The organism is Streptomyces sp. NPDC035033 (assembly GCF_040636735.1).
GTDB lineage: Bacteria > Actinomycetota > Actinomycetes > Streptomycetales > Streptomycetaceae > Streptomyces.
Genome location: NZ_JBEZUZ010000039.1, coordinates 1 through 54,210, shown reverse-complemented (window position 1 = coordinate 54,210; position 54,210 = coordinate 1). Strand labels below are relative to the sequence as shown.

Annotated in this window: 60 protein-coding genes and 2 pseudogenes (1 of these 62 only partly in view); 42 read left to right on the top strand and 20 right to left on the bottom strand. The window is 75.0% G+C overall.

Annotation, left to right across the window (positions count from 1 at the left end; translation table 11 throughout):
• The 6 genes from AB0E83_RS18090 to AB0E83_RS18065 all read left to right on the top strand — a co-directional run.
• A protein-coding gene (locus tag AB0E83_RS18090) for a catalase (protein ID WP_362112105.1) crosses the window boundary here: on the top strand, positions 1 to 1,244 show its 3' portion. Its footprint begins 994 nt before the window's first position; the window shows 1,244 of its 2,238 coding nt (coding positions 995-2,238); its start codon lies beyond the left edge, outside the window; it ends in the stop codon at positions 1,242 to 1,244.
• Positions 1,245 to 1,524: 280 nt separating this feature from the next.
• Positions 1,525 to 2,607 carry a substrate-binding domain-containing protein gene (locus AB0E83_RS18085; RefSeq protein ID WP_362112102.1) on the top strand — a complete coding sequence of 361 codons (1,083 nt, stop codon included), beginning with the start codon at positions 1,525 to 1,527 and terminating at the stop codon, positions 2,605 to 2,607.
• Positions 2,608 to 2,652: 45 nt separating this feature from the next.
• A complete protein-coding gene (locus AB0E83_RS18080) occupies positions 2,653 to 3,453 on the top strand; it encodes an ATP-binding cassette domain-containing protein (protein ID WP_362112099.1) in 801 nt (266 codons plus the stop codon).
• Positions 3,450 to 4,793, top strand: a complete 1,344-nt coding sequence (locus AB0E83_RS18075) for a sugar ABC transporter permease (RefSeq protein ID WP_362112096.1) — start codon at positions 3,450 to 3,452, stop codon at positions 4,791 to 4,793. The genes AB0E83_RS18080 and AB0E83_RS18075 overlap by 4 nt, the downstream gene beginning before the upstream one ends.
• 121 nt (positions 4,794 to 4,914) lie before the next feature.
• Entirely contained in the window at positions 4,915 to 6,663 is a 1,749-nt protein-coding gene (locus AB0E83_RS18070; RefSeq protein ID WP_362112093.1) for a SpoIIE family protein phosphatase, read from the top strand.
• Between the two features lie 384 nt (positions 6,664 to 7,047).
• Positions 7,048 to 8,007, top strand: a complete 960-nt coding sequence (locus tag AB0E83_RS18065; RefSeq protein WP_362112090.1) for an ion transporter — start codon at positions 7,048 to 7,050, stop codon at positions 8,005 to 8,007.
• 102 nt (positions 8,008 to 8,109) lie between these two features.
• On the opposite strand, the gene AB0E83_RS18060 is transcribed toward AB0E83_RS18065, so the two are convergent.
• The 4 genes from AB0E83_RS18060 to rpmB all read right to left on the bottom strand — a co-directional run bounded on the left by AB0E83_RS18060 (position 8,110) and on the right by rpmB (position 10,157).
• Positions 8,110 to 9,270, bottom strand: coding sequence for a GTP-binding protein (locus tag AB0E83_RS18060; protein ID WP_362112087.1), 1,161 nt, complete (start codon positions 9,268 to 9,270; stop codon positions 8,110 to 8,112).
• 6 nt (positions 9,271 to 9,276) lie between these two features.
• The gene (gene rpmF, locus AB0E83_RS18055) at positions 9,277 to 9,447 is read right to left on the bottom strand and encodes a 50S ribosomal protein L32 (RefSeq protein WP_362112084.1); all 171 of its coding nucleotides are present in this window, start codon (positions 9,445 to 9,447) and stop codon (positions 9,277 to 9,279) included.
• 168 nt (positions 9,448 to 9,615) lie between these two features.
• Entirely contained in the window at positions 9,616 to 9,921 is a 306-nt protein-coding gene (gene rpsN / locus AB0E83_RS18050; protein WP_362112082.1) for a 30S ribosomal protein S14, read from the bottom strand.
• A complete protein-coding gene (gene rpmB / locus AB0E83_RS18045; RefSeq protein ID WP_362112079.1) occupies positions 9,921 to 10,157 on the bottom strand; it encodes a 50S ribosomal protein L28 in 237 nt (78 codons plus the stop codon). The genes rpsN and rpmB overlap by 1 nt, the downstream gene beginning before the upstream one ends.
• Positions 10,158 to 10,224: 67 nt before the next feature.
• Here rpmB and rpmG point away from each other — a divergent pair, with 67 nt between their 5' ends.
• From rpmG to AB0E83_RS18015, 6 genes are all read left to right on the top strand, one after another.
• Positions 10,225 to 10,389: a 50S ribosomal protein L33 gene (gene rpmG / locus AB0E83_RS18040; RefSeq protein WP_362112076.1), complete on the top strand. Its 165-nt coding sequence runs from the start codon at positions 10,225 to 10,227 to the stop codon at positions 10,387 to 10,389.
• Between the two features lie 46 nt (positions 10,390 to 10,435).
• Complete coding sequence (locus AB0E83_RS18035) at positions 10,436 to 10,681, top strand: type B 50S ribosomal protein L31 (protein WP_030493470.1); 246 nt, start codon at positions 10,436 to 10,438, stop codon at positions 10,679 to 10,681.
• Entirely contained in the window at positions 10,681 to 11,832 is a 1,152-nt protein-coding gene (locus tag AB0E83_RS18030) for a GTP-binding protein (RefSeq protein ID WP_362112073.1), read from the top strand. Before AB0E83_RS18035 ends, AB0E83_RS18030 begins: the two co-directional genes overlap by 1 nt.
• Positions 11,833 to 11,906: 74 nt before the next feature.
• Positions 11,907 to 12,143 (top strand): 30S ribosomal protein S18, encoded by a 237-nt coding sequence (gene rpsR, locus AB0E83_RS18025; protein ID WP_362112070.1) that lies wholly within the window; start codon positions 11,907 to 11,909, stop codon positions 12,141 to 12,143.
• A gap of 175 nt (positions 12,144 to 12,318) precedes the next feature.
• A complete protein-coding gene (locus tag AB0E83_RS18020) occupies positions 12,319 to 12,915 on the top strand; it encodes an NAD(P)H-dependent oxidoreductase (protein WP_362112067.1) in 597 nt (198 codons plus the stop codon).
• Positions 12,916 to 12,972: 57 nt separating this feature from the next.
• Positions 12,973 to 13,467, top strand: coding sequence for a MarR family winged helix-turn-helix transcriptional regulator (locus tag AB0E83_RS18015; RefSeq protein WP_362112065.1), 495 nt, complete (start codon positions 12,973 to 12,975; stop codon positions 13,465 to 13,467).
• Positions 13,468 to 13,574: 107 nt separating this feature from the next.
• Here the strand turns inward: AB0E83_RS18015 and AB0E83_RS18010 are convergent, their stop codons facing one another.
• Positions 13,575 to 13,970, bottom strand: a complete 396-nt coding sequence (locus tag AB0E83_RS18010; RefSeq protein WP_362112062.1) for a hypothetical protein — start codon at positions 13,968 to 13,970, stop codon at positions 13,575 to 13,577.
• Positions 13,967 to 14,545, bottom strand: coding sequence for a YdeI/OmpD-associated family protein (locus tag AB0E83_RS18005; RefSeq protein WP_362112059.1), 579 nt, complete (start codon positions 14,543 to 14,545; stop codon positions 13,967 to 13,969). Before AB0E83_RS18005 ends, AB0E83_RS18010 begins: the two co-directional genes overlap by 4 nt.
• 173 nt (positions 14,546 to 14,718) lie before the next feature.
• Between AB0E83_RS18005 and AB0E83_RS18000 the strand changes: the two genes are divergently transcribed.
• Entirely contained in the window at positions 14,719 to 15,918 is a 1,200-nt protein-coding gene (locus AB0E83_RS18000) for an alpha/beta hydrolase (RefSeq protein WP_362112056.1), read from the top strand.
• Positions 15,919 to 15,933: 15 nt separating this feature from the next.
• On the opposite strand, the gene AB0E83_RS17995 is transcribed toward AB0E83_RS18000, so the two are convergent.
• The 4 genes from AB0E83_RS17995 to AB0E83_RS17980 form a co-directional block, all read right to left on the bottom strand.
• On the bottom strand, positions 15,934 to 19,452 hold the full coding sequence (locus AB0E83_RS17995; protein ID WP_362112053.1) for a hypothetical protein: 3,519 nt from the start codon (positions 19,450 to 19,452) through the stop codon (positions 15,934 to 15,936).
• A 96-nt stretch (positions 19,453 to 19,548) separates the two neighbouring features.
• Positions 19,549 to 19,968, bottom strand: coding sequence for a VOC family protein (locus AB0E83_RS17990; RefSeq protein ID WP_362112050.1), 420 nt, complete (start codon positions 19,966 to 19,968; stop codon positions 19,549 to 19,551).
• A gap of 213 nt (positions 19,969 to 20,181) precedes the next feature.
• On the bottom strand, positions 20,182 to 20,475 hold the full coding sequence (locus AB0E83_RS17985; protein ID WP_362112047.1) for a hypothetical protein: 294 nt from the start codon (positions 20,473 to 20,475) through the stop codon (positions 20,182 to 20,184).
• 157 nt (positions 20,476 to 20,632) lie between these two features.
• Entirely contained in the window at positions 20,633 to 21,271 is a 639-nt protein-coding gene (locus tag AB0E83_RS17980; protein ID WP_362112044.1) for a PadR family transcriptional regulator, read from the bottom strand.
• A 163-nt stretch (positions 21,272 to 21,434) separates the two neighbouring features.
• Between AB0E83_RS17980 and AB0E83_RS17975 the strand changes: the two genes are divergently transcribed.
• Together AB0E83_RS17975 and AB0E83_RS17970 are read left to right on the top strand one after the other, a co-directional pair.
• Positions 21,435 to 22,373, top strand: coding sequence for an ATP-binding cassette domain-containing protein (locus AB0E83_RS17975; protein ID WP_362112041.1), 939 nt, complete (start codon positions 21,435 to 21,437; stop codon positions 22,371 to 22,373).
• 74 nt (positions 22,374 to 22,447) lie between these two features.
• Entirely contained in the window at positions 22,448 to 23,194 is a 747-nt protein-coding gene (locus AB0E83_RS17970; protein WP_362112125.1) for an ABC transporter permease, read from the top strand.
• A gap of 67 nt (positions 23,195 to 23,261) precedes the next feature.
• Here the strand turns inward: AB0E83_RS17970 and AB0E83_RS17965 are convergent, their stop codons facing one another.
• Positions 23,262 to 24,212 (bottom strand): NADP-dependent oxidoreductase, encoded by a 951-nt coding sequence (locus tag AB0E83_RS17965; protein WP_362112038.1) that lies wholly within the window; start codon positions 24,210 to 24,212, stop codon positions 23,262 to 23,264.
• A gap of 71 nt (positions 24,213 to 24,283) precedes the next feature.
• Here AB0E83_RS17965 and AB0E83_RS17960 point away from each other — a divergent pair, with 71 nt between their 5' ends.
• Together AB0E83_RS17960 and AB0E83_RS17955 are read left to right on the top strand one after the other, a co-directional pair.
• Positions 24,284 to 25,237, top strand: a complete 954-nt coding sequence (locus AB0E83_RS17960; protein WP_362112035.1) for a helix-turn-helix domain-containing protein — start codon at positions 24,284 to 24,286, stop codon at positions 25,235 to 25,237.
• Between the two features lie 177 nt (positions 25,238 to 25,414).
• Complete coding sequence (locus tag AB0E83_RS17955) at positions 25,415 to 25,747, top strand: peptidase inhibitor family I36 protein (RefSeq protein ID WP_362112032.1); 333 nt, start codon at positions 25,415 to 25,417, stop codon at positions 25,745 to 25,747.
• 90 nt (positions 25,748 to 25,837) lie between these two features.
• On the opposite strand, the gene AB0E83_RS17950 is transcribed toward AB0E83_RS17955, so the two are convergent.
• Entirely contained in the window at positions 25,838 to 26,308 is a 471-nt protein-coding gene (locus tag AB0E83_RS17950) for a hypothetical protein (protein WP_362112029.1), read from the bottom strand.
• Between AB0E83_RS17950 and AB0E83_RS17945 the strand changes: the two genes are divergently transcribed.
• From AB0E83_RS17945 to AB0E83_RS17910, 8 genes and pseudogenes are all read left to right on the top strand, one after another.
• Positions 26,292 to 26,495 (top strand): hypothetical protein, encoded by a 204-nt coding sequence (locus AB0E83_RS17945; protein WP_362112026.1) that lies wholly within the window; start codon positions 26,292 to 26,294, stop codon positions 26,493 to 26,495. The two genes, AB0E83_RS17950 and AB0E83_RS17945, sit on opposite strands and share 17 nt — an antisense overlap.
• A gap of 213 nt (positions 26,496 to 26,708) precedes the next feature.
• Complete coding sequence (locus AB0E83_RS17940) at positions 26,709 to 27,311, top strand: TetR/AcrR family transcriptional regulator (RefSeq protein WP_362112023.1); 603 nt, start codon at positions 26,709 to 26,711, stop codon at positions 27,309 to 27,311.
• A 136-nt stretch (positions 27,312 to 27,447) separates the two neighbouring features.
• Positions 27,448 to 28,371: a TauD/TfdA family dioxygenase gene (locus tag AB0E83_RS17935; RefSeq protein ID WP_362112020.1), complete on the top strand. Its 924-nt coding sequence runs from the start codon at positions 27,448 to 27,450 to the stop codon at positions 28,369 to 28,371.
• A 224-nt stretch (positions 28,372 to 28,595) separates the two neighbouring features.
• The gene (locus AB0E83_RS17930; protein WP_362112017.1) at positions 28,596 to 29,921 is read left to right on the top strand and encodes an MFS transporter; all 1,326 of its coding nucleotides are present in this window, start codon (positions 28,596 to 28,598) and stop codon (positions 29,919 to 29,921) included.
• Between the two features lie 77 nt (positions 29,922 to 29,998).
• Complete coding sequence (locus AB0E83_RS17925; protein ID WP_362112014.1) at positions 29,999 to 31,720, top strand: aldehyde dehydrogenase family protein; 1,722 nt, start codon at positions 29,999 to 30,001, stop codon at positions 31,718 to 31,720.
• A gap of 55 nt (positions 31,721 to 31,775) precedes the next feature.
• Positions 31,776 to 33,260 carry a long-chain fatty acid--CoA ligase gene (locus AB0E83_RS17920; RefSeq protein ID WP_362112012.1) on the top strand — a complete coding sequence of 495 codons (1,485 nt, stop codon included), beginning with the start codon at positions 31,776 to 31,778 and terminating at the stop codon, positions 33,258 to 33,260.
• A gap of 11 nt (positions 33,261 to 33,271) precedes the next feature.
• Positions 33,272 to 33,638, top strand: a pseudogene (locus tag AB0E83_RS17915) (fic family toxin-antitoxin system, toxin component).
• 172 nt (positions 33,639 to 33,810) lie between these two features.
• Entirely contained in the window at positions 33,811 to 34,092 is a 282-nt protein-coding gene (locus AB0E83_RS17910) for a hypothetical protein (RefSeq protein WP_362112009.1), read from the top strand.
• A gap of 108 nt (positions 34,093 to 34,200) precedes the next feature.
• Here AB0E83_RS17910 and AB0E83_RS17905 read toward each other — a convergent pair whose 3' ends face one another.
• Together AB0E83_RS17905 and AB0E83_RS17900 are read right to left on the bottom strand one after the other, a co-directional pair.
• Positions 34,201 to 35,709: a DUF4246 domain-containing protein gene (locus AB0E83_RS17905; RefSeq protein ID WP_362112006.1), complete on the bottom strand. Its 1,509-nt coding sequence runs from the start codon at positions 35,707 to 35,709 to the stop codon at positions 34,201 to 34,203.
• Between the two features lie 105 nt (positions 35,710 to 35,814).
• Complete coding sequence (locus AB0E83_RS17900) at positions 35,815 to 36,549, bottom strand: class E sortase (protein WP_362112003.1); 735 nt, start codon at positions 36,547 to 36,549, stop codon at positions 35,815 to 35,817.
• A 223-nt stretch (positions 36,550 to 36,772) separates the two neighbouring features.
• Between AB0E83_RS17900 and AB0E83_RS17895 the strand changes: the two genes are divergently transcribed.
• From AB0E83_RS17895 to AB0E83_RS17875, 5 genes are all read left to right on the top strand, one after another.
• On the top strand, positions 36,773 to 37,468 hold the full coding sequence (locus AB0E83_RS17895; RefSeq protein ID WP_362112000.1) for a transcriptional regulator: 696 nt from the start codon (positions 36,773 to 36,775) through the stop codon (positions 37,466 to 37,468).
• A gap of 32 nt (positions 37,469 to 37,500) precedes the next feature.
• Positions 37,501 to 38,019, top strand: coding sequence for a DUF3291 domain-containing protein (locus tag AB0E83_RS17890; protein WP_362111997.1), 519 nt, complete (start codon positions 37,501 to 37,503; stop codon positions 38,017 to 38,019).
• A 110-nt stretch (positions 38,020 to 38,129) separates the two neighbouring features.
• Complete coding sequence (locus tag AB0E83_RS17885; RefSeq protein ID WP_362111994.1) at positions 38,130 to 38,882, top strand: ABC transporter ATP-binding protein; 753 nt, start codon at positions 38,130 to 38,132, stop codon at positions 38,880 to 38,882.
• Positions 38,883 to 38,887: 5 nt separating this feature from the next.
• Positions 38,888 to 40,258 carry an ABC transporter permease gene (locus tag AB0E83_RS17880; protein WP_362111991.1) on the top strand — a complete coding sequence of 457 codons (1,371 nt, stop codon included), beginning with the start codon at positions 38,888 to 38,890 and terminating at the stop codon, positions 40,256 to 40,258.
• The gene (locus AB0E83_RS17875; protein WP_362111988.1) at positions 40,251 to 41,543 is read left to right on the top strand and encodes a sensor domain-containing protein; all 1,293 of its coding nucleotides are present in this window, start codon (positions 40,251 to 40,253) and stop codon (positions 41,541 to 41,543) included. The genes AB0E83_RS17880 and AB0E83_RS17875 overlap by 8 nt, the downstream gene beginning before the upstream one ends.
• Before the next feature lie 33 nt (positions 41,544 to 41,576).
• On the opposite strand, the gene AB0E83_RS17870 is transcribed toward AB0E83_RS17875, so the two are convergent.
• From AB0E83_RS17870 to AB0E83_RS17850, 5 genes are all read right to left on the bottom strand, one after another.
• The gene (locus AB0E83_RS17870) at positions 41,577 to 42,242 is read right to left on the bottom strand and encodes a response regulator transcription factor (protein ID WP_362111985.1); all 666 of its coding nucleotides are present in this window, start codon (positions 42,240 to 42,242) and stop codon (positions 41,577 to 41,579) included.
• 99 nt (positions 42,243 to 42,341) lie between these two features.
• On the bottom strand, positions 42,342 to 42,851 hold the full coding sequence (locus tag AB0E83_RS17865) for a hypothetical protein (RefSeq protein WP_362111982.1): 510 nt from the start codon (positions 42,849 to 42,851) through the stop codon (positions 42,342 to 42,344).
• A gap of 50 nt (positions 42,852 to 42,901) precedes the next feature.
• A complete protein-coding gene (locus AB0E83_RS17860) occupies positions 42,902 to 44,008 on the bottom strand; it encodes a MerR family transcriptional regulator (RefSeq protein ID WP_362111979.1) in 1,107 nt (368 codons plus the stop codon).
• A gap of 78 nt (positions 44,009 to 44,086) precedes the next feature.
• Positions 44,087 to 45,307 carry an MFS transporter gene (locus AB0E83_RS17855; protein WP_362111976.1) on the bottom strand — a complete coding sequence of 407 codons (1,221 nt, stop codon included), beginning with the start codon at positions 45,305 to 45,307 and terminating at the stop codon, positions 44,087 to 44,089.
• A 104-nt stretch (positions 45,308 to 45,411) separates the two neighbouring features.
• On the bottom strand, positions 45,412 to 45,864 hold the full coding sequence (locus AB0E83_RS17850; RefSeq protein ID WP_362111973.1) for a carboxymuconolactone decarboxylase family protein: 453 nt from the start codon (positions 45,862 to 45,864) through the stop codon (positions 45,412 to 45,414).
• 205 nt (positions 45,865 to 46,069) lie between these two features.
• On the opposite strand from AB0E83_RS17850, the gene AB0E83_RS17845 reads away from it, so the two are divergent.
• From AB0E83_RS17845 to AB0E83_RS17835, 3 genes and pseudogenes are all read left to right on the top strand, one after another.
• On the top strand, positions 46,070 to 47,422 hold the full coding sequence (locus AB0E83_RS17845) for a PLP-dependent aminotransferase family protein (RefSeq protein WP_362112123.1): 1,353 nt from the start codon (positions 46,070 to 46,072) through the stop codon (positions 47,420 to 47,422).
• A 393-nt stretch (positions 47,423 to 47,815) separates the two neighbouring features.
• Positions 47,816 to 48,559 (top strand): phosphodiesterase, encoded by a 744-nt coding sequence (locus AB0E83_RS17840; RefSeq protein WP_362111970.1) that lies wholly within the window; start codon positions 47,816 to 47,818, stop codon positions 48,557 to 48,559.
• Between the two features lie 95 nt (positions 48,560 to 48,654).
• Positions 48,655 to 48,780: pseudogene (locus AB0E83_RS17835) on the top strand (DeoR family transcriptional regulator); the annotation flags it as partial.
• Positions 48,781 to 48,880: 100 nt separating this feature from the next.
• Here the strand turns inward: AB0E83_RS17835 and AB0E83_RS17830 are convergent.
• Complete coding sequence (locus AB0E83_RS17830; RefSeq protein WP_362112131.1) at positions 48,881 to 49,237, bottom strand: hypothetical protein; 357 nt, start codon at positions 49,235 to 49,237, stop codon at positions 48,881 to 48,883.
• 307 nt (positions 49,238 to 49,544) lie between these two features.
• Here AB0E83_RS17830 and AB0E83_RS17825 point away from each other — a divergent pair, with 307 nt between their 5' ends.
• The 9 genes from AB0E83_RS17825 to AB0E83_RS17785 all read left to right on the top strand — a co-directional run bounded on the left by AB0E83_RS17825 (position 49,545) and on the right by AB0E83_RS17785 (position 53,987).
• Entirely contained in the window at positions 49,545 to 49,841 is a 297-nt protein-coding gene (locus tag AB0E83_RS17825) for a gas vesicle protein (RefSeq protein ID WP_362111967.1), read from the top strand.
• A gap of 75 nt (positions 49,842 to 49,916) precedes the next feature.
• On the top strand, positions 49,917 to 50,354 hold the full coding sequence (locus AB0E83_RS17820) for a gas vesicle structural protein GvpA (protein WP_362111964.1): 438 nt from the start codon (positions 49,917 to 49,919) through the stop codon (positions 50,352 to 50,354).
• Positions 50,355 to 50,356: 2 nt separating this feature from the next.
• Positions 50,357 to 51,070, top strand: a complete 714-nt coding sequence (locus tag AB0E83_RS17815) for a GvpL/GvpF family gas vesicle protein (protein ID WP_362111962.1) — start codon at positions 50,357 to 50,359, stop codon at positions 51,068 to 51,070.
• Positions 51,071 to 51,119: 49 nt separating this feature from the next.
• Positions 51,120 to 51,374, top strand: coding sequence for a gas vesicle protein GvpG (locus AB0E83_RS17810; protein WP_362111959.1), 255 nt, complete (start codon positions 51,120 to 51,122; stop codon positions 51,372 to 51,374).
• A gap of 111 nt (positions 51,375 to 51,485) precedes the next feature.
• A complete protein-coding gene (locus tag AB0E83_RS17805) occupies positions 51,486 to 51,893 on the top strand; it encodes a gas vesicle protein (RefSeq protein ID WP_362111956.1) in 408 nt (135 codons plus the stop codon).
• Complete coding sequence (locus AB0E83_RS17800) at positions 51,890 to 52,852, top strand: GvpL/GvpF family gas vesicle protein (protein ID WP_362111953.1); 963 nt, start codon at positions 51,890 to 51,892, stop codon at positions 52,850 to 52,852. Before AB0E83_RS17805 ends, AB0E83_RS17800 begins: the two co-directional genes overlap by 4 nt.
• An 83-nt stretch (positions 52,853 to 52,935) precedes the next feature.
• Positions 52,936 to 53,157, top strand: coding sequence for a gas vesicle protein (locus tag AB0E83_RS17795; RefSeq protein WP_362112120.1), 222 nt, complete (start codon positions 52,936 to 52,938; stop codon positions 53,155 to 53,157).
• A complete protein-coding gene (locus tag AB0E83_RS17790; RefSeq protein WP_362111950.1) occupies positions 53,154 to 53,477 on the top strand; it encodes a gas vesicle protein K in 324 nt (107 codons plus the stop codon). Before AB0E83_RS17795 ends, AB0E83_RS17790 begins: the two co-directional genes overlap by 4 nt.
• Positions 53,478 to 53,543: 66 nt before the next feature.
• Positions 53,544 to 53,987, top strand: a complete 444-nt coding sequence (locus AB0E83_RS17785; protein WP_362111947.1) for a hypothetical protein — start codon at positions 53,544 to 53,546, stop codon at positions 53,985 to 53,987.
• The last annotated feature ends 223 nt before the right edge of the window (positions 53,988 to 54,210 follow it).

Genomic DNA, 54,210 nt, shown 5'->3' with positions numbered 1-54,210 from the left:
CCGACACCCCCGACCAGACCTTCGAGGGCATCGACCTCCTGGACCCCACCAAGATCGTTCCCGAGGAGCGGGCCCCGGTCCAGCCCCTCGGCCTGATGACCCTCGACGCCAACCCCAAGAACTTCTTCGCCGAGACCGAACAGGTCGCCTTCCACCCCGGCCACCTCGTCCCCGGCATCGACATCACCGACGACCCGCTGCTCGCGGGCCGGCTCTTCTCGTACCTCGACACCCAGATCAGCCGGCTGGGCGGGCCGAACTTCGCACAGATCCCCGTCAACCGGCCGCACGCGCCCGTGAACGACATGCACCGCGACGGCATGCACCAGACCGCCGTGCACACCGGCGTGGCGCCCTACCGCCCCAACAGCCTGGACGGCGGCTGCCCCTTCCTGGCCGGTGCCGACAACGGCGCCTACGTCGAGGCGCCCGTGCGCGTCTCCGAGGCGAGGAAGGGCCGCGAGACCCCCGCCTCCTTCTCGGACCACTTCGGCCAGCCGCGGCTCTTCTGGCTCAGCATGACCCCGACCGAACGCGAGCACATCATCGCCGCGTACACCTTCGAGCTGGGCAAGTGCTACGAGCAGGCCGTCAAGGAACGGGTCCTCGGAGTCCTCGCGAACATCGACCCGCAGTTGTGCGAGCAGGTCGCCGCGGGGCTCGGCCTGCCGGCGCCCGCGGCGACGGTGCCGCTCGCGGAGCCGGAGCCCAGTCCGGCCCTCTCCCAGATCGGCGGGAGCTGGCCGACCGACGGCCGGGTCGTGGGGATCGTCGCCGACGGGTCCGCCGACCTGGCCGGAGTGCGCGAGGCCCGGCAGGCCCTCCTCGACGCGGGCATGACCCCGCTCGTCATCGCCCCGGCCGGCGGCACCCTGGACGCGGAGGGCGAGCCCCTCACGGTCCAGCGGACCTTCGTCACGGCCCGGTCCGTCGAGTTCGACGCCCTGCTCTGCGCCGGCGCGCCCGCCCCCGCACCCGACGCGCACGGCGCCCGCGACGCGAAGGCCGGAGCCGCGCCGGAGGGGGGCCCCGACCCGCGCGTCCTGCTCCTGCTCACCGAGGCCTACCGGCACGGCAAGGCCGTCGGCGGCTGGAACGGCTCCGCGGAGCTCCTGGAAGCCGCCGGCCTGACGGCCGGCGGGCCCGGCGTCATCACCGCGGAGACCGGCGCGGAAGCGGTGGCCGCGGTGGCCGACGCGCTCTCCCGGCACCGGGCCTGGGACAGGTTCCCGCCCGTGGTCTGAGCGGTCCGCGGACGGCCGGGGCCGGCCTGCCCGGGTCCGACCCCGACCGGAGCGGGTCGGCCGGTCGTCCTGCCGCCCCGGGACCTGCCGCCCCGGGACCTGCCGCCCCGGGACCTGCCGCCCCGGGGCCTTCCGCCCGGGGCGGCAGGACGGGCACCGGCGTGAATGGTCCGCCTCCCGAGTTGGGTCTAGGGTCGATGCATAGGCCGAAGGTGCGCCCGCGCCCCCGTGGCCTCGCACTCCGCGGGGGCGGGTCGAGGGCGCGCGAAAGGAGCCTCCCATGACCCGAACACTGCGAGGCGCGATAGCGGTGGCCTCGACCGCGGCCCTGGCGCTGGGCGTGGCGGCGACGACGACGGGCGCGTCGCCCGGCCAGGCGAAACAGGAGATCAGGATCGGTCTGCTGCTGCCGGAGAGCAAGACCACGCGGTACGAGAAGTTCGACCGTCCGTACATCGAGCAGAAGATCAAGGAGCTCGCCCCGGACGCCCAGATCGACTACTACAACGCGGCCGAGAGCGCGACCACCCAGCAACAGCAGGTCAACACCGCCCTCGCCAAGGGCGACAAGGTGCTCATCCTGGACGCCGTGGACGCCAAGTCGATCCAGTCCTCCGTGGAGAAGGCCGACAAGGCCGGCGTGAAGGTCGTCGCGTACGACCGCCTCGCCCAGGGCCCGGTCGACGCCTACGTCTCGTACGACAACCGCAAGGTCGGCGAGCTCCAGGGCAAGGCGCTGCTCGACGCGCTCGGCGACAAGGCGGACAGCGGCCAGATCGTGATGCACAACGGCTCGCCCACCGACCCGAACGCGGCCGAGTTCAAGGCCGGCGCGCACTCCGTCCTCGACGGCAAGGTGAAGATCGGCAAGGAGTACGACACCCCCAACTGGGACCCGAACAACGCCAACCAGCAGATGTCCGGCGCCATCAGCGCCCTCGGCAAGGACAACATCGTCGGCGTCTACTCGGCCAACGACGGACTGGCCGCCGGCATCGCCACCGCCCTCAAGGCGGCCGGCATGAACGTGCCGCTGACCGGCCAGGACGCCCAACTCGACGCCATCCAGCGCATCCTGCTGGGCACCCAGACCATCACCGTCGAGAAGCCGTACAAGCCCGAGGCGGACATCGCCGCCACGATGGCCGTGAACCTCGCCCAGGGCAAGGAGCTCCCCCGCGACCTGGTGCCGACCACCGTCACCAGCGGCAGCGGACAGAAGGTCCCCGCCACCCTGCTGACCCCGGTCGTCGTCGACAAGGACAACATCAAGGACACGGTCGTCAAGGACGGGCTGTACACGGTCGAGGAGATCTGCACGCCGGCCTACGCCGACGCCTGCAAGGAAGCCGGGCTCCAGTAGCAGGACGCCCGGCGGTGCCCGCTCCCGCCGAGGAGGCGGTCGAAGGTGACGGAAACACCCGTGCTCGCCCTGCGGGGGGTGTCCAAGAGGTTCGGCGCGGTCCAGGCCCTGTCGGGCTTCGACCTGGAGGTCCACGCCGGTGAGGTGGTCGCCCTGGTCGGCGACAACGGCGCCGGCAAGTCGACCGCCGTCAAGGCGATCGCCGGGGTGAACCCGCCCGACGACGGCGTCATCGAGTGGCAGGGCCGGCCGGTCTCCATCCACCGGCCCCACGACGCCCAGCACCTCGGCATCGCCACCGTCTACCAGGACCTCGCCCTCTGCGACAACCTCGATGTCGTCGGCAACCTCTTCCTCGGCCGGGAGCTGCGCCGGTTCGGCGTGCTCGACGAGGTCCGCATGGAGCAGCGCTCCCGCGAGCTGCTCGACACGCTCTCCATCCGGATCCCCTCGGTGCGGATCCCCGTCGCGTCGCTCTCCGGCGGCCAGCGCCAGACCGTGGCGATCGCCCGCTCGCTGATCGGCGACCCCAGGGTCGTCATCCTGGACGAGCCCACCGCGGCGCTGGGCGTGGAGCAGACCGCCGAGGTCCTCGACCTCGTCGAACGGCTCCGCGAGCACGGCCTCGGCACCATCCTGATCAGCCACAACATGGTGGACGTGATGGCCGTCGCCGACCGGATCGCGGTGCTGCGCCTCGGCCGCAACAACGGCTTCTTCGACCGGCGCGCCACCACCACCGAGGAGATCATCTCCGCCATCACCGGCGCCACCGACAGCGCCGTCACCCGGCGCCAGGCCCGCAAACGCGAGGAGCGGCGGGCGCGCGGGGAGGAGGAGCCATGAGCGGCGCCAGGGACCGCGACGACCGCCCCGGCGATCCGGCCGGACGCGGTGGCCCGGCCGTACCCGGCGATCCGGCCGGGCCCGGCGACGCCGCCGCCCGGCAGCCGGCCCCCGACGCGATCCCCGCCGTCGACAGCCGGCTGATCGTCCGCGAGGAGGGCTTCCGCGGATACGCGGGCGAGTTCCGGCGCAAGCTGCGCAGCGGCGAGCTCGGCTCCCTGCCCGTCGTCGTCGCCATCGCCGTCATCTGGACGGTCTTCGGCAGCCTGGACAGCGCCTTCCTCTCCGCGCAGAACCTGTCCGACCTCAGCCAGCAGATCGTCGGCACCGGCATGATCGCCGTCGGCATCGTCTTCGTCCTCCTGCTCGGCGAGATCGACCTGTCCGTCGGCTCCGTCAGCGGCCTGTGCGCGGCCCTCTTCGCCGTGCTCAACGTCATCAACGGCATGAACGAATGGCTGGCGCTGCTCGTCGCCGTCGCCGGGGGAGCGGCGGTCGGACTCCTCCACGGCTTCTTCTTCGCCAAGGTCGGCGTGCCCGCGTTCGTCGTCACCCTGGCGGGCAACCTCGCCTGGAACGGCCTGATGCTCCAGGTGCTCGGCACCAGCGGCACCGTCAACATCCCCGGCGACAGCATCGTCGCCGAGCTCTACTCCACGATCTTCGAGAGCCCGGCCGCCGCCTACGTCACGGCGGCGGTGGGCGTCGGGCTCTTCCTCCTGGCCTCCCTGCTCGACGCCAGGCGCCGGCGGGCCGCCCGGGTGCCGTACCGCCCGCTCGCCGAGATCGTGCTGCGGACCGCCGTCCTCGCGGCGATCGCCTTCGCCGCCGCGTACATCCTCAACCGGTACCAGGGACTCCCGCTGGCGCTGCTGATCTTCCTGGTCCTGCTGGTGGTCCTCGACCTCGTGCTGCGCCGCACCCGCTACGGACGCATGATCTTCGCCGTCGGCGGCAACATCGAAGGGGCCCGGCGGGCCAGCGTCAGCGTGCCGTTCGTCCGCATGAGCGTCTTCACGATCGCCGGCACCATGGCGGCCGTCGGCGGCGTTTTCCTCGCCGGACAGATCCAGTCCGCGAGCCAGACCTCCGGCGGCGGCAACCTCCTCATGAACGTGATCGCGGCCGCCGTCATCGGCGGGACGAGCCTGTTCGGCGGACGCGGCTCGGTCTGGTCCGCGCTGCTCGGCGCCCTCGTCATCGGCTCCATCCAGTCCGGCATGAACATCATGGGCGTGAGCAACGCCGTCCAGTTCATGATCACCGGCTCGGTGCTGCTCGCCGCCGTCGTCGTCGACTCCCTCTCCCGCCGCAGCCAGAAGGCCGCGGGCCGCGCCTGACGGCGCGGGGCCGGTCCCGGCCGCCCGGCCCCGGCCGTTCCGCGCATGATCCCGGGGCGCCAGGGCAGGGGCCTGGGGTACGGGTCGGTGGCGGCAGGGCCGGGGCCACCGGCGTGGAGGCGTGCCCACCGGCCCCCGGGAGGCGATCATGGGTTTTCCGCTGCCGGACACCGTCGAAGAACTCAAGGACCTCATCGAGGGCGAGATCTCCGGCCTGCGCTCCGCGGTCCGCCGCACCACGGACCGGCCGGCCGTCCCCACCCCGGGGGACGAGGTCACCGCACCCGTCCAGGCGCTCGCCCCGACCCCCGCCCTGCCCTCGCGCAACGGCTCCGGCACGGACTGCATCTGCAGCACCCACGATCGCGGCGCCACCGGCACCTGCTCCGTGCTCGGCGCGATCCCCGCCTCCGCCGTCCTCCTCGAACCGGTCCACGACGAGACCGGCGCGGTACGGGACTTCCGCATCGTCGCCGGCAACCGGATCCGCTCCGCCGAGTGGCTGGAGGCCCCGGACCGGCAGGTCGGACAGCGGTTCCTGGAGGCCCGGCCGGGAGCGGCCACCAGCGGCCTCCTCGCGGCGCTCGCCGACGTCGTCGCCGGCGGCGGCCCGCTGGAGGGCCGGGTCGTCGACTACACCGAGCAGCGCATGGGCCGGCTGCACCGCGCCCCGCTCCTCTACTCGGCCGCGCTCTGCGGCGAACAGGTCCTCGCGACCTGGCGGCCCGTGCAGAGCCAGACCGAGCTCCTGACGATCGACGCCCAGTACCTCGCCTCCCTCGGCTGGGGCCACTGGGACCTGCTCTCCGGGAAGGTGACCTGGTCGGAGGGGCTGAGCCGGATCTTCCACGCCGACGTCCAGATGCCCTGGACGCTGGAACAGCTCTGCGACGCGCTGCTCCCCGACGACCTCACCGCGTTCTCCGAGTTCCTCACCTCCGTCCTGGCCGGTGAGGAGCCCGCCTGGACCCGGATCCGCTTCCTCGTCCTCGGAGAGGTGCGGACGCTGGACCTGCTGGGACGGCCGGTCGCCGGCACCGACGGGCGGCCCTGGGCGGTGAACCTCGTGGCCCGCGACCTCACCCCGCAGATCCGCAGCCGCCGCAGGCTCGCCGAGACGGAGCGCGAGTCCGACCGGCTCCGGCGCCAGGCGCGGGCGGAGCGCCGGGTGGCCGACGCCCTGCGCGAGGCGCTGCTGCCCACCCACTCCGAGGCCCTGGCGGCGGTCGGGCTGACCGTGGCGGCCTCGTACCGGCCGGCCGAACCGGACGCGGCCGTCGGAGGCGACTGGTACAAATGCCGGCTCCTGCCCGACGGCCGGGTCCTGCTCGCCATCGGCGACGCCGCCGGCCACGGCCTGGAGGCGGTGGCCCGGATGTCCCAGCAGCGGCACGCCCTGGCCGGCCTCGCCCAGACCGGGGCCTCCGCCGGCGAGATCATGACCTGGCTCAACGAGCTGGTCTGCAGCGACCCCTCGGAACAGACCGCCACCGCCGTCGCCGGTCACATCGACGAGGCCCGCGACCTCCACTGGGCCGACGCCGGCCACCCCGCGCCCCTCCTCCTCCGCGACGGACACGCCGGCCCCCTCCACACGGGCAGGCGCGGCCCGCTGCTCGGCGCCCTGCCCGGCTACGCGTACGAGACCGCCACGACCCCCCTGCGCCCGGGCGACCTCCTGCTCCTCTACACCGACGGCATGGTGGAACGCCGGGGGGAGGACGTCACCAAGGGCATCGACCGCCTCGCCGACCTCCTCGCCCGCTCCCCGGGCCGGTCGCCCCAGGAACTGATCGACGCGATCCTCGCCGACCCCGACCAGTCCGGCCACGACGACGACGCCTGCATGCTCGCCATCCGCGTCGACTGACCGGCCGGGAAGCGCCGCCGCGCGGACCCGGGAGGCGGCGTCGGCTCGCGCACCGGTCCGCGCCCCGACGCCCGGCCGCCGGCTCGCGCACGCCCGGCCCCGGCGCGGCCGGCACGGGCCGTGCCCCGCCGGCGGACGGGGGATCCGTGCGGAAGGAACCGAGCTAACGATCTTGAGCCGGGCCGGTCACGGACCGTACGCCTCGAAGGAGACCGAACGCACGATCTTTCGCCGGGGCGGATGAATCGTTCACTCATTTCTCCCGCGCCCCGCAGCCTGAGGGCTCGTCGGCCCGTTAGGCGCGGAGGACAGCCACTCCCGCCGCCCGGTACCCCGACGCCCGTACCCGGGCGGCGCTCGGCGCGCCCCCTACGGAGATTCTCGATGACCACTGCCCCCACTCCCACCCGGCCCCGGACCCGGACCCGGATCGCGGCCGCCTGTCGTACCGTGACCGAGGCCCCCGCCTTCTCCCTTTCCGTGCTGACCGCGATCCTGCTCAACGCCGCCCTGCTGGGCGCGGAGACCTACCACGGCTTCGCGGCGGAGCACGCCGCCCAGCTGCGCGGGGCCGAGCAGGGCTGCCTCGCCTTCTTCACCCTGGAGATGCTGCTGCGCCTGGGCGCCCACGCCGACCGGCCCAAGGACTTCTGGCGCGACGGGTGGAACATCTTCGACCTGGTCGTCGTGGTCTGCGCCTACCTGCCCGTCGTACGGGAGAACACCACCGTGCTGCGGCTGCTCCGCATGGTCAGGGTGCTGCGCACCGCCCGGTTCCTGCCCCAGCTGCGCATCCTGTTCATCGCCGTCTCCCGCAGCCTGCCCGGCACCGTCAGCTTCCTCTTCGTCGGGGCCGTCATCCTCTACGTCTACGCCATGGTCGGCTGGGTCTGCTTCGGCTCCCACGACCCGGCCCACTTCGGCTCCCTGGGCCGCGCCCTGCTCACCCTGTTCCTGCTGATGACGCTGGAGGGGCTGGGAGACGCCATCTACAACGGGCTGGCCATCTCCCGGCTGAGCATCCTCTACTACGGCTCCTACGTCCTGCTCGCCTCCTTCGTGCTGGTCAACGTCCTCATCGGCGTCGTGCTGACCAGCCTGGACGAGGCCCGCGAACTCGACACCGCGGCGCTCGACGCCACCGGCCGCGCCCCTCGTACGGGAGGGGCCGGGACCGGGGCCGGGACCGGCACCGCGCCCGTGGCGGCCCCCGTGGAGATGGACTCCGGGGAACTCGCCGAGCGCATCGCCGGCATGCGACAGGCTCTCGACGTCCTCGAACAGTCCCTGACCGCCCGCCCGCCCGCCTCCCGCGAGCAGGACCGCATGACCGCCATCGCCTGACCGCCCGGGCCGACGGGACGCGGCCGGGCCGGGGAACGGGCCGGGCCGGACGGTGCCGTGGCTGCGACCACCGTCCGGCCCGGAGTGCGTGGGGGCGGCGCCTCAGGCCGCCCGCTCGTGCTCGCAGGCGTCCTCGACGCCGTACGTCTCCCAGACCGGGAAGTCGTCCTCGGCGGGGACGGCCTCGCCCGGCACCAGCAGACAGGCGTCGAGCGCCGCGCGGAGGGCGTCGGCGCGCAGGCCGGTGCCGATGAAGACCAGTTCCTGGCCCTGCGCGGTCTCCGGTCCGAGGACGCCGGACGGTTCGAACCGGGCGACGGTGCCGGCCTGGGACCACAGGCCCGTCACGCGGGGCCGGCCGGCGAGCCGGAAGAAGCCCTTGGAGCGCAGGATCCGCCCGTAGGCGCCGCTGTCGAGGCCCTCGGTGACGAAGGACCACAGCCGCCCGGGGTGGAAGAGCAGGCCGGAGCGGAACACGAGCGAGGAGATGCCGTACTCCTCGGTCTCCGGCACGTGGTCGCCGTTGAGCTCCTTCACCCAGCCCGGTGCCTGCTGTGCCTTCTCCACGTCGAACAGGCCGGTGCCCAGGACGTGTTCGAGGGGGACCCGGCCGCGGACGGCGGGGACGATCCGCGCCTCCGGGTTGAGCCGGGAGAGCGTGGCGCGGAGCCGGCGCGCCTCCTCGGGGTCGACCAGGTCGAGCTTGTTGAGGACGATGACGTCCGCGAACTCGACCTGGTCCACGAGGAGATCGCTGACGGTCCGCTCGTCGTCCTCGTACGGGGCCAGGCCGCGTGCGGCGAGTTCGTCGCCGCCGTCGAGCTCGGGCAGGAAGTTCGCGGCGTCCACGACGGTCACCATCGTGTCCAGGCGGGCGAGGTCGCCGAGGGTGGCGCCGTCGTCCCGGGGGAAGGAGAACGTGGCGGCGACCGGCAGGGGTTCGGAGATGCCGCTGGACTCGATGAGCAGGTGGTCGAAGCGGCCTTCGCGGGCCAGCCGGTCGACCTCTTCGAGCAGGTCGTCGCGGAGGGTGCAGCAGATGCACCCGTTGGTCATCTCGACCAGGCGCTCCTCGGTGCGGGACAGGGCCGCCTCGCCGCCGCGCACGAGCGCGGCGTCGATGTTGACCTCGCTCATGTCGTTGACGATGACCGCGACCCGCAGCCCTTCGCGGTTGCCGAGCACGTGGTTGAGCAGGGTGGTCTTCCCGGCGCCCAGGAACCCCGAGAGCACGGTCACGGGCAGCCGGTCGGTGGACGGCATGAGCGCTCAGCCCTCCGGGCGGACGAGGCCGCGCTCGTACGCCTTCACCAGGCGCTGCGGCACCTGGTGCACCACGCCGTCGACGGTGACCGGCACCAGCTGGGGCGTGGTCGCCTTCCACCGGGCGCGGCGGTGACGGGTGTTGCTGCGGGACATCTTCCGCTTGGGGACGGCCATGGTGACTCCTCGGTCGGTTCGAACGGGGAGAAGCTACATGGAAATGGATCCCGTTTTCAAATGCGGGTCCAGGGGCCTCAGGGTGCAGGGGGTCGAAGGCGCCCCCGGTCGATCCGGGGGCACCCCCTCGCCCCTCCGGCCGGAGCCGGGGTGCGGCGAAGCCGACCGCTACCAGGACGACTTGGTCACGCCCGGCAGGAATCCGGCGTGCGCCTGCTGTCGCACCCGCACCCGTGAGAGCCCGAACTTGCGCAGGTGGCCCCGCGGACGTCCGTCCACGCTGTCGCGGTTGCGCACGCGGGTGGCGCTGGCGTCGCGCGGCTGTCGGCGCAGCTCCGCCTGGGCGGCCTCGCGCTCGGCCGCGGTGGAGGACGGGCGGCGGATGACCTCCTTGAGCTCGGCCCGCCGGGCGGCGTACCGCTCGACGACCTCCTTCCGCCTCTCGTTCCGCGCGATCTTGCTCTTCTTCGCCATCAGACCTTCCCTCCCCGTGCCCGGATCCGGGCCACGGCGGCCTCGACGCCGATCGTGTCCACGGTCTTGATCGCCCGGGCGCTCAGGGTGAGGCGGACGTACCGCCCCTCGCTGGGCAGCCAGTAGCGCTTGCGCTGGATGTTCGGGTCGAAGCGGCGCGAGGTGCGCCGGTGCGAATGGGAGATGTGGTGGCCGAAGCCCGGCTTGGCGCCGGTCAGTTGGCAGTGGGCCGACATGGAGGCAGCCGCCTTTCCCGCCGAGGAGGCGTGTTGGAAATGGAAATCATTGCCATATACTAGCCCCATGGCACGCAACGAACTCCGCCCGGTCATCAAGCTCCGCTCCACGGCGGGCACCGGCTTCACCTACGTCACCCGCAAGAACCGGCGCAACGACCCCGACCGCCTGGTGCTCCGCAAGTACGACCCCGTCGCCCGGCGCCACGTGGACTTCCGCGAAGAGCGCTGACCCCCGCCCCCCGAACCCCGGCCCCACCCCGTCGAAAGGCCCTGCCATGAAGCCCGGCATCCACCCCGCCTACGAGCCCGTCGTCTTCCGCGACTCCGCCTCCGGCACCGCGTTCCTCACGCGGTCCACGATGACCAGCGACAAGACGATCGAATGGGAGGACGGCAACACCTACCCCGTCGTCGACGTGGAGATCTCCTCCGCCAGCCACCCCTTCTACACGGGCACCGCGCGCGTCCTCGACACCGCCGGCCGCGTCGAGAAGTTCCAGCGCCGCTACGGAGCCCGGTGATGGAGCACGAAGGGGGGCTGCCCGTCGTCATCGTCGCCGGGCTCCACTCCGAGGCGCGGGCCGAGGTCGTCGACCGCCTTCTGCGGTCCGTCCCCGGCAGCGTGGCGCTCCACCACGACCTGGCGGGGGCGCCCGCCGGCAGCGTCCTGCGGCTGATCCGTGACGCCGACGGCGTCCTCTCCCGCGGCGAGACACCGCTGGTCAACGACTGCGCGTGCTGTGCCCTGCGCGAGGACCTCGTCCCGGAACTGGAGCGGATGGCCGACAGCGGCCTGACCCGCCTCGCGGTGGTCGAGCTCTGGGACTCGGTCGAGCCGAAGGCCATGGCGGAGGTGATCGCCGCCCACGGCGGGGACCGCCTGACCCTGACGAACGTGATCACCGCCGTGGACCCCGCCCTCGTCCTGCCCTGCCTCGCCAACGGCGACGACCTGGCCGAGGCCGGACTCGCCGCAGCCCCGACCGATCAGCGGACCGTCGGCGACACCTGGGCCCGGCAGCTGGAGTACGCGCCCGTCCTCGCCGTCGTCGACAGCGACGAGGCCGACGACGAGGACCGCGCCCTCCTCGCGCAGCTGCACCCCACCGCGCTGCGCGTGCCGGCCGCCTCCGCCGAACTCGCCCGCGTCGCCCTCGCCGGCTTCGACGTCGAGGCCGCGGCGGCCGCCCAGCACCCCGCGTGCGCGCTGCTGCCCCAGGAGGCGGACGAGGCCGGGGTCACCACCTTCGTCTGGCGGCGCCACCGGCCGTTCCATCCGGAGCGGCTGTACGAGGCACTGGAGGACCTGTGCTGTGCGGCGGCCCGCAGCCGCGGCCGGTTCTGGCTCGCCGACCGCCCCGACACCCTGCTCGCCTGGGACGCGGCCGGCGGAGCCCTGTGCGTGGAGAACGCCGGCCCCTGGCTGGCGTCCCTGCCGGACGCCGCCTGGGAGATGGTCCCGCCGGTGCGCCGCGCGGCGGCCGCGCTCGACTGGCACCCCGAGCACGGCGACTGCTGCCAGCACCTCGTCTTCACCTCGCCCGGTCTCGACCGCGACGGCCTGGAACGTCTCCTGGACTCCTGCCTCCTGACGGACGCGGAGTACGCGTCGGGGCGTGAGGCGTGGAAGCACCTGCCCGCCGCCTTCGACACCCTCCTCGACGCCGCCTGACACCCACTCGTACGCCTGTTCACGGCCGGGCCGACCGGCCGTGAACGGAAACCTTTCCGCAAGGAGTCACTGCCATGGCCCGACGCCAGGACCCCCGCAAGCCCGTCAAGTCCCGCCCCAACCCGCTCGACGCGGCCGGCATCACGTACATCGACTACAAGGACACCGACCTGCTGCGGAAGTTCATCTCCGACCGCGGCAAGATCCGCAGCCGCCGCGTCACCCGGGTGACCGCCCAGCAGCAGCGCGCCCTCGCCACCGCCGTCAAGAACGCCCGGGAGATGGCCCTGCTGCCGTACTCCAGCCGCTGACGGCGGCCGGACGGCCCCGGGGAGGAAGGGCCGGAGCGCACCGGACCACCGGTGTCTTCGGCCCGGACCCCCTCGACCGGTTCCCCCGGAGGCCCCCCACCGGCCATGCTGATCATGCACGGCGGCCGTCACAGGCCGCCGCACACGACCATCAGCACCGTTCTTGGGGGGATGAATGCCTCGTATAGGGGTCTACCTCGCGCACCCGCGACCCGGCAGCTTCAACCACGCCGTCTTCGACACCGTCGTACGGCACCTGCGCGACCTCGGCGCAGAGGTCCTCGCGCACGACCTCTGCGCCGAGGGGTTCGCACCCGTCCTCTCCGCCGACGAGACGGACACGCTCCGGTCCGCCGCGGACGCCCACGACGCGCAGGTGGCGCTCCACCGGGCGGAGGTGGCCACGCTCGACGCCATGGTGTTCGTGCACCCGAACTGGTGGGGGATGCCGCCCGCCGTCCTCACGGGCTGGGTGCAGCGCGTCCTCGCGCCCGGCGTCGCCTACAAACTGGGCACTGCGGAAGGGGAGCCCGAAGGGCTCCTCGGGGCCGGCCGGGCCCTCGTCCTGAACACCTCCGACACCCCCGCCGACCGCGAGGAGGACGAGTTCGGCGACCCGCTGCAGAAGATCTGGGCGGCATGCGTCCTGCCGTACGTGGGGGTCGCCGACGTCCGCCGGGTCGTCTTCCGGACGGTCACCGACTCCTCCGACGAGACCCGCGCCTCCTGGCTGCGCGAGGCCCGCGAGCACGCCGCCGCCCTGCTGTCCTGACGGAAGGGGGCTCCGACCCACGGGGGCCGGCGCACCGGGAGAGGTACTGTCGTGATCATGGAATCGACGACGGGAACCCCCACCGACCAGGCGCCGGCGAACCCGGCCGCCACCGACGACGCGCTGGCCGCCCAGCCGGTCGGCTACTGGTGCGGTCTGACCCACGCGGCCGTCACCCGGCACCTGCGGGACGCCATGGCCAGGATCGACGTCACACAACCGCAGTACTGGGTGCTCAACCGCGTGCACGGCGGCCCCGCGGCGCCGGGCCGCGAGGAGGTCGTCGCGCAGCTGACGCACCTCGCCGACGGGCCGCACGAGATCGGGCGGGTCGTCGACCAGCTGCTCCACCGCGCGTGGCTCCGGCTCGACGACGGACGGCGCCTGCACCTCACGGACGCCGGGGAGGCCGCCAGGGTGCGGATCCGCGAGCTGGCGACCGAGGTGCGCGCCGTGGTCCACCACGGCATCGGCGACGAGGAGTACGCGGCCGCGCTCAAGGTGCTGCGCAGGATGGTGGCCAACGTCGAGGGCGCCGCGACCCCCGGCTGACCCGCCCCGGTCCCGCGACGGCCGCACGCCGGCGCGTGCGGCCGCCGGTCACCGCCCGCGCCTGGCCGGCGGAACCGGCGGACAGCGCACGGAACCGCCCCGGAGCGTCAGCCGGTCAGCGTCTCGAAGCCGGCATCCGCGCAGTACCGCATGACCAGGGACAGCGCCTCGTCGTTCCGGTCCTCGACCGCCCACAGGGTCTCCTCGCCCAAGCTGTGCCCCCCGGTGACGCCCTCGTCCCGGAGCGGCCGCGTCGCGAGGAAGACGGCCCGGACGGCGGAGCCGACCTCCTCGTACGCCGGTGACCCCGGCGTCCTCGCCCCCTCGGCGCGCAGCGCCTCCTGCCACCTGCCCACTTCCAGGCAGTACCGCCTCCGCAGCTCGGTCGACCGCCCCTCGTCCTCGCCCTCCGACGACGCACACCCCGTCACCACCGCCACCGCCGCGAGGGCGAGGACGGGAACGACGGTCCCGCGCCCGCGCCCCCGTGTCCCCCGGCTCATTCCGGTTCACCACCGTTCTCCAGCGAGGCCAGGACCCTGCCGAGCCGGGCCTTCCGGGCCTCCGGCGTGAGCGCCCGGAGCAGCGGCAGGACCAGCAGGTAGCGCCCGGTCCGGTCGAGCGCCTCGAACGCCTTCCTCGCCTCGGGGCGCGCGTCGAGCGCCGCCGCGAGATCGGGCGGTACGGCCGCCGTCCTCTGCGACGCGTAGGCGGCCGCCCATCTCCCGTCCTCCTGCGCCCTGCGCACCTCGGCCAGCCCCGGCCCGCGCATCCGCCCCTCGGCCGTCAGCACCGCCACCTTCTCCACGTTCACCCGCGACCACAGGCTCCTGGGCCGCCGCGGCACGTACTTCTGCAGGTAGTACCGCTCGTCGAACGACCGCCGCTGCCCGGAGATCCAGCCGTAGCACAGCCCGACGTCGACCAGCTCGTCGTCGGTGACCGACGGAACGCCGGACTTCTTCCTGGCCACCTTGACCCACACGCCCTCGTGGCGCGTGTGGTGCTCGGCCAGCCAGCTCTCGAACGCCGCGGCGTCCGCGAAAGCGATGACCTCCACCCCGGCGATCTCTTCCACGCGCCCACACTAACGCCCGCCCCGAACGGCCGGGTTGACCGGACCGGCCGGACAGGGCCGCGGCGACAGCCCGTCGGCGGAGTCCGGCGTCCGCCCGGGGTCGTACGGACCCGGCGGCGGTTGCGACCGTGGGAGGACGCGGGGCCCGGAGCCGGGGCCGTAGCGTCCCTGGCATGAACAAGCTGACCCGGGCGGCGGCCGCCGCCCTTCTCGCCTGCGCCGTCGCGTTACCGGCCGCCACCGCCGCCACCGCCGCGCCCGCCCCCTCGCCCACCACCGCGGCGACCCAGGACCGGCCGGCCGACCGCATGCGGCTGCCGGCCCCCACCGGGCCGTACGGAGTGGGGAGTTCCGTCCTCCACCTCGTGGACCGCTCCCGCACCGACCCCTGGGTGCCCGAGGCCGACGGCCGGGAACTCATGGTCACCCTCCACTACCCGGCGGCCCGCCCCGCGACCGCGCCCCGCGCGCCGGGCCGCCCCGCCCCGTACTCCACCCCGGAAGAGGCCCGGCTGGTGCTGGAGGCCGTGCAGATCTCGGACCCGGCGTCGATACGGCAGGTGGCGCGGGCCCGCACCCACAGCGCGGTGGACGCGCGCCCCGCTCCCGGACGGCACCCGCTGGTGGTGCTCTCGCCCGGCTTCGGCATGCCGCGGTTCACCCTCACCGCCCTCGCCGTGGACCTCGCCTCCCGCGGCTACGTCGTCGCCTCGCTCGACCACGCCTACGAGTCGTCCGGCACGTCGGTGCCCGACGGGCGCACCCTGACCTGCGTCGCCTGCACCGTCATGGAGGAGAGCGGCTGGAGCAAGGGTTCGGTGGTGACCGGGGCCCGCGCCGCCGACACCCGGTTCGTCCTGGACCGGTTGACCGGCCCCCGGCCCGCCTGGCGGTACGCCTCCTCCATCGACCGGAACCGGATCGGCATGGCCGGCCACTCGATCGGCGGAGCGAGCGCCGCCACCGCCATGGCCTCCGACCGGCGCATCGACGCCGGCGTGAACATGGACGGCACGTTCTGGGACGCGCCGCCCGCCGACGGACTCGGCGGACGCCCGTTCCTGCTGCTGGGCACCGACGAGTTCCACCGGCCGGGCGGCGAGGACACCACCTGGGACACCACCTGGGCCGCCCTGGACGGCGGGAAGCACTGGCTGACCGTCGACGGCGCCGACCACCTCGGCTTCTCCGACGCGCCCGTCCTCCTCGGCCACTTCGGCCTCCCCGGCGGCGCCCTCCCGGCCGACCGCGCGGTGGCCGTCACCCGCGCGTACGTCGCCGCCTTCTTCGACGCGTACCTGCGGGACAGGGACCAGCCGCTCCTGGACGGCCCGGACCCGGCCCACCCGGAGGTCCGGTTCCACCGGCCCTGAGCCGGGCGCGGGCCGTCAGCCGGTGAGCAGCGCCTCCACCGTCGAGACCGGGTCCCACGCGGGGTCGAGGCCCGTCAGCCGCTCGGCGACCCGCCGCCAGGCCGCCGGGTCCGTGCCGAGTCCGGACCGCACGAGGTCCGCGAGGACGGCGCGGGCCCCGGCGGCCCCGGGCGGGGCGTCCGTGCGGCGGGCGGCGGCGCCCAGATAGGCGAGCAGCCGCGCGGCCGGGGTCGCGAGGCGCACCAGGTCCGCCCCGTCGAGGAACCCCGCCGCGAGCAGCCCGTCCAGCTGGGTGGACGGAGGACAGGAGAACAGGCCGCCGAGACCGTGCCGGGCCCGCTCCCGGGTGAGCCGTACGCCGCCGGGCAGACCGTCGGGGCCCGGCTCGGGCAGCAGCGCCGCATGCCGCAGCCGCACCTCCTCGGGGACGGCGTCCAGGCGGACGACGTCCGCCCAGTGGGGGAGCGGCTCCCGGGCGTGGGCCGCTTCGAGAGCGGCCCAGTCCACGGGCTCGCCCGGCGGGAGGGAGCCGACGAGGTCACGCGCGTGCGGGGCGTGCCGGGCCCGCCGCAGCTTCCGGACGAGCTTCTCCGGCGCCAGCTCGCGGTCGAGCCGGGCACGGAGGACGGCGGCGGGATCGGCGGACGCCAGGGCCTTCGCGCAGAGGGCGGTGACGGAGCGCCCCAGCACCTCCCGCCCCGCGAGCCGCGCCAGCCGGTCGGCACCGCCGTGCTCCAGCAGCCGCAGGCAGCCGAGCAGTTGATGCCCCAGGTCGAGCCGCGAGCCCTCCCGCGCGAGCAGCTCCTCCACGAGATCGGGTTCGGCGGAGCACAGCCACACCAGCCCGCCGGCCGGCCACGCGGCACCACCGGCACGCCAGTCGGCCAGCACCCGGGCGCCCAGGGACGGCCGCTCCCCGCCGGGCCGCGACCGGGCCACGATCCGGTGGACCACCGACCGGGGGCGCCCGTGCCGCAGCAGGGCGAGGTCGACCTCGGGATCGTCGAGGTCGACCAGGCGCTCCACCGCGCCGCTCCGCTCCAGCCGGCGGGACTGGGCGGCGAGGACGCGTAGCGCGTCGCGGTCGCGGCCCGCGAGCAGCCGGTCGAGGACCGCGCGCGGCGTCCGGTCGTGGCGCAGCAGGTACGCGGCGAGCAGCCAGGGCCCGTCGGGACCGAGCCGCGGAAGCACGGCGTCGACCACCTCGGCGTCGGCGAGACACAGCAGGGTGCCCTCCGGCCAGGCCCACAGGTGGTCACCGCGCTCCAGGAGCCGGATCGCCTCGTCGGGGGTGCCCGGCCGGGCCCTGCCGGCGGACGGTCCCGCGACCGCCGCCGGCCCGGCACCGGACCGGGCGCGCTCCATCGCCTCCGCCCAGGTCAGCTCCTCCGAGGCGGCCTCGGACGCCGTCACGACCGCCGCCAGGCGGAGCCACGCGTCGGGGTCGGCGCCGAGTTCGGCCCGCAGCCGCCGGGCGAGCGCGGCCCGCCACGCGTCGGCGAACGCGAGCCGCCGCCAGTCGTGGGGGAGCAGCAGCAGACGGTGGGCGGGCAGCAGCGCGATCAGCTCGTCGGCGGGCAGAACGCCCTGCGCGTAGGCCCGTTCGACGTGCTGCGCGCCGGACCCGTGCGTCTCGGGGAGGCGCGCACGCACCTGCGCGGGGCCGGGTGCCTCGTGGACGACGCCGTCCTCGGACGGCGGGATGCCGTGGACGGCGCAGGCGTCGGCGAACCAGCGAGGGGTGGCGAGCCCGGGCGCGGTCGCCGGCTCGTACGCGGTCAGCGCGCGCAGCACCTCGGGATCGTCCGGCCGGGGCGCGCCCTCCGGAGCGAGGGAGTACAACAGGTCGAGCGCGGCTAGGGCGTGCACCCGCTCCCGCCGGGACAGGACCTGCCGGTCCGGCCCGGCGGCGGGCGGGGCCGACGGCGCGGGCCCGGCGCAGGGAGGGGGTGCCGGCGCGGGCTCGACGCCGGTCTCGTCCGGGGTCTTCCCCGCCTCGGCGATCAGCTCCGCGAGCGTCCCCCTGTGGTCCGGCAGCAGGGCGTCGAGCGCCGCCCAGGCGTGCTCCCGCCCGCCCAGCCGCGCCTCCGTCGCGGCGCGCAGCTCGGCGGCCGCCGCGGTGCCCAGCAGATCCCCTTCGGCGAGGCGGGCGAGCGCGGCCAGGGCGCGGGCGGCGGGGCGGGCGGTGCGGATCAGCTCGACCGGGTCGAGGAGCCCCGCGGCCGCCATGCCCTCCGCCCAGACGGCGGCGCTGTCGTCGAGCTCCTCCTCCGCGAGGCGCCGCGCGGGCGGGGCGGTGTTCCCCGCGCGGCGGCCCCCGGCCCGCCACGGTTCGTTGAGGACGCTCAGCCGGAACGCCCGGCGCTGCGCGTCGCTGGCGGCCTCGTGACGGGCCAGCTCCTCGCAGGCCTTGGGCATGAACGGGGTCGCGGCATGGGCCGCGGCGAGGGCGTCGAGATCATGGACGTACGGTTCGGACAGCAGGTCGCGCAGGGTGCTGGTGCCCCGGGCGGTGGCGAGCAGCGCGGGCAGCCGGGCGGGATCCTCGTACGGCTCGCCCCGGGCGCGCAGCCGGCCCGGCCCGTCGCCGTCCGGAGCGGCCAGGGCCTCGCGGACCGCCTCCACGACGGCCCGGTGCAGGCAGGCGGCCGTGGCGGGGTCGTCGAGCAGGGCGCGTACGGCCTCCGGTCCGGTCCGCTCCCAGACGCGCAGCAGGGCGTACCGCTGGGCGACCTGCCGCACGCCCGACCGCAGGGCCGGCACCACGAGCCCCGGGTCGCCCGAGCCGAGCAGCGGGGCGAGCCAGGTCCGCGGGACCCGCCCGTCCGGCGCCGTCAGCTCGGCGCGCAGCGTCCCGTCGAGCGGGACGGAGTCGAGCCGCTCCACGACGGTGCGGCGGAGGGACGGGGTGGTGCGCGGGTTGCGGTAGACGGCCGCGGCGACCTCGGCGTCGCCGACCTCGACCAGCCGGGCGAGGACCCGGGTGTCGAGCCGGGGGTGCCGGGCCAGGGCGGCCCGGGCGCGGGTGTCGCCGTGGTCGACGACGGCGGCGGCGAGGGCGGGGGCCGGCGGGGCCCCGCCGGCGAGCAGCTCCGTCGTCACCCGCTCGGGCAGGGCGGCGAACGCGGCGGCCGCGTGCCGCGGTTCCGCGTGTTCGAGGAGCAGGCCGAGCGTGCGGTGGGCACTGCGGGGCGCGGGCGGCCGGAGCGCGCCGTCGGAGACCGGCGGCGCCGGCGGCGCGGCGAGCAGCTCGGGCAGATCGCCGCGGTGCCCCGCCAGCGCGTCGTGCAGCCCGCGCCAGCGGGCCGTGTCCGCGCCGAGGTGGCGCTCCGTCAGCTCCCGGAGGAAGGCGGCCGCCTCGTCGTCGACTCCTCCCGCGGCGGCGACCTCGGCCGCCACCGAACGCGCGGGCCGCGCCCGCTCCACCGCCCGCAGCGCGGCCCCGCGCGGAGGGACCGCGCGCTCCACGTCCCGACCGGTCTCCGCCATCTCGCGCAGCAGCCGCCCGGCCGCCCCCACCTGCGTCTCCGTCATGATCGCCATGCTAGACACGGCCACTGACAATCCCCTCCGGCCCCGGCAGAGGGGGGCCAGGTGCCCACGGGCGCGGACACGTCCTGGGGCTCCCGGTCAGTCCGGTGGGGCCGGGGAGGCGGCGACGAGTTCGACCTCGAAGCCGTCGGCGTTCTCCAGGTAGGCGGCGCAGGTCCGTTCGCCGCCGGCGTGCGGGTGGCGGGCGGGGAACATCAGGCTCCACCCGTGCCGCGGTGCCTCGGCGGCCAGGGCCTCCACGGCGTGGCGGTCCTCGACGTGGAACGCCAGGTGGTTCATCCCGGGCCGGCACCTGTCGTGCCGGCCGGCGGTCAGCGCGGGCGACCGCTCGAAGACCAGGTAGGTCGCTCCGAGCCGCCAACTGCGGCCGTCGGCCCAGCTCTGGAAGGGCGCGTAGCCCAGTGCCTCCAGCAACCAGCCGAAGGAGGTGACGGCCCGCTCCAGGTCGGGCACCCAGATCTCGACGTGGTGCAGCGCCCCGGTCGTCGGCCGGGTCATGCCGCCACCGCCGGAGCGGCGGGGTGGGGCGCGTCCGCCGCGCGCCGGAGGGCCCGGCCGATCGGACCGGTCGCGCCCCGGTGGATCCGGCGTCCGGCACGGGCGTCGTGGAACACCGCCGGCTCTCCTTCGCTGTCGGTGGACCGCGCCGATCGCCCCGGACCCGTCGGGCCCGGGGCGATCGGCGCGGCTCGGGAACGGTCTGAACCGCCCCTACCGTACGACGACGTTGTGCGCCGGAATGATCGAGGGCCGCGCGTCCGCGTGACCGAGGTCGGCCAGGATCGGACCGAAGGTCTCGGCGTGCTTCTCGAGGGCTTCCGCGCTCTCCCAGACCTCGGTCACGCGGAACCCGCCGTCGACCGGCCCCGCCGCGTGGGAGATGAGACCTGGGTTCGGCAGGTCCGCGAACCGCGTGAAGCCTTGCCCGTCGGTCACGCGCGCGATGACCGCGTCGTACAACTCCTGCCCGGCGCCAGGAAGATCGAAGGTGACGATGATGGCCATGGGGTACTCCCGTCTCGGTTCGTCGCGGGTGGCGACGGCGCCGGATCATAGCCGTAGGTGATCGCGCGGGTGCACCGGGCGACGGAGGGTTCTCGTCCGCGTTGACGGAGGCGCACCGGCGGGCCGGGGCCGGGCGAGGACCCCTCCCGCCGTGCCGTCAGCGGCCGTCCTCCGGGTGCGGTCCCGTCGCGTACGGGTTCGCCTCACCGTCCCCGAGGACGCCCACGAAGGGTTCGCCTTCCCCCGCGAAGGTGTACGCGCCGCCCTCGATCCGTTCGATGAGGCCGCGCGTCCACTTCGCGCCGCTGTCGGCCGAGTGCACCCACATGTTCATGATCTCGCCGATGTGCCCGAGCTGCCCGGGGCCGTCCTCCGGGGTGTAGTACTCGGTGACGGAGGAGCGCCACCGTTCGAGCCCCGCGATCCTCTTCCTGAGGAGGGCGACGGCCTCGTCCCGCGGCAGGTCGACGATGAAGCCGATGCCGGCCGAGAGCACGTCGGCCTTCTGCTCGTGCGAGCTCAGGGCCTCGCGCAGCAGGGCGAAGTACTCCTCGGTCCCCTTGTCGTTGATCTCGTACTCCACGCGGGGCGGGCCGCCGGCGGTGCTCGGCGCGACCTCGTGGGCGACGAGGAGGCCCTGCTTCGCCATCTGCTTGAGGGCGTGGTAGATCGAGCCCGGCTTGGCGGTGGACCACTCGTGGGCGCCCCAGTACTCCAGGTCGTTGCGCACCTGGTAGCCGTGGGCCCGTCCGTGCTGGCGGACCGCGCCGAGGATCAGCAGTCGGATCGCTGACATGCGCGTCTCCTCGTTGGGCAACGTTCGGCGGGACCACTGTACAAGTGTGACCAGTGGGCGGGGGCCCGGACGCCTCCTCTTACTATTCAAGTTTGACTAGTCGCGCGGAGCGTCGTACCGTCCCTCACTAGTCAAGTTTGATCAGTGACTGAGGGAGAGTGCTTTGTCTGACCGCGATCAGGCGATCGTCGTCGAGGGGCTGCGCAAGAGGTACGGGGACGAGCAGGCCCTCGACGGCCTCGATCTCACGGTCCGGGCCGGGACCGTCCAGGGGATCCTCGGGCCGAACGGCGCCGGCAAGACCACGGCCGTGCGCATCATGTCCACGCTGCTGCGCCCCGACGAGGGCCGCGTCGAGGTGGCGGGGCTCGACGTGCGGACCCGGGCCGCCGAGGTGCGGGCGCGGATCGGGCTGCTCGGCCAGAACGCCGCCGTCGACGAGGACCTCGGCGGCCGCCAGAACCTGGAGATGTTCGGCCGCCTCCACCACCTCGGCGCGCGCCGCGCCGGCGCGAGGGCCGACGAGCTCCTGGCCCGGTTCGGGCTCGCGGACACCGGCCGCAAGGCCGTCAAGCAGTACAGCGGCGGCATGCGGCGGCGCCTCGACCTGGCCGCCTCCCTCATCTCCCGCCCGCGGGTGCTCTTCCTGGACGAGCCCACGACCGGACTCGACCCCCGCGGCCGCACGGAGGTGTGGAACGCGGTGCGCTCGCTGGTGGACGGCGGCACGACCGTCCTGCTGACCACGCAGTACCTGGAGGAGGCCGACCAGCTGGCCGACCGGATCGCGGTGATCGACCACGGGAAGGTCATCGCGGAGGGCACGGCGGACGAGCTGAAGACCAGGACGGGCGGCGACCGCATCGACGTGGTCCTGCGCGACCCGGCCCAGCTGGCCCGCGCGGCCTCCCTCCTGCCCGGCGGGGCGAGGGTGGACGAGGACCGGCGGAGGGTCAGCGCCCCGGTCGCCGACCGGATGGCCGCGCTGACCGGGACCGTACGGGCGCTGGAGGCGGCCGGCATCGAGGCGGAGGACATCGCGGTCCGCCGGCCGACGCTCGACGAGGTCTTCATCCACCTGACGAAGGAGGCCGCCGCGTGAGCACGACCCACGGCGTGAGCACGGAGTACGGCACGGGTTCGAGGCTGGGGTGGGCGGTGGCCGACTCCTGGACGATGACCAGGCGCGAACTGGCCCACTGGGCGCGCCGGCCCGTGCAGGTGGTCGTCGGCCTGGTCTTCCCGGTGATGATGCTGCTGATGTTCGGGTACCTGATCGGCGGCGGGCGGGGGGTCGACGGCGACTTCAAGGACTACCTGGTGCCCGGCATGCTCACCCTGACCATGGCCTTCGGCCTGGAGTCGACGATGCTCTCGGTCACCCAGGACCTCGACAAGGGGGTCGTGGACCGGTTCCGCTCGATGCCCATGAACTCCGGCGCGGTCCTGGTCGGACGGAGCGTCGCCGACATGCTGCAGTCGGCGATCGGCCTGGCCGTGATGATCGCGGTCGGCCACGCGCTCGGCTGGCGCTGGCACGAGGGGCCCGCCTCCGCCCTGGGGGCGGTGGGCCTGCTGTTGCTGCTGCGGTTCGCGATGCTGTGGGTCGGCATCCACCTGGCGATGGTCGCGGGCAAGCCGGAGCTGGTGCAGGCGGTGCAGATCCTGGTCTGGCCGGTCGGCTTCCTCTCCAACGCCCTCGCCTCGCCCGCGTCGATGCCGTCCTGGCTGGGCGCGGTCGTGGAGTGGAACCCGATGTCGGCGACGGCCACCGCGGTGCGCGACCTGTTCGGCAACCCGGGCGCGGACGGCGGCTCCTGGGCCGCGTCCCACGCGGGACTCCTCGCGGTGGCCTGGCCGGTGGCCCTCACCGCGGTGTTCTTCCCGCTGGCGGTGAGGCGGTTCCGGAACCTGAGCCGCTGACGCCGGCCGGGGGAGCGGCGGTTCCGGCGGGGCCGGTGCGGCACCGCCGGAACCGCCGCGGGCCGCGTCAGGAGACGGTGAGCACGATCTTGCCGGTGGTGCGGCCCGTCTCGCCGAGCGCGTGGGCCTTGGCCGCGTCGGCGAGCGGGAAGACGGCCTCGACGTGGGCCCGGAGGGTGCCGGCGGCGGCCAGGTCGGCGACGGCGTTCATGCCGGTGTGGTCGGCCTCGACGAGGAGGGTCTCGACGCGGACCCCGCGGGCCGCCGCCTTCGCGGCCTCGTCGGGGTCGGTGCCCGGCAGGAGCGAGACGAGGATGCCGCCGGGGCGCAGCACGTCGAGGGAACGGACGCGGGTGTCGCCGGAAAGGGTGTCCAGCACCATGTCGACGTCCCGGACGGCGTCGCGGAAGTCGGTGGTGCGGTAGTCGACGACCTCGTCCGCGCCGAGGGAACGGACGAAGTCGTGCTTGGGGGCGCTGGCGGTGCCGACGACGTACGCGCCGCGGGCCTTGGCGATCTGGACGGCGAGGTGGCCGACCCCGCCGGCGGCCGCGTGGACCAGGACGCGCTGTCCGGCGCGGACGGCGGCGGCGTCGACGATCGCCTGGTAGGCGGTGAGGGCGGCGAGCGGCAGGGCGCCCGCCTGGACGTGGTCGATGCCGGCGGGCTTGCGCGCGAAGGCGCGGGCGGGCCCCGTCACGTACTCGGCGTGGGAGCCGACCCCGTGCGGGTAGGGCAGCATCCCGAAGACCTCGTCGCCCGGCTTGAACAGGGTGACGCCGAAGCCGACGGCCTCGACGACGCCGGACACGTCCCAGCCGAGGACGAGCGGCATGCGGTCCAGGAAGATGCCGGCGGCGCGGTGCTTCCAGTCGGTCGGGTTCACCCCGGCGGCGCGCACGGCGACGAGGATCTCGCTCGGACCGGGAGCGGGCCGCGGCAGGACGACCTCCTTCAGCACCTCGGGGGTGCCGTGGGTGTCCTGGCTGATGGCGCGCATGGTGGCGTGGTTCGTCATGTGCTCCAGCCTCGCCCGGGACGCCGGAGCCGTACCATGGCATGAAGGCCACTTTCCGACGGGATCCTGCCATGACCGTTCACCGTGTCGTCGTCCTCGCCCTGGACGGGGTGTACCCCTTCGAACTCGGCATCCCCAGCCGGGTGTTCGGCGCGCTCCAGGACCGCTACGAGGTCCTGACCTGTTCCGTCGACGGCGAACCCGTCGCCACGAACGCGGACTTCTCGGTCTCGGTGGAGCACGGGCCGGAGGTGCTCGCGACGGCGGACACGGTGCTGCTGCCGCCCTTCGACGTCTCCCGGCTCTCCCGCGAACTGCCGCCGGGGGTGGGCGAGGCGCTCGCGGCCGTACGGCCCGGGGCGCGGATCGTGTCGATCTGCTCGGGCGCCTTCGTCCTGGCCGCCGCCGGGCTGCTCGACGGCCGGCCCGCCACCACCCACTGGGCCGTCGCCGACGTCTTCCGGTCCTGGTACCCGGGGGTGGCCCTGGACCCGGACGTGCTGTTCGTGGACGACGGGGACGTGCTGACCTCGGCCGGTGCCACCTCCGGCGTCGACGTCTGTCTGCACCTCGTGCGACGGGACCACGGCACCGCCGTCGCCAACCACGTGGCCAGGGCCTGCGTCGCGCCGCCGTGGCGGGAGGGCGGCCAGGCCCAGTACATCGAGTGCCCGGTGCTCCCGGAGAACGCGAACGGCACGTCGGCCACCCGCCAGTGGGCGCTGGAGAACCTGCACGAGCCCCTGACGCTGACGGAGCTCGCGGCCCATGCTCGGATGAGCCTGCGCACCTTCGCGCGCCGGTTCAACGAGGAGGTGGGAACGAGCCCCGGCCGCTGGCTGATCCAGCAGCGCGTCTCCCGGGCCCAGCACCTCCTGGAGACCACCGACCTGCCCGTCGACGACATCGCCGGACGGGTCGGCTTCGCCACCGGGACCTCCCTGCGCGAGCACCTGCACGCCGCGATCGGCGTCTCGCCGATGGCGTACCGGCGCACCTTCCGGGGCACCGCCCCGGCGCGCTGAGCGCCCCCTCGACGCCGAGGCCCGGTGGGCGCGGACGTGCCCGCGCCGCCTCCGCCCCGTCGCGGATGGTCCTCCTTGTGAGTGATTGTGCGGTGTGTGGTCCTTCGGGAGCATCGGTACCACTCGGCAACAGAAGGAGGAGCGCACGTGCGCGCAACGGTCACGCACCGTGTGGTGATGGCACTCACCACCGCGATCGCCCTGATCCCCCTGTCGGCCACGGAGAGCGCCGCAGCTTCCTGCCCGGCCAACAACTTCTGCCTGTGGGAGGGCAGTCCACCGAACTCGCCGATGGCCCGGCTCGTGAACGGCACCGACGACACCGGCCGGGTCGGCCTGCCCGACGGCGGCGAGACCATGCAGAACAGGACCCAGAACGACTGGTGCGTGTGGTCGAAGCGGGATTACGGCGGGACGAAGAAGGTGGTCCACCCCGGCGAGTTCATCAGCTTCGGAGGATTCACCACGTTCTCCCTGCTGCCGGAGACCACCTGGCGCTGCGTCACCTGACCGGCCCCGCGGGACGGTTCGCGTCCTGCGCCCGTGATGGTCCGTCCTTCCCCGCCGCCGGGGCGGTGGGGAAGGCGCGGGAGGGAGCGGTCAGGGCAGCGGGCCGCTCCAGAAGTCGGAGTCCTGGTCGAAACCGACCTTGACCTCGACCTCCAGGGCGGAGCGTGCGGTGGCCGGCAGGTCGAACCCGTAGGAGGCCACGGCCTGCCGGCCGGGCAGCAGGGCTCCGTGGAGGCCGAGCACGGGCGGGGGCTCCGCGTCGAAGACGGCCGAGAGCTCCCGGCCCTCCCCGTCCCGTGCCCGCACCACCACGCCGTCGAGGGCGATCCGATCGCCGCTGCCGTTCCGCACCTTCACGTCCAGGACCACGGCCCTGTTGCCCGGGCTGTGCCCCGCCGCGCCCCGTGACGGAGTGAACGGCCTCGGCGCCGACACCGTCACCTCCAGCCCGTCCTCGTACGCCCGCGTCCGACCGAAGGCCAGCGTGCCGGAAGCCGGGGCCGTGGTGGCCCGGTCCCCGGGGGCGCGCGACGAGGGGCCGGGCGTGGCGGACGCGGACATGGCGGCGGGTCCGGACGGCGACGGCGACGCGATCGCCGGAGAAGGGCCCCCGCCGCCCTCCGAAGGGCCGTCGAAGGCTCCCGTCCCGGCCAGGATCCCCGCGATCCCCACCGCCAGGGCCACCCCGCAGGCGATCACCAGCGCGACGATCCACCGTCTCCTCGGGGGAGGCGCCTGGGGCACCTGACTCCGCAAGGGCCCGGACGGCGGCCCCGAAGGGGGCCCGTCATCGCCGCGCGATGCCCCACCGGGGGGCTTCTCGTCCGCCATCTGTGCCTCCGCCGCTCGGAACGGCGCCGCTCGACCCCCTCAGCGTAGGCCGAGCGGCGTGGAGCCGCACGGCGCGTCCGGTCGCCGCCCGCCTCGGCCCGGGCGGCGGGTGAGCCCGTAGGCTCGGGGCATGGCTGGGAAGCGGGTGCGGGACGAGGGTCGGGGGCCGGGGCGGCCCCGTGAGGAGCGGGTCGACCACGCGGTGCTGGACGCGGTGGTCGCCCTGGTGGCGGAGAAGGGGCTGGCCGCCGTCACCATGGACGCGGTGGCGCGGCGGGCGGGGGCCAGCAAACCGGCCATCTACCGGCGCTGGCCCACGAAGCAGGACCTGCTGATCGCGGCGGCCGAGTCGCGCGTGGGCCCGCTGTCCGTTCCCGACCTCGGGGACTTCCGCGCCGAGCTGAGGGTCGTGCTCGAAACCCGGCTGGAGGCGTACCGGGCCCCGGGCATCGACCGGTTGATGGCCGCCGTCATCGGGGCGGCGGCCGAGGCCGGCGCCGTGCGCAGCGCGTACGGGGACTACTCCGCCCGCGTCATGAGCGAGACCCGGAACATCCTGGAACGGGGCATCGCCCGCGGCGACGTCCGGCCGGACATCGACGTGCGCGCGGTCTCCACCATGGTGGCCGCGCCCTTGGTGTTCCGCCTGGTCGGAGAGATGGCACCGCCCGACGCCACGCTGGTGGACACGGTGGTCGAACTCGTCTCCCGCGCCGTGTCCGCGCGGGACTGACGGAGAACCGCCCGCACGGGGGCCGCCGAAATCCAGAGGCGCGAACCCCTTGCCCCCGCCCATCCGAATATCGATACTCCCGGTAATGAATTCCCGGTCGTCACCGACGCCACCGTCGTCACCGCGGAGGTACTCCATGGCCATGCCCGCTCCCACCCCCCGGCCCGTCCTCGACAAGCCCCTGCTGCACTACGGACGGCGCGTTCTGGAGCGCACCGCCCCCGACGCGCCGTCCGCCGAGTACCGCCTCCTCGGGGTCCGCCCGCTCACCCCGCACATCGGCGCCGAGATCAGCGGCGTGGACCTCACCGGGCGGATCGGCGAGGAACTCGCCGCCGAACTCCGCCAGGCCCTGCTGGAGTGGAAGGTGATCTTCTTCCGCGACCAGCGCGGCTTCACCCCGGAACACCACCTCGCGCTCGCCGGCGTCTGGGGCGAACCGGAGGCGAACCCCTTTTTCCCCCGGGGCGAGACCGCCGGCGTCTCCCGGCTGGCCAAGGACGCCATGGCCGTGGGCCAGGAGAACATCTGGCACAGCGACCACTCCTTCATGGCGGCCCCCGCCCTGGGCTCGGTCCTGCGCGCCGTCGAGGTGCCCCCGGAGGGCGGCGACACGATGTGGGCGGACATGGGCGCCGCGTACGACAACCTCTCCGAGGAGACGAAGGCCCGCGTCGAGGGACTCACCGCCGTCCACGACTGGGTGCCCAGCTGGGGCGCCGTCATGACCGAGGAACAGATCGCCCGCTTCCGGCGGACCCTGCCGCCCGTCGAGCACCCGGTCGTCGTCCGCCACCCGCGGACCGGCCGCAAGCTGCTCTACGTCAACGAGCCCTTCACCACCCGCATCGTCGGACTGTCGGACGAGGAGAACCGCGAACTGCTCGACACGCTCGTGCTCCAGGCCCGCATCCCCGAGTACCAGGTGCGCTTCCGGTGGCAGCCGGACTCCATCGCGATCTGGGACAACATCGCCGTCCAGCACTACGCGATCAACGACTACTACCCGCGGCGCCGGGTCATGGAGCGCATCGCCATCGCCGGCGTGCCGCTCTCCTGACGCGCCGTCACGGTCCGGGTGTCCGCCGCGAGCCGGGTGGCTCCCGCGGAACGGACACCCGCACCGGTCGGCCCCCGGCAGCGGCGGGACGCGAGGCGGTCCCGGCGGCGCGCCGGCCGTTCCCGCCCCCTCCCGCACCCCTTCCCCCCTTCCTTCTTTCCCTCCCCCTTCCGGAGTGGCGCCCGCACGACCGCGTCCGCCCTCCCCCTTCCCCGGAGGTTCCCGTGACCGCCGCCGACACCTCGGCCGCACCGCCGCTTGCCCGGCCCGCGCGGGCGGCCCACGAGCCCGGCGCCCGCGCCTGGATCGTCACCGGCCTGCTCGTCGTCTTCATGATGATCAACTTCGCGGACAAGGCCGTGTTCGGCCTCGCCGCCGACGAGATCCGGGCCGACCTGGGCCTGTCCGCGACCGACTTCGGGCTGGCGAACAGCGCGTTCTTCCTGCTGTTCTCGGTGGCCGCGGTCGTGGTGGGCCTGCTCGCCGACCGGGTGTCCCTGAAGTGGCTGCTGCTGATCATGGCCCTGCTCTGGTCGGTGGCCCAGGTGCCCGCCGCGCTCGGCGGCGGACTCGCCGTCCTGATCGGCACCCGGATCGTGCTCGGCGCCGCCGAGGGCCCCGCCTTCCCGGTCGCCCAGCAGGCCGCGCTGTCCTGGTTCCCCGACGACCGGCGCAATCTGCCCGGCGCCCTGGTCACCCTCGGCGTCACATGGGGCGTGATCATCGCCGCCCCCGGCCTGACCTGGGTCATCCAGCACCACGGCTGGCGCTCCGCCCTCTGGGTGGTCGCGGGCGTGGGGCTGGTGTGGGCCGTGGCCTGGTGCCTGCTCGGCGCGGACGGCCGGTACCGGGAGAAGGACCGCGCCCCGGCCGCGGCCCCGGCGGACGGCGCCCACGCGCCCGCCGGGGCCCGGGCCCGGTCCGCGTACCGGCGCGTCCTCGGCAACCGCACCTGGATCGGCACCACCGCCGCGTACTTCACCAGCTACTGGTGCGTGGCCCTCATGCTGGTGTGGCTGCCGTCCTACCTGAAGAACGGCCTCGGCCACTCCTCCGAGGCCGCCGGCACACTGGTGGCCGTGCCCTGGGCGCTCGGCGCCGTCGTGCTGCTCGCCCAGGCCGCGCTCACCGGATGGCTCATGCGCCGCGGCGTGGGCAGCCGCTGGGCGCGGGGACGCGTCGGCGCGGGGATGCTGTTCCTGGGCGCCCTGTGCTTCCTCGCCGTACCCCTGACCGACGGCACCGGTGCCCGGACGGCGTTGGTCGTCGCCGGCTGCGGGCTCGGCGGCGCCTTCGCGACCGTCGCGGTCACCACCGTCGCCGAACTCGCCCCGGCCGCCCGGCGCGGCGGCGCCCTCGGCACGATGAACGCCGTGGTGACCACCGCGGGCCTGATCGCCCCGGTCGTCGTGGGCCGCATGGTCGACGGCCAGGGCGCCGCCGGCTACCAGAACGCCACGGTGGCGTCCGGCGTCCTGCTCCTGCTCGGCGCCGTCGCCGCCTTCGCCCTCATCGACCCGGCGCGCGACGCGCCCCGCGCCGGCGCCTGACGCGGCCGGCCGACCGCCTTCGTACCGGCCCCACCTCCCCCCGCCCCCGTTCCCGCCCCGCCCAAGGAGCCCCGCCCATGACCCCGCTCATCCTCGACATCGAAGCGCTGGACCGCGCCGTCGCCGAACTCCGGGAAGGCGCCGGCACCTGGGCGGCCACCCCGCTCCCCGAACGCATCGGGCTCCTCGAACGCCTTCTGCCGCGGATCGCCGACGCGGCCGAGGACATGGTCGCGGCGTGCGCCCGGGCCAAGGGCTACGCCCCCGACTCCCCCTGGGCGGCGGAGGACTGGGCGGGCGCGCCGTGGGCACTGGCCCGGACCGCGAGCGCCTACCTCCAGGTCCTGCGCCGGATCGCGGCCGGCAAGGAGCCGCTCGACGTCCGCGCCGTACGGGAGCGGGACGGGCGGACGGTCGTCGACGTCTTCCCCGCCACCGGCTGGGACGGCCTGCTGCTCAACGGGTTCACCGCCCAGGTGCGGACCCGGCCGGGCACCACGGCGGCCGGGGTGCGGAGCCGGGCGGCGGCCGCGTACCGGGGCCGGCCCGCCGACCCGGGCGTCGCCCTGGTCCTGGGCGCCGGCAACGTCGCGGCCATCACCGCCCTCGACGTCCTGCACAAGCTGTACGTGGACGGCCAGGTCGTCCTCGCGAAGATGAACCCGGTCAACGCCTACCTCCGCCCCCATTTCGAGCGGGTCTTCGGCGAGTTCGTCCAGCGGGGCTGGGTGCGGTTCGTCGACGGCGGCGCGCCGGAGGGCGCCCACCTCGCCGCGCACGCGGGCGTGGACAGCATCCACGTCACCGGCAGCGAGCGCACCCACGACGCCATCGTCTGGGGCACGGACGAGAAGGCCGGGGAACGCCGCCGCGCGGACACCCCGCTGAACACCAAGCCGTTCAGCAGCGAACTCGGCGGCGTCAGCCCCTGCGTCGTCGTGCCCGGCCCGTGGAGCGCGGCGGACTTCCGCTTCCAGGCCGAGCACATCGTCACCAGCAAGATGAACAACTCCGGCCACAACTGCGTCGCCAGCCAGATCCTGGTGCTCCCGCGCGCCTGGGACGGCACCGAACGGCTGCTGGCCGAGATCCGGCGGATCCTGCGCGAACTGCCCGCCCGCACCGACTACTACCCGGGCGCGGACCGGCGTCTGGCGGCCGTGCGGGCGGCGCACCCGGAGGCCGAGGCCCACGGCGGGGACGACCGCCGGCTCCTGGTCCCCGACGTCCCCGTCGCGGACGGCCGGGACGTGCTGCTGACCGACGAGGTGTTCGGCAGCGCGCTGGGCGTCGTACGGCTCCCCGGCGCCACCCCGGACGCCTTCCTGCGCGAGGCCGTCGCCTTCGCCGACGAGCGCCTCCCGGGGACCCTCGGCGCGACGCTCCTCGTCCACCCGAAGACGGAGAAGGAACACCGTGCCGCGGTCGAGGCGGCCGTCGCGGGCCTGCGGTACGGCACGATCGGCGTCAACTGCTGGTCCGCGATCGGCTTCCTCCTCGGCCACACCCCGTGGGGAGCCCACCCCGGCCACACCCGCCGGGCCATCGGCAGCGGGATCGGCTTCGTCCACAACGCCTTCATGCTGGCCGACGACGACATAGAGAAGACCGTCCTGCGCGCGCCCTTCGCCCCCGCTCCCCGCGGCCTGTTCACCGGCTCGCCGTCGCTGTCGCCGCGCCCGCCCCACTTCGTCACCCATCGCACCGGCGTCACCACCCTGAAGCGGGTCACCCTCTTCACCGCGGCCCCGTCCCTCGCGAAGCTGCCCGGCGTCCTCGCCTCCGCGCTGCGCGGCTGACCTCCGCCGGCCGCACCTCCTTCTCCTCCGCCCCACCCTTCAGAAGGACATCCTCATGAACCTCTCCGACCTCCTCGGCCGCGGCGCGGCCCAGCACGGTCCGAGCATCGCCGTCGAACTCGGCGACACGTCGCTGACGTACGCGGCGCTCGACGAACTCGCGGGACGGACGGCCGCGATGCTCGCCGCCCGCGGCGTCACGCCCGGCGACCGGGTCGGCCTCATGCTGCCCAACCTGCTGGAGTTCCCGGCCCTCTTCTACGGCGCGCTGCGCGCGGGCGCCGTCGTCGTCCCGATGAACCCGCTCCTGAAGTCCCGCGAGATCGCCCACTACCTCGAGGACTCGGGCGCGGTGCTCGTGTTCGCCCACGACTCCCTCGTCGGGGAGGTGGAGGCGGGCCGTGCCGCCGCGGACTCGCGGGCCACGGTGGTCCCGATCGGGGCCGGCGCGCTGACCGGGCTGCTCGCCGACCACACCGTGCCGGTCACCGCCTCGGTCGGCGCGGGCGAGGACACCGCCGTCATCCTCTACACCTCCGGCACCACCGGCCTGCCCAAGGGCGCCGAGCTCACCCACACCAACATCGGCCGCAACTCCGAGATCACCGCCCGCTCGCTGTTCGCCCTGACCGCCGCGGACAACGTGCTGGGCTGCCTGCCGCTGTTCCACACCTTCGGCCTGGTCGTGGCGATGAACACCGCCGTCACCGTCGGCGCCCGCCTCACCCTGCTTCCCCGCTTCGAGCCCGCCCTCGCGCTGCGGACCATCCAGGAGCGCCGGGTCACCGTGTTCGCGGGCGTGCCGACGATGTACGCGGCCCTGCTCGGCGCGCACGTCCAGGAGCCCGGCGCGTACGACGTATCCACCCTGCGCCTGTGCGTCTCCGGCGGCGCCTCGCTGCCCGTCGAGGTCCTCCACGGCTTCGAGAGGGCGTTCGACTGCCCGCTCCTGGAGGGGTTCGGCATGTCCGAGACCTCTCCCGTCGCCTCCTTCAACCACCCCGACCGCCCGCGCAAGGCCGGGACGGTCGGCACGCCGATCGAAGGCGTCGAGATGCGGCTGACGGACGTCGTCGACGGCGTCGGCGAACTGTGCGTGCGCGGCCACAACGTCATGAAGGGGTACTGGGGCCGCCCCGAGGCGACCGCCGAGACGGTGAAGGACGGCTGGCTGCACACCGGCGACCTCGCCCGTGTCGACGAGGACGGCTACTACTCCATCGTCGACCGCAAGAAGGACCTCGTCATCCGCGGCGGCTACAACGTCTACCCCCGCGAGGTCGAGGAGGTCCTCCACGAACACCCCGCCGTCGCCGAGGCCGCCGTGATCGGACTGCCCGACGACGTGCTCGGCGAGGAGGTCGCCGCCGCGGTCGCGCTGCGCCCCGGGACCGGGGCGACCCCGGAGGAACTGCGGGAGTTCGTGCGCGGCCGGCTCGCCGCCTACAAGTACCCGCGGATCGTCTGGATCCTCGACGCCCTCCCCAAGGGCGCCACCGGCAAGATCCTCAAGCGGGAGGTCGCGGCCACCCGCCCCTGACCGGAAGCGCCGTGAGGCGCGCGCACGGGCGGGGGAGAGCGCCCCTTCCCCCGCCCGGCCGGGCCGACCCCGCTCCCGACGATCTCGGCGTCCCCCTGGCCGCCGTCGCCCGTCACCAGGCCGGACTCCTCGACCGGCCCGTCCACGACGGGCCCTTGTGCCCGCGCCGCGGCCCTCGTCCACCCCCTCGGCCGCTGCCGAGGGCTGGAACGCTCCCACCTCACGGTCGCCTGCGCCGTCGCCGTCACGTACCTCAACGCCGCCGGCGTCCCGGCCGCCCCCACCCGCGACCAGCTCACCGCCCTCGCCCAGGAGCTCTACGCCCCCCGGACCACCACCGCGCGCATCAGCGGCCTCCTCCGCGCCTGGAGGGCCTGACCCGGAAGCCCCTTCCCGGGGCGGCGGGCAGCGCACCCCCGCGGAACAATCGGGAATGTCCGATTCCTTCCTTCGTGTGGCGTGAATGATCCGTCCCGGAGCCGATTCCTCCGAGGTGCGTTCCACGGGCGCCCGGCGCAGGGGGCTCCGGGCGCCGACCACAGGGGGAGACATGAAGCTCAAGACCACGTCGCTCGGCGTCGTCGCGTCCGCTCTTCTCGGGCTGGGCCTGGTGCTGGGAGGCGCCGGCGGCGCGGCCGCGTCGACCGGGTGCGGCGACGTCTGGGACAGCGAGATCCGCTCGTACGAGGTCACCTTCACCTACGAGGGCGAGTGGGTCTCGGACGAGGGCGTGACCATGTACCGGTACTCCGGAATGGTCAACGGCACCTGGCAGAACGCCTACGAGACCCACTACCAGGGCTCCAGCATGACGCTCAGCATCCCCTGCTGACGGCGGAGGGACGCGACCGCGGGCCGAGCGGGTCCGTCCCCGGGCCGGCCGCCGTTCCGGCGGCGGAACCCGGGCGCGGACCCGCCGGCGCCGGCCGGCGGGCAGGGGTCAGTGCTCGCAGAGCGAGAACTCCCGCTCGTAGAGCTGCTCGTTGTGCTCGTCGACGAAGAACTTGCGCTCCCGCATGAGCTGTTCGCGGTACGCCTTGGCCTCGTCGAGCGTCATGGTCGTCGTCTCGGCCCAGGGCTGCTGCGGCGGCACGTCGGCCGTCGAGACGATCCGCGTCGACGGGTCGACCAGGAAGAACGCGAGGATCTTGCGGTGCCCCGGCCGGGTCGGGTCCGCGAGGCGGAACGAATCGACGCGGTGCTGGAGCACGTTGGGGAAGGCGAGGCAGCGGCCCGCCGGGGTGGCGGTCGAGCCGAGCACCTGGTTCAGTGCGCCCTCGTTCTCGAGGCCGTAGACCTCGCGCACGCCGTTGTCGTCGCTCTGCTCGTACTCCGGTTCGTCCACGACCGTACGGAAGCCGAGACGGCTCTCCGTGATGTTCTCGCTGTCCCAGTAGTAGAGCCCCGTCGAGACGATCCGCTCGTTCAGCATCCCCTCGACGTGCCAGGAACCCCCGGCGTACTCGGGCTTCTCCGGGGTGAGGTGGATCGTGGCGAGCTTGACGATGACCTGGAGCCCGCGGCCGCGCAGGTCGATCCGGTCCGCGGCGTCGGGCACCGGGGGCGGGGTGAAGTCCGGCGCGTCCGGGACGACCGGGCGGCGGTTCTCCCACCAGTCGTCCATCGCCGCCTCATGGGCGAGCACGGCCTCCTCGTACGCCTTGTCGTCGTCGAAGTCGTCCTCGTCGGGGTACTCCGGCTCCGAGTCGTACCACCCGTAGGGATCGGCCTCGATCCGCAGGGGGCGCGGGTGGCGCAGGTCGGTGAGCACGTTCTCCAGCAGCGGACGGAAGCGCGCGAACACGTCCGGCAGGACGGCGGCCAGTTCGTGATGGGCCTCGGGGTGGACGTTGTTGACGTACGAACGGAAGGCGACCTCGCCGTCGTCACTGACGTCGACGTCCGTGGGCAGCCACTGGAACCTCTCCGAGAACTCGTGCTTCGAGTAGCGGTCGGTGGGGTTCCGCCACGCCTCCTCGGGCGCGCCGCTCACCTCGCGCACCAGGCAGAACAGGGACGGGTGGACCAGGTCCAGCACCTGGCCGTCGGAACCGGGGTGCCAGTCCCGCTCCGCTTCGGGGACCTCCTCCAGCACCCGGACCGCCTCGCGCAGCCGGGCCCCGAGCTTGTCGTCGATCAGGGTGTCCGACTGCCACACCCCGTCGACGGCGGACACCTCGATGCCGGTCCGCCCGTCCCGCAGCGCGGCGTAATGCGCCAGTTCGGCGAGGACGTACCGGACCTGGGCCTCGGTGAGGCCCTGGGCGACCGCTTCCCGCGTCCACGTGGCGACGATGTCGTCGTCGTTCCTCTTGTCGAACCAGTCCGGCTTGGCCCGTATGTGCGCGCTGCATCGCATCATCTGGAGCTCCCGCAGGGTCCGGGGCTGGGCGTACAACGCGGAACGGGAAGCTTCGAAGGGCAGCGGGAAGGCAGGCAGGCCGGTCAATTCTCTTGGTCCTCTTGGTCGGTGTGCGGTGCCGGGAAGAATACTTCAGCGCACCGACACCGCGGCCGCGGCGGGATGGGGCCGTGACCGGCCCCGGCCGGCGGCTCAGCCGGCGCCGGCCGCCGGGCGGGTCGTGGTGAGGACGCCGATCTTGTCGATGCGGTGCTCGGGGTTGCCCTGGGCGTCCCGCCAGAAGTTGCCCGCCGCGTCGTCCTCCGGAGTGGCGCAGGTGGAGAGCGTGATCATGGCGCGGGTGGGCCGTTCGCCGGGCTCCCCGGGGACGGCGGCCCGCTGTTCGGCGAGGGAGCGGTCGGAGCGGAAGGAGGTGGTGCGGGTCTCGACGATCCGGTACGTGTACGTGGTGCCTTCGGCGGTGACGCGCACGAGGTCGCCGACGTCGACGTCGGGCAGGTCGCGGAGCGGGCCCCCGGCGGAGAGCCGGTGCGCGGTCACCTGGTAGTTGCCGATGTCGCCGGGGCCGACGCCGCCGTGCTTCCCGTACGGGCTGGCCGCGACGCCCCGGTCCTGTATGCGGGTGCCCGCCCGGTCGTCGGTCTTCCCCTCGTACGGCACGACGCGCAGGTCCGTCACCCCGATCGAGGGGATGTCGAGTTCGGCGGGGCGCGGGCGCGGGGTGGGCGCCGCGGCCACGGGTTCGGGCGCCTCGGCGGTACGGGCCGGCGGGGACGCGGCGGCGGTGGGCGCGGGCTTCGGCGGGGCGGCGTCCGAGTCCGGGGGAGTCGGGGCGCCCGTCCCGGAGGCGGCGGCGCAGCCGGCGAGCAGCGCGAGGAGGGCCGCCACGGCGGCGGTGGCGCGGCGGGCGCGGTGGGCACGGGTCATGGCTCTCGACCACCTGGGCGTGGGCGGCACCTGCGTACGGGGGAGGAACGGCGGACGGGCGCGCCGTATTCCCGCCCGCGACCGCCCGCGACCGTACGCGACCGCCCGCGACCGCCCGGACCGGCGCGCGGGCGGCGGGCCGCCCCGTCCGGGGGTCGTACCGCTCCGGGGGCGGGAGCCCCGGCCTTCTATCTCCGATCCGCATTGTTCATAGAATGTCGGAGTGGAAGACATTGACGCGATCGCGATGCTGCAGGATCCGGTGCGGCGACGCCTGTACGAGTACGTGGTGGCACAGGGTCGGGAGGTCGGCCGCAACGAAGCCGCCGAGGCGGTCGGGGTGGCCCGCACGCTCGCCGCGCACCACCTGGACAGGCTGGCCGGGGCCGGGCTGCTGGAGAGCGGCAGCCGCCGCCTGACGGGCCGCTCGGGGCCGGGTGCGGGCCGCCCCGCCAAGGTGTACACGAGGGCGCGGGCCGAGCGGTCGGTGTCGCTGCCCGCCCGCGACTACCGCACCGCCGCCGAACTGCTGGCCGAGGCCGCCGAGTGGGCCGGGCTGGACGCCGGACTCCGCGAGGCCGCCCACCGTCGGGGCGAGGCCCTGCGGGACCCGGAGGCGCCCTGCGGCAGCCTGGAGGAGGCCATGGAGGTGCTGGCCGCCCGCGGTTACGAGCCCCGCCTGGAGGCGGCCGAGGGCGCGCGGGCGGACGGCGACGCCGGAGGGGCGGCCGGCGTCGTCCGGATGCGCAACTGCCCCTTCCACGCCGTCGCCGAACGCTTCCCGCCCCTCGTCTGCGGCATGAACCTCGCCCTGCTGGAGGGGCTGCTGGGGACGGACGGACCCCTTCGCGCCCGGATGGACGCCCGGCCGGGGGAGTGCTGCGTGGTGGTCGAGAGTTCTAAAAACAATGTCGATTGACATAGAAAAGCGGGCCGTGCTGGGATGAGGCCATGACCGCATCCACGCCTTCCGCCCACCTCGCCCAGCTGAACGTCGCCAAGCTCCTCCACCCCCTCGACGACCCGCGCATCGCGCCGTTCGTGGAGATGCTCGACCCGGTCAACGCCGCCGCCGACGCCGCGCCCGGCTTCGTGTGGCGGCTCGTGGGGGACGGGGCGGACGACGCCACCGCCCTGCGCCCGGCGGGCGACGACGTCATCGTCAACCTGACCGTGTGGGAGTCCCAGGAGGCCCTGCGGGACTTCACCTACCGCAGCGGCCACCTGGAGGCGATGCGCCGGCGCCGCGAATGGTTCGAGCGGCACGTCGAGGCGCACATGGTGCTCTGGTGGGTCCCCGCCGGCCACCTCCCGACCGTCGACGAGGCCCTGGAACGCCTGGCGGACCTGCGGGCGAACGGCCCGACCCCCCGCGCGTTCACCTTCGTCTCCTCCTTCACCGCCGCCGAGGCCGCCCGGCACGACCGGGCCGCGCGCCCCGAGCCGACCGGGGACACGACGGCGGTGTAGGGAAGGGCCTTTCCCGCCCCCGGAGGGAAGACGGGGTTCGGGAAACCGAACCCCCGGTTCGGGGGCGGGCACCATCGCCCGCCGGCCCCCGCCCCGCCGAGGATGAGTACATGATCGAAACGGCGAAGGACATCGGGACGGGAGCCGTCGCACGGGCGGAGGACCTGCACCGCCTGTACGGGCGGGGCGGCGCGGCCGTACGGGCGCTGAACGGGGTGTCGGTGGCGCTCGCGCCCGGCACGTTCACGGCGGTGATGGGACCGTCGGGCTCCGGCAAGACCACCTTGCTGCACTGCCTCGCGGGAATGGACCGGCCCACCGGCGGCTCCGTCTGGTGGGGCGGGACCGAGATCTCCCGGCTGCCCGAACGGCGGCTGGCGGAACTGCGGCGCAGCCGCGTCGGGTTCGTCTTCCAGGCGTTCAACCTGATGCCGGCGATGACCGTCGCCCAGAACGTCGAACTCCCCGGCCGGCTGGCCGGCGAACGCCCCGACCGGGACCGGGTGCGGGACGCGCTCGCCCGGGTCGGGCTGGCCGGACGCGAACGGCACCGGCCCGGACAGCTGTCGGGCGGGCAGCAGCAGCGGGTGGCCATCGCCCGGGCGCTGGTCTCCCGGCCGCGGGTCCTCTTCGCCGACGAGCCGACCGGCGCGCTCGACCGGGCCACCGGCCACGAGATCCTCGCGCTGCTGCGCGCCGGGGTGGACCGGGAGGGACAGACCTGCGTGATGGTGACCCACGACCCGGTCGCCGCCGGATACGCGGACCGGGTGCTGCTGCTCGCCGACGGCGTGCTGGTGGACGCGCTCGACCGGCCCCCCGCCGCCCAGGTGGGCGAGCGCCTGAGCCGGCTGGGCGGGTGAGCCCGATGGTCACGCTCGCCCTCGGGCCGCTGCGCCGCCGCCCGGCCTCCTTCGCCGGCCTGGCCGCCGCGCTCTTCCTGGCCGTCGCCACCGTCACCATGTTCGGCCTGCTGTTCGCCACCGGCCTCACCGCCGGCGAAGACGCCCGGGAGACGGACGCCGGACCCGGACTGATGGTGATCGCGGGCGCGTTCGGGGAGATCGCCGTCCTGGTCGCCTTCTTCGTCGTGGTGAACGCGCTCGGCTTCGCCCTCCGGCAGCAGCACCGCGAACTCGCCCTGCTGCGCACCGTCGCGGCGACGCCCCGCCAGACACGGAGACTGGTCCGCGTCCAGGTCGTCGCGACGACGGCGCTGGTCGCCGCCCCGGGGTGGGCCGCCGGCGCGGTCGCGGCGGGCCGCTTCCTCGCCGAGCTCCAGCGGCGGGGCATGGCCGCGCCGGGCCTGCGCGTGCCGCAGACCCCCCTGCCCCCGCTGGTGGCCCTGGCCGCCGCCCTCGCCGTCGGCCTGGCCGCCTCGGCCGTCGCCACCCGCCGGATCACCCGGATCGCGCCCGCGGCCGCCCTCACCGCGAGCGCCACCGAACACGGGCGGACGGGGGCGCCGCGCCTGCTCGCCGGCGCCGGCGCGCTGGTGGGCGGCGGCCTGCTGCTGCGGCTGGCGGCGACGCGGCCGGCGGACCAGGCGGACGAGGCGGGACAGGCGACGCTGCTCGGTGCGCTGGTGCTGCTGGTCGCGGTCGCCCTGCTCGGACCGCTCGCGGCACGTCTCCTGGCGGCCGCGTCGGGCGCGCCGCTCCGGATCCTGGCACCCGGCTCGGGCTGGCTCGCCGACGCCAACCTGCGCGGATACGCGCGCCGCCTCTCCTCCGCCGTGGTGCCCGTCGCACTGCTCGTGGGCCTGTCGGGCACCATGTCGATCATGACGAGCACCGCCGGGAACGCCCCGGGCACGACGGCGACCAGCGCCACCTCGGCCACCGACGTCTGGCTGCGCCAGAGCGAACTGGCCCTCCTGGTCTGCTTCGCGGCCGTCTCCACGGTCAACACCCTGGTCGCCGTGACCGCCGGCCGGCGCCGCGAGTTCGCCCTGCTGCGGCTGGTGGGCGCGACCTCGGCGCAACTGCTGCGCATGCTGACCGCGGAGGCGGTGCTGACCACGGTGGTGGGCGTGCTGCTCGGCGCCACGGTCGCCGGCGCCGCGTCCGCCGCGTTCAGCACGGCGGTGACCGGCTCGCCGCTCCCGACCGTCCCGATGGCCGCCTGCGGGTGGATCGTGGCGGGCGCCGCGGCGCTGACGGTCCCGGTCATCCTGGTCACGGGGGCGCGGGCGGCCCGCGGCCCGGCGGCGGAACGGGCGGGTGGCGGCGGTGCCTGAGCACGGCGGGGAACCCGCTCCCGGGGACACGGGCGGGACCGGGACCCGTACGGGAACGCCGGCGGCCGGGCGGCGGTCCCGGCTCTCCGTCGACGGCGGCGAATGGCTCTTCGCCGCCGCCGGACTGCCGCTCGCGCTGCTCTGCGGCGGCTACGCGATCGCCGTCCTGTACGCGGGCGTGCTGCTCTCCCTGACGGTGCTGGGACTGCCCTTCGTGGCCGCCGCGCTGCTGGGCGCGCGGGGCCTCGGCGCGCTCCACCGGCGACTCGTCGGCAGGCTGCTCGGGCACCGGGTCGAGGCACCGGCCGCCCCGCCCCGCCCCACGGGCCCGGTCGCCCGCGGCCGTGCCGCCCTGACCGACCCGGTCGGCTGGCGGAGCCTGCTCTACCTGGTGCTGCGGCTGCCGCTCGGCGTCCTGGGCTTCGTCGCGGCGGTGGCGCTCCCCCTCGGCGGCGGCTGGCTGACCGGATTTCCGTTCTGGGTACGGCTCCTGGAGCCGGAACCCCGGCCGTTCGGCTGGACGGACGCCGTCTCCGTACCGCTGGGACTCCTGCTGCTCGCCGCGGCGCCCGGCGCGATCCGGGCGCTCAGCGGTGCGAACCGGCGGCTCGCCGGACTGCTGCTCGGCCCCGCCCCCGTGCACCAGCGGGTCAGGAGACTGGAGACGGCCCGCGCCGTCCTGCTCGCGGAGAACACCGACCGGCTGCACCGCCTGGAGCGCGACCTGCACGACGGGACCCAGGCCCGGCTGGTCGCCCTGGCCATCACCCTCTCGCTGGCCGACGACGCGCTCGCCTCCGCCGCGGGCCCGGACCTGGAACGGACGCGCGGCCTGGTGGAACGCGCCCGCGGCCAGACCGACACCACCCTCGCCGAACTGCGGGGGCTCACCCGGGGCATCCGGCCGGTCGCCCTCGACGGCGGCCTCGCCCAGGCGCTGCCCGGCCTGACCGCCACCTCCCCGGTGCCGGTCGCCGTCCACCTCGACCTGCGGGAACGTCCGGAACCGGCGATCGAGCGGGCCGTCTACTTCTGCGCCGCCGAACTGCTCACCAACGTCGCCCGGCACAGCGGCGCGCGCTCGGCCGAACTCGGGGCGAGCGCGTCCGACGGGCGGGTCCGCCTGACCGTACGCGACGACGGGCGCGGCGGCGCGGCCCCCGGCGCCGGGACCGGCCTGGCCGGACTGGCCGAGCGGCTGGCGGCGGTGGACGGCGTCCTGACCGTGGACAGCCCGCCCGGCGGCCCCACCACGATCACCGCCGAACTGCCGGCGCGCCTGTGAACGGCGGCTGCGGGCGGGGGCCGTGAGCGGGGCTCAGCCGGAGCTCTCCGCCAGGTACGCCAGGACGGCCTTCACGCGCCGGTTGTCGGTGTCCGTCGCGTGCAGGCCGAACTTCAGGAAGACGGCGGCGACATGCTTCTCCACCGCCCGCTCCGACACCACCAGCGACGCGGCGATGGAGCGGTTCGAACGGCCCTGGGCCATCAGCTCCAGCACCTCGCGCTCGCGCGCCGTCAGCGTGTCCACCCGCCCGCGCCGCCCGCCCCGCATCAGCCCGGTGACCACCTCCGGGTCGAGCGCCGTGCCCCCGTCGGCGACCCTGTGCAGCGCCTCCACGAACTCGTCGGTGCGGGCGACCTGTTCCTTCAGCAGGTACCCGACGCCCGCCGCCCCGTCCGCCAGCAGCCGGGAGGCCCAGACGGTCTCGATGTGCTGGGAGAAGACCAGGATGCCGACGCCGGGCGTCCGCGCCCGGATCTCGACGGCGGCGCGGATGCCCTCGTCGGTGTGGGTGGGCGGCATCCGGATGTCCACCACGGCCACGTCGGGCCGGTGCGCGTCGACCGCGGCGACCAGCTCGGGCGCGGTCCCGGCGGTGGCCACCACCCGGCACCCGCGGGCGCCGAGCAGTTCGACCATGCCGTCCCGCAGGACGACGGAGTCCTCGGCCAGTACCACGCGCAGCTGTCTGTCGATCACGACGCCCATTATCGGGCCTGCTCGAAGGCGCCGACGGGAGCGCGACCGGCCGGCGGCCCGTCCCGCCGCCCGGCGGGGGGGGGGGCACGCGCCCGCGCGTCACACGGCGGAGCCGGGGGCCGAGGCCCGCGGCGCGCGGTCCCGCCGGGCGACGGCCTCGGCGACCCCCCGGACGGCGGCGCGGAGAAGGTCGCCGTAGGGGCCCTGGGGGAGCCGGGGGACCTGCGCCTCGGCCGCGTCGATGTGCTCGGCGGCGGCCTCGAAGGAGCCGAGCCGCCGGTAGTCGTCGGCGAGGTTGAGGTGCAGGGACGGGTAGAAACCGGCGACGTCGAGACCGGCGTGGTGCTCCTGGACGCGTTCCTCGGTCACGGCGTCGGCGGCGTCCAGGGCCCGGATGTTCCAGGCCAGGGACCGGGCGGGGTCGTCGTAGAGGTCGGCCAGGTAGTGGGCCAGGGAGCAGCGGTGCAGCGGGTCCCCGGTGACGCCGATCGTGGACCACAGGTCCAGGAGGCTCCGGCGGGCGGAAGCGGCGTCACCGCCCTGGCCTTCGGCGACGGCCCGGCCGATGGCCGCCATGATCGGGTCGGAGACGGCGGGTGCGGTGCTCATGGGGTTCTTCCTCGGTGTCTGTCGTCCCGTGCGGGATGTCCGGCTTGTTCTCAGGCGGGGTGTGCGGCGCTGACGGGCATGACCAGGGTGGTGAGGTCGCCGCGGTCGGCGGAGCGGACGGTGACGGGCTCGTCGTGCCCCCGCAGGTCGAGCATGACGTCGGCGCCGATCGCGGTGCTCACGGCGGGGTAGAGCGTGGTCAGCTCGAACCAGATGCGGAGGGGACGGCCCGTCGCGACGGCCGGGAGGGAACCGGCGGGGCGCTCGCCGTCCGCCGGCACGGCGGCCGCGGCGTCCCCGGGGCCCGTGGCGTCCAAGACGTGCACGGCACGGCCGGTGACGTGCAGCCCGACGCGCTCACCGGGGTGCTCCTCCAGGGCTCGCAGGAGCGCGTCCTTCGCGACCGTCACCCGGGTGGTGGCCTCGCCCAGCGACGCGAGCAGCAGCCGGTGGTCGGGGAACTCCCCGGGCAGCGACCGGCAGTGGTGGTCCTCCCGGCCGGCCACGCGGAGCCGGATCCCGTGCGGCGCCGCCTCCACCCGCACCAGCGGGCCGCGGCGGATCCCGGCGACCGCGGACCGCAGCTCGGCGCCGTCGATCGTGCCGGCCCACGTCCGCCCCGGCGGTTCGGCCGGTACCAGGGTCCGGGTGGAGAGCCGGTAGCGGTCGGTGGCGGTCAGGGTGATCGCCTCGTGGTCCACCTCGACGCGCAGTCCGGCGAGGACCGGCGGCCCGGCCTCCTGCGCGGTCGCGGTCAGGACCTGCTCGACCGCGTCCGCGAGCACGGGCCCCTTCAGCACCGCGATCAAAAGCCCCGGCACGTCGCCCAGGGCGGACTTGATGACGGCGGCCGTCCGCCGTGCCGCCGCCGCGTCGTCGGCGATCCTCGCGACGTGCTCGTCGACCAGTCGGGCCGCCGTGTCGGCCCCGGCGTCGAGTACGGCCGCCACGCCGGCGAGGGGCATGGCGATCTCGCGGAGCCGGCGGAGCAGGACCGCCCGGTCCACCTGGTCGGGGCCGTAGAAGCGGTAGCCGGAGACCGGGGCGACCTCGGCGGGGGGCAGCAGCCCGGAATCGGCGTAGAACCGCAGCGCGCTGGAGGTCAGGCCGCTGCGCCGGGCGAACACCCCGATCGGCATCAGATCATCGTTGGGCACCGCCTCATCATCGACCTTCGACCGACTCGAAGGTCAACACCGGCGGACCGCCCGTCGCCGGTCCGGGCCGCCGGCGGGTCAGGTGTTCCGGGCCGGGGCGGGGCGCCCGCCACGGCCCGCGCCGAGCACCAGCACGGTGAGGAGGGTGAGGCCGCCGCCGATCCAGAGCACGCTGGTGGTGGCGACGTGGTCGACGGCCAGGCCGCCGAGGAGGGCGCCGAGCGCGATGGAGAGGTTGAACACCGACACGTACAGGGAGGACGCGGCCTCGGTCCTGTCGGGGGCGGCGACGAGGATCCACGTCTGGAAGGTGACCGGAACGGCTCCGTAGCCCAGGCCCCACAGGACGAGGACGGCCCCGGCGGCGACGGGACCGGCGTCGGCCACCGCGAGCAGCGTCATCGCCCCGGTGAGGACGACGGCGATGCCGAGCACGGTGGGCCGCAACCACGTGGCGATCAGCGCGCCGGCGAGGAAGTTGCCGCAGATCCCGGCGACTCCGAAGGCCAGCAGCAGGGCGCTGATCACGCGGTGGTCGACGCCGTCGCCCAGCAGGACGGGGCGGACGAAGGTGTAGGCGGTGAAGTGCCCGGTGATGACCAGGAAGGTCATGGCGATGCCCACCCGCACCGCGGCGTTCGAGCGGAACACCCCGGGCAGGTCGGCGAAGCCGATGGTCCGCTCGGGGGCGACCTTCGGCATCAGGAGGACCATGCAGGCCAGCGAGAGCAGGCCGAGGACGCCGACGGCCGCGAAGGCGGTGCGCCAGCCGCTGAAGTCGCCGATCAGGGTGCCGGCGGGCACGCCCAGGACGGAGGCGGTCTCCACCCCGCCGAAGATCACGGCGGTGGCGCGGCCGACGTGCCGTTCGGGAACCAGGCGCAGGGCGATGCCGCCCGCCAGCGCCCAGAACCCGCCCACGCTGACGCCGATGAGGAAGCGGGCCACGAGGACGACGGCGAAACCGGTCGCGAAGGCGGACGCCAGGTTCGCGGCGCCGACGATGCCGATGAGGACGGCCAGGACCAGACGCCGGTCGACCTTCCCGGTGACCACGGTGACCAGCGGCGCCGACACGGCGGCGACCAGGCCGGGGACGGTCACCATCAGTCCCGCGGTGCCTTCGGACACGTCCAGGGCCGAGCCGATCGGGGTGAGGAGGCCGACCGGCAGCAGCTCGGAGGTCATCAGGGCGAAGATGCCCAGCGTCACGGCGAGGACGGCGAGCCACCCCTTGAGGACGGAGCGGCCGGGGTCCGCGGGCGGGGGCGCGGGGGGCGACGGGTCGATCGCGGTCACGGCAGGAACCTTTCCATCGCGTACGTGTTCGAGCGGGGGTGGGGAACGGCGGCGGCCGCGCAGGGGCGGCCGCCGCCGACGGGGTGATCGGACCGGGCGGTCCGCTACTCGGTGCCGGGGGTCTTGCGCGTGGTGACGTTCATCCGGTTCCACGCGTTGACGGTGAAGATCAGCGCGATGAGCTGGGCCAGCCCCTTCTCCCCGAAGTGCTTCTCGGCCTCCGCGTAGACCGCGTCGCCCACCCCCGCGGGCAGCAGCGTGACGGCCTCGGTCAGCGCCAGCGCCGCCCGCTCCTCGGCGGTGTAGAGGCTGGACTCCTCCCAGGCGCCGAGCTGGTAGATCCGCTCCTCGCTCTCACCGGCCCTGCGGGCGTCACCGGTGTGGTAGTCGATGCAGTAGGCGCACCTGTTGATCTGGGAGGCCCGGATCTGGACGAGCTCGACGAGGACCGGGTCGAGGCCGTCGCGGGCGGCCGCGTCGAGGGCCAGGACGGCCTTGAAGACCTTCGGGGCGACCTGGGAGAAGTTCATGCGCTCGGGAACCTGAAAAGTTGTCATGCCTCGACCGTAGGGGCCGAAAAGGCCCGCGCTATGGTGCATTCCCATGAGTGATTCTTGGGTCAATTCCCCGGAGGAACCGACGGCGGACGCCGCCGGGGCGGACGGTGCCACGGAGGCCGGCGCCGTGGAGGCCGGCGCCGTGGAAGGCGGCGCCGATCTGCACCTCGTGCTGCGGGGCCCCGGCGGTGTCCGCGCCCAGCTCATGCGCGCCCTGCGCGATGCCATCGGGTCGGGCCGCCTGGCCCCCGGCACCCGGCTGCCCCCGTACCGGACGCTCGCCGCCGACCTCGGCATCGCCCGCAACACCGCCGGCAACGCGTACGCGGAACTCGTCGAGGAAGGGTGGCTGACCGCCCGGCAGGGGTCGGGAACGCGCGTCGCGGCGCGCCCCGAACCACTCGACACGGGGCGGGCGCGCGCCCCGGTCCGGCGGACGTGGCGGCGGCCGGCCCACGACCTGATGCCCAGTTCCCCCGACGCCTCCGCGTTCCCCCGCACCGCCTGGACGGCCTCCGTCCGCCGTGCCCTGGCCGCCGCACCCCACGACGCCTTCGGCGTCGGAGACCCGCGAGGCCGGATCGAACTGCGGACGGCCCTCGCCGAGTACCTGGCGCGGGCCCGGGGCGTGCGCACCACGCCCGAACGGATCGTCGTCTGCTCCGGCTTCGCCCACGGCCTGCGGCTGCTGTGCTCCCTGCTGCGCGGCACGATCGCCGTGGAGGCGTACGGGCTCGACTTCCACCGGGAGATCATCGCCGGGGCGGGGCTGCGCACCCACCCGCTGACCGTCGACGAGCGGGGCGCGCGGATCGACGAACTGCCGGCCACGCGGGCGGCGGCCGTCCTCCTCACCCCGGCCCACCAGTTCCCCACCGGAGGACCGCTCCACCACCGGCGGCGCGCGGCCGTCGTCAACTGGGCCGGATCGACCGGCGGACTGGTCATCGAGGACGACTACGACGGCGAGTTCCGGTACGACCGCGAGCCGGTCGGCGCCGTCCAGGGCCTCGATCCGGAGCGCGTCGTCCACCTCGGTTCCGTCAGCAAGAGCCTGTCCCCGGCCGTACGGCTGGGATGGATGGTCCTGCCCGGCCGGCTCGTCGACGACGTGCTCGCCGCGAAGGGGCCGCGCGAGATGTGGTCGGGGGTCGTCGAACAGCTCACGCTCGCCGACTTCATCGCCCGCGGCTCCTACGACCGCCACCTGCGCCGGATGCGCCGGATCTACCGGCACCGCCGGGACCGGCTGGCCGCCACCCTCGCCCGGCGGGCCCCGCACATCCGGGTGAGCGGGGTGGCGGCGGGACTGCACGCCGTCCTCGAACTCCCGCCCGGCACCGAAGAGGCCGCCCTGCGCGCCGCCCGTCGCCAAGGACTCGCCCTCGACGGCCTGGCGGCCTACCGCCATCCGGACAGCACCATGCCCGCCCTCGACGGCCTGGTCATCGGCTACGGCACCCCGCCCGAACACGCCTTCGCGAACGCCCTCGACGCCCTGTGCCTGGCCCTGCCCGACGCTCCCGCGCCCACCCCGGACCCCGGCCCCCGCCCATGAGCCGCGCCGGCCCCGGGCCCCGTCGGTCCGCCCCGCCGGCCACTCCCTCCCCGGCCGTCCCCGAACTGCCGGCCGCCCTCTCGCAGGGACGGAGTGACGATCGACCCGGCACCCGGCGACCACCTCGTCGAATGCGTCCGCCGGACCCCCTCCTGCCCCTCCGCCCCTTCCCGCGGCCGGTGCCGTCCGCAGGGAGGGCCGAAGGGCGTCCCCGGGCCGCCGGCCGCGCCCGGCGTCCACGGTTCCGCTCTCTCCCGTCGCGCACGGAGGCGCCTCCCGGACGAGTCGACGACCGGGGACGGGGTAGGCGCGGCGTGCGTACGGAGAACCCGGAACGGCCCCCGGCCGGCCGCGGCGCCCGTGCCCATCCCTCCGACCGGACCGGAGGTCCCCGTGGACCGTCTCGACGCGCTCGTCCACCGCCTCGCGCGGACCGTCGCCCGCCGCCGGGGCTCCCGGCCCGCGCTGCACCCGCGGGGGGTGGCGCTCACGGGGCGCCTCACGGTTCCGGACCCTCCGCGTCCCTGGGGCGTTCCCTGGCTCGACCGCGCGGGCTCCTACCGGGTCACGGCACGCTGGTCCCGCGCCGCGGGACTGCCGCCCCCGATGCCCGACGGACTGGGGCTCGCGCTCCGGGTGGAGGACGCCGAGGGCCCGGGGCGCCCCCTGGAGCTGCTGCTGACCACCAGCGGCCGCCGCGGGCCGGCCCGGCACGTCCCCGTGCCCCGGCTGTCCGCCACCGCCGGCCCGTACAGCACCCTCCTGAGCTATGCCGTCGGTGACCGGCACGGTGTGGTGGCCGCGTTCCCCGCGCCCGGCAGCCCGGGGGTGCCGGCCCGTCCCGCGGCGGTGGCGGAGGCCGTCGCCGACCGGCCCCTGCACTTCGTCCTGGGCTTCGCCGTCGGCCGCCGCTGGCAGCCGATGGCACTGCTCACCCTGCTCGGGGCGGGGCCGGCCGCGAAGGACGAGTCCTTCGACCCGTATCGCGCGCCGCTCACCCGCTTCCGGCCCCCCGAACGCCTGCGCGCCCTCCGGATCGCCGCCTACGCGGGATCGCGGGAGGGCCGCTCCGGCGCGCCCGTCCCCCGGAACCGCCACCGGGGCCCAGGGGACGACGGGAGGCCCACCGCCCCGTGAGTCCCGCGGCCCCGGGGCCCGGCGCGCCCCCGGCCCCGTTCCGGGACCCCGGGCGGCGCGCGGCCGGACCCGGCCGGCGGAGCTCTTCCTCCTCGGGGCGCGTCCTCACGCACGCGGCGGTCACCTGCGGCGCCGCCGCGGTCGAGGCCGCGCAGAACGTCTCCGCCGACCCGTGCCTGCTCGGCGTCACCGGCGTCCACGCCGAAGCCGGACCGACCACGGACACCGACCCCACGTCGCGGTCGCCGGAGCGGGCGGAGCGGCACCGGCCGGCCGGCGGCCGGGCGCGACGGCCGCCGGGAGGAGGAGCCGTCCGGGCTCCTACCCTGCGGCCATGTCCAAGCCGGGCAGCAGCGTCTCGTCCAGCGAGTGGCCGAGCTCGCGCAGACCGCGCGCCACGGCGACCGCCCGCCGGTGCCGCTCCGCCCGCTCCGGCGACCGTTCCGCCCTCTCCGCGGGGCCGGCCTGGGGCGACGGCGGAGGCGGGGTGACCTCCTGGACGGCGTCCCAGGCCGCCCGCGCGACCTCCTCCGCCACCCGGTCGTCGACGCGCCCGGTCTCCCGCCAGCGGTTCGCCTGCTCCTCGTCCGCGGTGCGGGCGAGGTGTTCCTCGACGGCGCGGCGGGCCGCGCGGACGTCGTCGGACTCGGGCCGGTGGTCTTCCGGTTCTGCGGTCATGCCCCGCAGCGTAGGCGCGCCCCGGACCGCCCCGGCCGCGCCACGCGGCCGGGGTCACGCGCACGGCCCCGCCCGGCTGCCGCACCCGCGCCGTACCCGCGCACGGGCCGCCCGCCCGGCCGGCGCTCTCCTCCTCCCGTCGGCGGGGGAGGCCGCCCGCGGGGGGAGAACCCGGCTCTCGGCCGGTGAACTCGGCCTGTTTCGCACCGTTTGCGCATACATGGGGGAACGCCGGGCACGCGGTCCTCAGTCCGGGACCGCGGCTGACCACCCCTCAGCCGGTCCTCCGTCCACGACAGGCAGGGCGATGAGCACGACCGACAGGAACGAAGACGACACGTCCCGCACGATCGATCTGCCCACGGCGATGCGCCGCGCCTCCGCGCAACTGGCGGAACTCCTGCGGTGCGAACCGGGCTCCGTCTCGGCGGTGAGGGCCACGGAGGACGGCTGGACGGCCGACGTGGAGGTCGTCGAGCTGGAGAAGATCCCGGACACGATGAGCGTGATGGCCTCGTACCGCGTCGCCCTCGACACCGAGGGACGGCTGACCGCGTACGAGCGCACCCGTCGCTACTCCCGCGGCCGGACGGACCACCGCTGACGGCGGTCCGGGCACCGCCTCCCGACGGCGACGGATCCCGCATGCGCCCGCGGGCGCGAGAGCAAGGAGTTCAGCGTGACACTCGTCCAACAGAGCAGCACGACGAGCGGCGGCAGCGGCTCGGGAAACCTGTACGACGTCCTGGAACTCGTCCTCGACCGAGGGCTCGTGATCGACGCCTTCGTCCGCGTCTCCCTCGTGGGGATCGAGATCCTCAAGATCGACGTTCGCGTGGTCGTCGCGAGCGTGGACACCTACCTCCGCTTCGCCGAGGCGTGCAACCGGCTCGACCTGGAGTCCGGACGCAAGGCCCCGGCCCAACTCACCGACATCGTGGGCGAGGTCACCGAGAACGGCGCGAAGGGCAAGTCGAAGGGCGCCATCACCGGCGCCGTCGAAGCGTTCACGGACTCCCTCCGGGGCAAGCGGGAGGAGTCCGAGGAGGAACCCAAGAAGCGGCCGGCGCGGAAGACCGCCTCCGGCCGGACGTCGGCCGCCCGAGGAGAGGAGTGAAGGTGCCGACCTACATCTACGCCATCGTCCCCGACGGACACCCGGCACGCCTGGAGGGACAGCGGGGCGTCGGCGAACCCCCGGCCGCGCTGCGGACGGTACGCGCCGGCGGGGTCGCCGCGGTCGTGAGCGACGCCGCCGGGGACCTGCGGGCCAAGCGGCGGGACGTGCTGGCCCACGAGGCGGTGGTCGAGTCCCTCATGGCGGACGGAGCGACGCTCCCGATGCGGTTCGGACTGCTCGGACCGGACGACGCCGAGGTGGCCGAGGTCCTGGAACGGGACGGCGGGGCCTACCGCGCCCGCCTGGCCGAGCTCGGGGGACACGTCGAGTTCCACCTCAGGGCCTCCCGGGACGAACAGGACCTGCTGCGCGAGATCGTGACCGGCTCGGAGGAGATCCGGGAGCTCAACGAACGCACCCGCTCCGGCTCTTCGGGCCGGGAGGACCGGGTCGCGCTCGGGGAACTCGTCGCCCGGGCCGTGGACGAACGCAACAAGGAGCAGGCCGACGAGACCCTGCGGCGGCTGGGACCCGTCGCCGCCCGCGTCTCCCCGTCCGCGCCGGCGGGCGGTGACTTCCTCGCCGCCTCCTTCCTGGTCGCCACGGCCTCCGCGGACGCGTTCGTCGGCGCGGTGCGGAAGGAGGCGGACCGCGAGGGCGACGCCTGCACCTTCACCCTGACCGGCCCCCTTCCGCCCTACAGCTTCGTATGAACACCCGGACGAGCGGCCGGCGCGGCGGCGCGGCGAAGGAGGCGGACGGATGGGACTCCTCAGCGGGCTCCTCACCCTGCCCCTCGCCCCGCTCCGCGGCACGGCATGGGTGGTCGACCAGGTGCTGCTGGCCGCGGAACGGGAGTACTACGACCCCGGACCCGTGAGGGCGCGGCTGGCCGCGCTGGTCGACGACTTCGAGAACGGCCGGCTGGACGCCGAGGAGTTCGACCGGCGCGAGGACGAACTCCTGGACCGCCTCGACGAGATCGAGGCGTACCGCAGGGGCACGGAGAACGGTTGACGCCGGCGCGCGGCGACCGGGCCCGGCGGGACCCGTGGACCGCTCGCCGCGCCCCGGTGGCGGGGGCGCCGGCCGACAGCACGCACACCGCCACGAGAAGAAGGGCGCCACATGTCCGAGACCTTCGCGGGACGCCTGCCGGCCTCACCGCACACCACACCGCCGAGCAGCCGCCAGGGAACGTCCGCGAACCTCGCCGACATCCTGGAACGCGTGCTCGACAAGGGCGTCGTGATCGCCGGGGACATCCAGATCAACCTCCTCGACATCGAGCTGCTGACCATCAAGCTCCGCCTGCTGGTCGCCTCGGTCGACAAGGCCAAGGAGATGGGGATCGACTGGTGGGAACACGACCCCTCGCTCTCCTCCCGGGCCCGCGCGCCCGGCCGCGTCGACGGCGGGACCGCCCGGGAGCGGCACCTGAGCGACGAGAACGAGCTGCTGCGGGCCGAACTGGCCCGCCTCCGGGCCGGCGGACCGGAAGCCGGCACCGGCGGGGCGACGGAGGGAACACAGTGAACGGCACCGAACCGAAGAACCGGAACAGGACGCGAGAACCCGGGCCCTACGGGCCGCCGCCCCCGGGCCCCCCGGCCGCCGGGGCGTCCGAGACCCCGCCGGGGACGGTACGGAGCGGATCCGGACCGCGGCGGGACGGGCCCGCGACCCCGGGCACCCGGGCGTACGTCTACGGCATCGGGCGGGACGACGGACGGCTCGACGCCCTCGCGGGCACCACGGGCGGAGTGGACGGCCACGGTGTCCGGCTCGTCCCGGCCGGGGGCCTCGTCGCCCTGGTGTCGGACGTCCCGGCCCCGTCCTTCGACGAGGAGGCGCTGCGGCGCCGACTGGAGGACCTCGACGGCCTCGAGGAGCTCGCCCGGGCCCATCACACCGTCGTCGACGCCGCCTTCGCGCACGACACGGTCCTTCCCCTGCGCCTGGCCACGGTCTACACGGACGAGGGAAGGGTGACGGACACCCTGCTCGCGCGCCGTGCCGCCTTCACCGAGCTGCTGGCGTGGCTCGGCGGTCACGTCGAACTCGGGGTGAAGGTCTTCGTCGACCCCGCCGCGGCCCCGGACGCCCCTCCCGACGCCGCCCCGGACCCGTCCGGTCCGACCGGGCCGGGCCGGGCGTACCTCCGGCGGCGCAGGCTGCAACGGCGCGGGACCGAGGACCTCCACCGGGCGGCCGAACAGGTCACCGGCCGGGTGGACCGGGCGACCCGGGAACTGGCGAGGGCCGTCGTCGCCCACCGTACGCAGCGGGGCGAACTGTCCGGGGAGCGCGGCGTCAACGTCGCCAACCACGCCTACCTGGTGCCCACCGGCGCCGAGGCGCGCTTCCGCGCGGAGGCGGAGGCCGCGGGAGCCGGGGTGGCGGGCGTCCGGGTGGAGGTCACCGGGCCATGGGCGCCGTACTCCTTCGCGACGCCCGTCTCCGAGGCCGGCGAGGGCGGTGCCGACCCCTCATGAGCAGCCCCGCGCACACCTCGGCGCACGCCCCCTCCCCGCAGGACGGCGCGCACGGCCCGGCCGCCCGGAACACCGGACCGCCCGTGGCCCTGATCGACCTGCTGGACCGCCTGCTGACCGGGGGCGCGGTCCTGACCGGCGACCTCGTCCTCTCCATCGCCGACGTGGACCTCGTCCACATCAACCTGCGCGCGGTCATCCGGTCGATCACCGCCCACGACCCGGCCCCCTGGGCGTCCGTGCCCGGAGCGGACCGGCCCCCGGGAAACGACACACCACCGGCCGGAGGAGGCGGACCTGCGTGAACGAACCGAACCCTGACGGCGCGGCCGACGCCCTGACGCGACGCCTCTCCACCGACCCCGACACCGTGGAACGGGACCTGATCAGACTCGTCCTCACCCTCGTGGAACTGCTGAGGCAGTTGATGGAACGCACCGCGGTCCACCGCGTCGACCAGGGCGACCTCGGCGAGGACGAGGAAGAACGGATCGGCATGACGCTGATGGTCCTCCACGACCGCATGGAAGAACTGTGCGCGCGCCACGGACTGACCATGGACGACCTGAACCTGGACCTCGGCCCGCTGGGCTCCCTGCTGCCCCACGACCCGGGCGGCCGGTGAGCCGCCCGCGCCCCGCGAGGACGACCCTTCCGTTTCACCGACACGCCACCGGCAAGGAGGAACCCCATGACCGCATCGAACGAGAACTCCAGGAATTCCGCGGGCACGACGAACCGCGGCACATCGGCCAAGACGTCCCGGCGCGCCGAGTCGACCGCCAAGCGCACCCGCGCGAAGGCGTCCGCGACGGCACGCGGGACGGAAACGACCGCACGCGACGCCGGAGAGACCGCGGCGTCGGGCGCCGAACAGGCGGGCGAGACGGCGGAGAAGGCGGGGCGCGCGGCGGCGGACGGCCCGCGGACGGCCCGGGAAGCCGTCACGGCGAGCGCGACGAAGGTCGCGACCGCCGCCACCGCGGCGTGGACGGCGGCCATGAACCGGAAGGCGATCGCGGCGGGAGCGGCGGCGGGACTCGTCGGGGTCGCCGGCGCCGCCTTCGCGGCCGGCCGGGCGACCGCCAGGCCGGCCATGGGCCCGCTGACACGGCTCGCCGGCGGACGGCTCTGACCGGGCTCCTCCCGTCCCGGCCGGCGGCGGCCGTGAGGAAGCGCTCCGCCACGTCCCGCCGGACGGCGGGACGGCGCCCGGAGAAGACGGGGGAATGGATCCGCGCCGACGGGGCACACGGGTGCTGAGCGACTGGACACGCTCACGCCGGAGGGCCCGGGTTCCTTCCCCCCGTACCGCGGGCCACCGGCACCCGCGTGCGGCCCGCACCCCGGCGGAGGTG

Excerpts from the sequence above, each read along its gene's own strand:
- AB0E83_RS18085 (WP_362112102.1), top strand. The coding sequence starts at position 1,525 with ATGACCCGAACACTGCGAGGCGCGATAGCGGTGGCCTCGACCGCGGCC.
- AB0E83_RS18075 (WP_362112096.1), top strand. The coding sequence starts at position 3,450 with ATGAGCGGCGCCAGGGACCGCGACGACCGCCCCGGCGATCCGGCCGGA.
- AB0E83_RS18065 (WP_362112090.1), top strand. The coding sequence starts at position 7,048 with ATGACCACTGCCCCCACTCCCACCCGGCCCCGGACCCGGACCCGGATC.
- AB0E83_RS18060 (WP_362112087.1), bottom strand. The coding sequence starts at position 9,270 with ATGCCGTCCACCGACCGGCTGCCCGTGACCGTGCTCTCGGGGTTCCTG.
- rpmF (WP_362112084.1), bottom strand. The coding sequence starts at position 9,447 with ATGGCCGTCCCCAAGCGGAAGATGTCCCGCAGCAACACCCGTCACCGC.
- rpsN (WP_362112082.1), bottom strand. The coding sequence starts at position 9,921 with ATGGCGAAGAAGAGCAAGATCGCGCGGAACGAGAGGCGGAAGGAGGTC.
- rpmB (WP_362112079.1), bottom strand. The coding sequence starts at position 10,157 with ATGTCGGCCCACTGCCAACTGACCGGCGCCAAGCCGGGCTTCGGCCAC.
- rpmG (WP_362112076.1), top strand. The coding sequence starts at position 10,225 with ATGGCACGCAACGAACTCCGCCCGGTCATCAAGCTCCGCTCCACGGCG.
- AB0E83_RS18035 (WP_030493470.1), top strand. The coding sequence starts at position 10,436 with ATGAAGCCCGGCATCCACCCCGCCTACGAGCCCGTCGTCTTCCGCGAC.
- AB0E83_RS18030 (WP_362112073.1), top strand. The coding sequence starts at position 10,681 with ATGGAGCACGAAGGGGGGCTGCCCGTCGTCATCGTCGCCGGGCTCCAC.
- rpsR (WP_362112070.1), top strand. The coding sequence starts at position 11,907 with ATGGCCCGACGCCAGGACCCCCGCAAGCCCGTCAAGTCCCGCCCCAAC.
- AB0E83_RS18020 (WP_362112067.1), top strand. The coding sequence starts at position 12,319 with ATGCCTCGTATAGGGGTCTACCTCGCGCACCCGCGACCCGGCAGCTTC.
- AB0E83_RS18015 (WP_362112065.1), top strand. The coding sequence starts at position 12,973 with ATGGAATCGACGACGGGAACCCCCACCGACCAGGCGCCGGCGAACCCG.
- AB0E83_RS18010 (WP_362112062.1), bottom strand. The coding sequence starts at position 13,970 with ATGAGCCGGGGGACACGGGGGCGCGGGCGCGGGACCGTCGTTCCCGTC.
- AB0E83_RS18000 (WP_362112056.1), top strand. The coding sequence starts at position 14,719 with ATGAACAAGCTGACCCGGGCGGCGGCCGCCGCCCTTCTCGCCTGCGCC.
- AB0E83_RS17995 (WP_362112053.1), bottom strand. The coding sequence starts at position 19,452 with ATGACGGAGACGCAGGTGGGGGCGGCCGGGCGGCTGCTGCGCGAGATG.
- AB0E83_RS17990 (WP_362112050.1), bottom strand. The coding sequence starts at position 19,968 with ATGACCCGGCCGACGACCGGGGCGCTGCACCACGTCGAGATCTGGGTG.
- AB0E83_RS17985 (WP_362112047.1), bottom strand. The coding sequence starts at position 20,475 with ATGGCCATCATCGTCACCTTCGATCTTCCTGGCGCCGGGCAGGAGTTG.
- AB0E83_RS17980 (WP_362112044.1), bottom strand. The coding sequence starts at position 21,271 with ATGTCAGCGATCCGACTGCTGATCCTCGGCGCGGTCCGCCAGCACGGA.
- AB0E83_RS17970 (WP_362112125.1), top strand. The coding sequence starts at position 22,448 with ATGACCAGGCGCGAACTGGCCCACTGGGCGCGCCGGCCCGTGCAGGTG.
- AB0E83_RS17965 (WP_362112038.1), bottom strand. The coding sequence starts at position 24,212 with ATGACGAACCACGCCACCATGCGCGCCATCAGCCAGGACACCCACGGC.
- AB0E83_RS17960 (WP_362112035.1), top strand. The coding sequence starts at position 24,284 with ATGACCGTTCACCGTGTCGTCGTCCTCGCCCTGGACGGGGTGTACCCC.
- AB0E83_RS17955 (WP_362112032.1), top strand. The coding sequence starts at position 25,415 with ATGGCACTCACCACCGCGATCGCCCTGATCCCCCTGTCGGCCACGGAG.
- AB0E83_RS17950 (WP_362112029.1), bottom strand. The coding sequence starts at position 26,308 with ATGTCCGCGTCCGCCACGCCCGGCCCCTCGTCGCGCGCCCCCGGGGAC.
- AB0E83_RS17940 (WP_362112023.1), top strand. The coding sequence starts at position 26,709 with ATGGCTGGGAAGCGGGTGCGGGACGAGGGTCGGGGGCCGGGGCGGCCC.
- AB0E83_RS17935 (WP_362112020.1), top strand. The coding sequence starts at position 27,448 with ATGGCCATGCCCGCTCCCACCCCCCGGCCCGTCCTCGACAAGCCCCTG.
- AB0E83_RS17925 (WP_362112014.1), top strand. The coding sequence starts at position 29,999 with ATGACCCCGCTCATCCTCGACATCGAAGCGCTGGACCGCGCCGTCGCC.
- AB0E83_RS17920 (WP_362112012.1), top strand. The coding sequence starts at position 31,776 with ATGAACCTCTCCGACCTCCTCGGCCGCGGCGCGGCCCAGCACGGTCCG.
- AB0E83_RS17910 (WP_362112009.1), top strand. The coding sequence starts at position 33,811 with ATGAAGCTCAAGACCACGTCGCTCGGCGTCGTCGCGTCCGCTCTTCTC.
- AB0E83_RS17900 (WP_362112003.1), bottom strand. The coding sequence starts at position 36,549 with ATGACCCGTGCCCACCGCGCCCGCCGCGCCACCGCCGCCGTGGCGGCC.
- AB0E83_RS17890 (WP_362111997.1), top strand. The coding sequence starts at position 37,501 with ATGACCGCATCCACGCCTTCCGCCCACCTCGCCCAGCTGAACGTCGCC.
- AB0E83_RS17885 (WP_362111994.1), top strand. The coding sequence starts at position 38,130 with ATGATCGAAACGGCGAAGGACATCGGGACGGGAGCCGTCGCACGGGCG.
- AB0E83_RS17880 (WP_362111991.1), top strand. The coding sequence starts at position 38,888 with ATGGTCACGCTCGCCCTCGGGCCGCTGCGCCGCCGCCCGGCCTCCTTC.
- AB0E83_RS17865 (WP_362111982.1), bottom strand. The coding sequence starts at position 42,851 with ATGAGCACCGCACCCGCCGTCTCCGACCCGATCATGGCGGCCATCGGC.
- AB0E83_RS17850 (WP_362111973.1), bottom strand. The coding sequence starts at position 45,864 with ATGACAACTTTTCAGGTTCCCGAGCGCATGAACTTCTCCCAGGTCGCC.
- AB0E83_RS17845 (WP_362112123.1), top strand. The coding sequence starts at position 46,070 with ATGCGCGCCCTGCGCGATGCCATCGGGTCGGGCCGCCTGGCCCCCGGC.
- AB0E83_RS17830 (WP_362112131.1), bottom strand. The coding sequence starts at position 49,237 with ATGACCGCAGAACCGGAAGACCACCGGCCCGAGTCCGACGACGTCCGC.
- AB0E83_RS17825 (WP_362111967.1), top strand. The coding sequence starts at position 49,545 with ATGAGCACGACCGACAGGAACGAAGACGACACGTCCCGCACGATCGAT.
- AB0E83_RS17810 (WP_362111959.1), top strand. The coding sequence starts at position 51,120 with ATGGGACTCCTCAGCGGGCTCCTCACCCTGCCCCTCGCCCCGCTCCGC.
- AB0E83_RS17805 (WP_362111956.1), top strand. The coding sequence starts at position 51,486 with ATGTCCGAGACCTTCGCGGGACGCCTGCCGGCCTCACCGCACACCACA.
- AB0E83_RS17785 (WP_362111947.1), top strand. The coding sequence starts at position 53,544 with ATGACCGCATCGAACGAGAACTCCAGGAATTCCGCGGGCACGACGAAC.